Source organism: Pseudomonas sp. NBRC 111119 (genome assembly GCF_001320125.1).
GTDB classification, from domain to species: Bacteria; Pseudomonadota; Gammaproteobacteria; order Pseudomonadales; family Pseudomonadaceae; genus Aquipseudomonas; species Aquipseudomonas parafulva.
In genome coordinates, this window is sequence record NZ_BCAV01000064.1 from 1 (window position 1) to 42,406 (window position 42,406).

The following is a 42,406-nucleotide window of genomic DNA, read 5'->3' on the forward strand; positions in this document are numbered from 1 at the left end:
CGCACTTCAACTTGAGGTACATGCCCAGCAGCGCCGGCACGGCGATGCCGATGTAGCGTTGGAAGAAGTCCAGCATGCCGGTACTGTCGTCACACCCTGTGGTCAGCAGCACCCACTGACGCAGCAGTGGCCTGCCTGCTTCGTCGGTGGCGAAGAGGCTGCCCACCGGGATGGCGATTTCCCCTTCAGCCAGACGGCTGGCAGGGTTGTCCCGGTACAGGACACCCAGGTGGCGCGCGCGATCATCGTTGCGAGGTACGGGCGTGTAATGCACGCCAATACGCTCGGGCACGATGTCCAGCAGGGTGGCAATGGCGGGTTCACGCTCAAGCATCTGCAGCAGCAGCTGGCTTACCCTCGGCCCCATGCGCGCCGACCGGGGCGAAACAGTGCGCTGTACGCTGGTCAAGCGCAGCGACACCGGCAGCTTCACCATCGGCGCCGTGAGGCTTGCTTCGGGCAGCACGGTGCGGAATGACATGGTGGGCGCGGCGTTGAAGGCAGTGATGTCGGTCGGCACGAGCAGCCGGTCCGATATCTCCCCGGCAAATGCCTGGTACAGCGATCGTTCAGCCTGCCAGGGGTGCACTGGCAGCGGAACGTAGTCGGCGGCGTTAAGGCCGTTGTCCAGCAAGTGGTCCTGCAACTGGCTGGCTGCCTGTGGGAAGCGCTGCTGCCACCACTGCCAGTAGTCATCGGTGTCGGGCAACCGCTCGATGTGGGCATACTGGCGATGCAGCGCATACAGACGTACGCCAACGTTTGCGCAGAACTCCGGTGAATACTGCACGACCTGCTGCGTGGTCAGGCCAAGTTTGGTCTTGTAGTTGGGGTGCCATGGGTGGCCCAGTGTGCCCCATTGCTCGAGCAGAATGCACGGGTTGGCAGGCGCCTCCATGCGCCTCAGGCCCTGAAGCAAACCGCAACTCGCCATGCTACGGGAGAGGTCATGCGACCATCGGTTGTGGTAAGCCAGGCACAACGTGTCATTGATCAGGCTGTCGTCAAGTTCGGCGGCCAGCCTGGCAATGATGGCGTCTTCGGGGGCCTGTTCAAAAGTGCCGCTCAATGCGGTGAGCAGTTCGGAAGGCCAGGCGATGCGGTAACTGGCCTGGCCGTCTACTTGATAATTAATGTGGCCGCGAACATCCCAACTGTTCATGCGCCCCGGCCGTAAGTAATCGAAGCGGAGTGTTGCGTTGGCGCGTGGCACTTCAATAAAGGGCTGGGCTGCGAATACGGTATCTGTGGCGGCGACCAGACCCTCTCTCAACAAGGCCTGGACCAGGCGCTGGAAACTCCGCGTCTGGGCCGGCTCGAGTGCTGAGTACAAGTCTGAGAGGGTGACGGACCTGGCGGAAAAGTGCGGTGTCGTGAGGGCTTCTGCCCAACGCGCCAATAGAAGTTGCTCGGCGGATTGCGTGAAGGGAAACATGCGAGATCCTTATCGCGGGGTGTCCTGAAGGTGGCAGAGCGTACAAACACGTAAGTGTAAATGCAAGCCAATATCAATAGCATTTGTGTCTGGCGCTCTGTCGCAACTTTCCTGGGTCGCTTCCAGCTCTTTCAACTCGCGCTGTCCGACACTGAAACCTGACGTGATGATCAACTTCAAAGTTGCGTGCCATGCGCAATTGCAAGTTCAGCAAAACTTGCAATGCGGGCAGTGTGCCGGCACTGAGGTATAGTCAGGCCTTCACGCGCGGAACCCGAGTTACCAGTGATTGACCTCAACGACCTGTTCATCTTCGTCAAGGTAGTGGAGCACGGCGGCTTTGCGGCGGCCTCCAGGAAAATCGACGTGCCCAAGTCCAGGCTCAGCCGCAGGGTGTTGGCGCTGGAAGAACGCCTCGGCGTGCAACTGATCCACCGCTCCACACGGCGTTTTGCCGTGACCGAGATCGGTATGGACTACTACCGCCATTGCCAGGCCATGGTCGAAGAGGCCGAGGCGGCGGAGGCCAGGGTGCTGTCGGCCAAGCGCGAGCCCCAGGGCATCATCAGGATTACCTGCCCACCGGGGCTGGGGGCCCTCGGCGCCAACGCCATGATTGCCGACTTCATTGCCTTGTACCCCAAGGTGCTCGTGCACCTTGAAAGCACCAACCGTGTGGTGGACCCGTTGAGCGACGGGGTCGACATTGCGTTGCGGGTTCGTTTTCCGCCGTTGGCCGATGATGGCCTGGTAGTGAAGCGCCTGGGGGACAGTTGCCAGCGCCTGGTCGCGAGCCCTGGCCTGGCTGCGAGGTACGATCACGGCGACCCGCTGCAGGCGTTGGCGAAACTGCCGACCATGGCGCTCTGGCCTGCCAGGCCGACCCATGAGTGGGTATTGTTCGACGAACTGCGCAATGCCTTGAGGGTGCAGCACGTACCCAGGCTGGTGACTTCGGACCTGAGCGCGCTGCATCATGCTGCGCTGATCGGCGTGGGTGCAGTGCAACTGCCGGAGATCATGGTGCGGGGCGACCTGGCAGCGGGCCGGCTGGTGGAGCTATCGCCGCACTATCGCCCGCAGAGCGGTTTGATTCATGCGGTGTTCACCTCGCGCAAGGCATTGCTGCCAGCGGTGCGTGCCCTGCTGGATATGCTCGGGGAGCGATTTGCGCTGCTTGAAACCTAGGCGCGCAAGCAGGGTTTTTCACGGTCAATCCGCTGGCATTGTCCCACCCATGGAACGAACTGGCACAATTTCACCGCCTTAACAGCGTTTGTTGTTCCACGTAGGATTCTCCCATCCTGGCCGCGCTACATCGCGGTTCTCATTCCAAGGAGCGTCCCATGAAACTGTTGCACATCGATTCCAGCATCCTCGGCGACAACTCTGCCTCCCGTCAGCTCAGCCGCGAAGTGGTCCAGGCCTGGCAAGCCGCTGACCCGAGCGTCGAGGTGGTGTACCGCGACCTGGCAGCAGACGCCATCGCCCATTTTTCTGCAGCTACGCTGATGGCGGCCGGCACCGCCGAAGATATGCGGGACGCCGCTCAGGCGTTCGAAGCCAAGCTCAGCGCCGAAACCCTGGAAGAATTCCTGGCTGCCGATGCGGTGGTGATTGGTGCGCCTATGTACAACTTCAGCGTACCTACCCAATTGAAAGCCTGGATCGACCGCATCGCGGTTGCCGGCAAGACATTCCGCTACACCGAGGCCGGCCCGCAGGGCCTGTGTGGCGACAAGAAGGTAGTGTTGGTATCCACGGCAGGCGGCTTGCACGCCGAGCAGCCGACTGCCGTTGGCCATGAAGAGTTCTTGAAGGTGCTGCTGGGCTTCATTGGTATCACTGACTTGCAAATCGTGCGCGCCCATGGGCTGGCGTATGGGCCTGAGCAGCGTACCCAGGCAATTGACGCCGCCCAGGCGCAGATTGCCAATGGGTTGTTTGCTGTGGCTTGAGGGGCAGCGCTTGGCGGGTGAACCCGCTGCCACTGTGGGCATGGCGTACTGGCTGTGGCAGTTCTCTGCGCGACAGGTTGCAGCCTCATGGTGGTCGGTGGAATAGGAATACCGTTATGCTGTAACGAAATATGTCTAATTCGTTCGCATAAGGAAAACCCACAATGCCGCTCAAGGACCTGCTCATCGCGCTGGTGGTAATCGTCGCGTGGGGCGTCAACTTCGTGGTGATCAAGGTGGGCCTGGACGGCCTGCCACCCATGCTGTTGGGGGCGTTGCGTTTTCTGTTGGTAGCCTTCCCGGCCGTGTTGGTGATCAAACGGCCGAAATTGCCCTGGCGCTGGCTCATCGCCTACGGCGCGACGATTTCCCTGGGGCAGTTTGCCTTCCTGTTTCAGGCCATGTACAGCGGCATGCCGCCTGGCCTGGCATCGCTGATTCTGCAGTCGCAAGCGTTTTTCACCCTGGGTTTTGCTGCGCTGTTTCTGGGTGAGCGCTTGCGCGTGGCCAGTGTGCTCGGCCTGCTGGTGGCCGCCAGCGGCCTGGCGCTGATCGGTAGCGAAGATGGCAGCCATGTGCCCGTGCTGGCGCTGGTGCTGACCCTGTGCGGCGGGGCGATGTGGGGGTTGGGCAACATCATCACCCGGCGGTTCGGCTCGGTGAACCTGGTGGCCCTGGTGATCTGGGGCGGGCTGATCCCACCGTTGCCGTTTCTGTTGCTGTCGTGGTGGCTGGAAGGGCCGCAGCGCATCGGCCATGCCTTGGCCAACATCGGCTGGAGTTCGGTATTTGCCCTGGCTTATCTGGCTTTCGTCGCCACTATCATCGGGTACAGCCTATGGAGCACGCTGCTGTCGCGGCACCCGGCGGGCAAGGTAGCACCGTTTTCGCTGCTGGTGCCGGTAATTGGCCTGAGCTCCTCCGCGTTGCTGCTGGGCGAACGCCTGACCACGGTGCAGGGGTGGGGCGCGTTACTGGTGATGGCTGGGCTGCTGGTCAACGTGTTCGGCGCACGCATCGGGCAACGGCTATTGGCCGCCCGCGGCTGAGCTGGCCCGGCGGTGCTGAGCCTTGAAGCGCTGAGCGGCCGACGGCGCCCCCGCCCAACGGCGGGGTTTTCTGGCGATTCATTGACACGCCTCAGGGCATTGCCCGGTAGTGCTCGCGTCTTCGGGTGGGCTATGTTCTTCTGACGCAGTCATTGCGTAACGGAGGATTGGACGCTCATGCGAGTCAGGGAACAGACGTATTGGCAATGGGCAGATGCCCATCTTCATAGCCGCTGTCACGATGAGGCGCTTAGTGACGGCACGACGCTGGACGTTCAGGTTCGCCTGTCGCGTCTTGGGGCAACACAGCTGTTTATAGGGTTGTACGCCCGCGATGGGCGCGCGTTGGTGGAGGAGTATTACCCGGCGCGCCCTGGTGAAACCATGACCCGCGCCTTGGTGTGGGGGGTTGACCGCGCTCGGGCAATGGCCACTGGCGCGTTGCCTGTGCCTACCCCGCGCAAGCGCCGGGCATGAAAAAGCCCGGCACCTGTGGCCGGGCTCTCTGTAGCAAGCCCTCAGTTCAGCGGTTCGATGACCTTGACTGCTTGCTGCTGGCGAGCAGCGGGCCATTCTTGCTGCAAGGTCTGCAGTACCCGGCCGACAAACTCCGTGTCGGCGGCAGCCTTCTTGCCGACATAACCCTGACCGCGGCGGTACACCTTGAAGCGGGCACGCATGCTGGGCAAGTGTTCTTCGAATTCGTCTTCGATGGTATTAGGTGGCAGGCGGTCAAGCCGCACTTCGCCGCTCTGGCTGACCCACAGCAAATGGTCATCGAGGCTGTCCTTGCGCAGGGCGAACAGCTCAGCCAATTGATCGATGGTTGGGTTGTCATTCAAGTTCATCATAAAGCCCCCATTACCTATTCTCAGGTGATTTTCACAGTTGGCGCCAACTCGATGTAGCGCATTGACAAGGCTGCTACCGCAGCATCGCAACAGGGGCTTTCTCACGCTGCCTTTTGGACAGATCCCTCTCCACGAACGGCCTGCGTTACCGCGCAGGCCGTCTGGAATACCCTTGCCACCGCTCCCGATCAGGGAGACGGCTCAATCATGCACAAGGCGGATGAACGGCGTCAACCGTTTTGTAGTGATTATTTTAAGGCACTACATTTTTGTCGATTTGTCTGACAAAGGGGATCTGCCGGCCCTCACCAGGCGTGCTACAGGCACTTCAGGTGACCAGGTTTACTCATGGCCAGTACAGCTTTGAATGCGTTCGAATCCAAACGCCGATCCGGGTTGTCCGTTGCGCGACACTGCCAGGGGTTCCGGCGTTAGCAGGGCAGGTCGCAAACCCCTATCCTTCGGCGTTGCACAATGACAAGACGGGAATGTGATGAAGTACCTGCGTATGCTCTTCGACAATTTCACCCTGGCTTTGCTTGGGGTGGTGTTCATTGCCACCGTGCTGCCGTGTTCCGGTGAGGGCGCCGTGTATTTCGGCTGGCTGACCAACCTGGCCATCGGGCTGCTGTTTTTCCTGCACGGCGCCAAGCTGTCACGTGAGGCGATCATTGCTGGCGCCGGGCACTGGCGCCTGCACTTGCTGGTGTTTTCCTGCACGTTCGTGCTGTTCCCGCTGTTGGGGCTGGCGTTCAAGCCGTTGTTCCTGCCGCTGGTTGGCAATGAACTGTACCTGGGCGTGCTCTACCTGTGCGCACTGCCGGCGACGGTACAGTCGGCCATTGCCTTCACCTCCCTGGCCCGCGGCAATGTGCCGGCAGCGATCTGCAGCGCGGCCGCTTCAAGCCTGCTGGGTATCTTCCTGACCCCGTTGCTGGTGATGCTGCTCCTGGGGGCCAGTGGTGACACCGGTTCGGGCCTTGATGCGGTGTTGAAGATCACCCTGCAGCTATTGGTGCCGTTCGTGGCAGGGCAGATTGCGCGGCGCTGGATTGGCGCGTGGGTCAAGCGCAACGCTCGCTGGTTGAAGGTGGTGGACCAAGGTTCGATCCTGCTGGTGGTGTATACCGCCTTCAGCGAGGCGGTGGTCACGGGCCTGTGGCACACCGTGTCGCCGCAGCACCTGGCCGGCCTGTTTGCGGTCTGCGGCATCTTGCTGGCGGTGGTGTTGCTGGGTACCCACGTGTTGGGCAAGCTGCTGGGCTTCAACTTGGAGGACCGGATCACCATCCTGTTCGCAGGCTCGAAAAAAAGCCTGGCCACCGGTGTGCCCATGGCCCAGGTGTTGTTCGTGGGCAGCGGGATTGGTGCGATGATCCTGCCGTTGATGCTGTTCCATCAGATTCAGCTGATGGTGTGCGCGGTGCTGGCGCAACGTTACGCCAGCAGGGCCCATGAGCCACAGGATGTGCAGGCTGCGTCCTGACGAGGCGTGCGGCCCTCGCTCGAGGGCCGCTGGGCGTGCTTAGAAGTTGGCGGGTGTATTGGCGCTGATGATCTCGGCCTCGTCCGGGCCGATATTCTTGAAACTGTGGGGCAGGGTGGTGGGAATGTAATAACCATCGCCCGAGCTGAGTACACTCACCTGGCCATCGACCCACAGTTCCACGGTACCCCGGGTAACCAGGCCACACTCTTCGCCTTCGGCATGCACGATCGGTTCGCCCGAATCGGCACCGGGGGCATACAGCTCGCGCAGCATGCGCATCTGCCGGCCCTCGACACTGGCCCCTACCAGCAACATACGCAGCCCGTTGCGCCCCAGGTCTGGCTGCTCACCCGCCCGGAACACATAGCGCTCCTCGCGCACGGGTTCATCGAAGCTGAAGAACTCTGCCAGGCTCATGGGGATGCCTTCCAGCAGCTTCTTCAACGAGCTGACCGAGGGGCTCACACGATTTTGCTCGATTTGCGAAATGGTCGAGTTGGTCAGCCCGCTGCGGCGCGCCAGCTCACGCTGGGAGAGGTTGTTGCGTTCACGCACCAGTTTGAGTCGTGTCCCCGTGTCCATAGCCGCCTTGTAATCAGAGGTGTCAAGAATAATGAGCGACGCGCATTAAAACACACTCTGAGGGCGCACGCGCTGTGCATCTAGGCATGCCTGGCCCTAGGCATCGGCCACAGCCCCACCAGCAGCAGCAACAGCGCCACCATCACAAAAGGCAGCCGTGGGTCCAGTGCGTACACCAGCGTACCTGCCAGTGGGCCAAGCACTGCCCCCATGCCCTGTGCAGCGCCCACCGAGCCTGCCGTAGCGCCTTGCTCCGAGGCCTGCATGGCATTGGCCGCCAACGCTGAAAATGCCGGGAATACAAAGCCCATGCCAGCAGCGGCCACGAAGTAGCAAGCCCACAGCCAAGGCGCTGTGGTCGCCAGCGCGCCGGCCGCAAAACCAAGGGCCGAAACGGTTGCACCCACCTGGATCATTTTCAGTGGCGGCCATTGCAGCTGTCGCAACAGGACCTGGGCCAGTATCAGTGCCACACCCACCGTGGTCAGTGCGATACCTGCCGCCTGGGCGGCTTCAGCTGCTGCCAGGTGCAAGCGATCCAGCGCAAAAAAGCCAACCACGATCTGTGACACGGTAACGCTGAACATCGCGCTGAACGCTACCAGCAGCGGGCGCCGCAGGCGCCGGTCGCTCAACTTGACCAGGCTGGGCGCGTGGCCCTGGGCCGGTGCATGGGGCTTGAGGTTGAACAACAGCACCAGAAACGCCAATGCCGGCAGCACCGACATGACGTGCAGTGGCAGGCTCAGGCTGTGACGGGCCAGCAGCGCCGCGAGTGCCGGGCCTACCACCAGGCCAACGGCATTGGCCGCCCCCAGCGATGCCATAGCCCGTGCCCGGCGTTGGGGTTCGATATGGTCAGCGATCAGTGCGTTGCAACCCACCGGGATCGCGGCGTAGAACGCCCCGATGCAGCCGCGGGCAAGCATGAGGCCGATGAACGCCAGTGTCGGGCCTGGCAACCAGCGCAAGGCCCCCTCGACGAACAGGCACAACACCCAGTACGCCAGGGTAAAGCCTGCGCTGCCCAGCAACAGCACACGCCAACGGCCCAGGCGGTCTGCTGCGCGCCCCCACGGCCGCGCCAGCAGCACCCAGACAACGCCCGCCACCGTCACCGCGGCGCCCGCCTGCCAGGTGGCGAGCCCCAACTGGCGTGCCAGAGGGCCTACCAGCACGACGAAGGCCATCATCGACATGGTGCAGGCCAGGTTGGCCAGTAGCAGTGGGCGGAGGTCCAGGGTGCTTGCGGCAGCTGGGGAGGCAGTATCCTTTGCAGCGATCATGGCGAAGTCCAGACAGTGCAGATAAGAGGCCGACGATATTAGTAAGAACCATTATCGGCTGTCGAACCCTTTGCAGCGCCCCCTGGGCCCCGGCGGCGCAGAGGCCCGGGCCACATGCTGCGCATCACGCCATCGCGGCGTACCCATGCGTGCATCAGCGCGGCACCCACATGCACCAGCACCGTGGCGAACAGCAGGTAACCTGCCCAGCCGTGGGCCTGGCGCAACACCGCATACAGTTGCAGGTCATGCGGGGCGATTGCGGGCAGGCCCAGCGGGCGCGGGTAGCCCCCGGCGGACAACATGGCCCAGCCCAGCAGCGGCATGGCCAGCATCAACCCGTACAGCACCCAATGCGATGCCGCGGCTGCCCAGCGCTGCAGCAGCGGCAGGTCACGAGGCAGTGGCGGGTGCGGCAGGCTCAGCCGCACGATGATACGCACGATCACCAGCACCAGCAGCGCAAGGCCTGTCGCCTTGTGCAGGCTGACCAGCACAGGGTGGCGTACGGACAGGTCCCCGACCATGCTGACACCGATGAACAACATCACCAGGATCATCACGGCCATCATCCAGTGCAGCAGGCGAGCAAGCGGGTGGAAGGCGGTGGGTTTCATGGCTGGGCTCCGGTGTTGAGGGACTCGCGGCTGCGGCGGTTGAACGACTCCGAATAGGCCGCCGAGCGTGCCGCAAGAATCGGGTCCGCGCTCGGTTTTATGCCTTGCGGCAGAATCAACGGGTCAAAGTTGAGGTCACGGCAGGCCCCCTGCTCGGGGGCGTCCACGCCCTGCAGCACCAGGGTGCCAGCATTCACGCTGGGCCTGTCGGCAGGCCAGGGTTTGGCAGGGTCGTCCACAGCATCACCGGGCTCTGCCAATACCAGGCGCAGCGTCCAGCGCAACGGGCCTTTGGCCAGGCGTGCCTGCAAGTCGTGCTGCAGGAACAGCTTGTCATCCACCTGGGGCGGCAGTGCCGCGAAACGGCTCTGGGGTTCGAGCTGCCAGCGCACCGGGTGCTCACCCCCTTTGGCGTCAATCAGGCGAAAGGCATTGATGCTGTGGTACGCGGTGCTGGCAAAACTGTCGCTAGGTTTGTACCCCGCAGCCCACTGGCGAAACGGCGCACTTTCGGGGTGTGCGGCGAAGAACGCCTGGACCTTGGCCGGGTCTGGCTTGCCGGTTGCAGGGTCCGGTGTGTTGGCCAGCACCTGCTCGTAGAACGCTTCGGCTGTGCTCACTGCGAGCACTGGCGGGTTGTTCATGCCGGTGCGCCAGACCTGGCCATCGTCGGTGGATAGCTGGATCGCCAGGCTGCGCACGGGGATGGCGGTGTCGGGTGCAAACGGGTTTGCACCGCCAATGGCGAAGCGGCCGATCACCGGTACCTGGGGCTGCGTGAACGCGCGGGCGGTGGACAGGCTTGCAGCCTGCCCGCTGGGTTCGAAGTAGCCGCTCACGCAAAGGCCCTTGGCGTGGTTCTTGCGGTAGCCAGCATAGTGCCCAGCTTGTGCTTCGAAGGTGTCGATGATGCGCTGGGGCGTCAGCGCTGGTGTGCCGAGCCAGCCGGCCGCGTAGGCGAAGCCTGCGCCTGCGGCCAGCATCACGGCGCCAATGGCGGCGAAGCGCAAGGCTTTTGCCGGTCCGTGCAAAGGTGGGTTCATGGGGGCATCCGGTTCAGTGAAGATGCCGGTACGACGGTGATGGCAAAAATTTATTCCCTGATCAGGAATAGTTTTTTCCGCCAGGCGTCTGTTCTCTACACTCACAGCCTTTAGGGCCGGACCATAGCCATGCAGGACCTGGACGACCATCAGTGGCGCGAACTGCTTGCCCGCCTGCGGCGCTTTGCCGTATGGCTGACGCGCGACCCCGGCAGCGCCGACGACCTGGTCCAGGCCACCGTCGAGCGCGCCCTCAGCCGTCGCCAGCAACAACGCGACGGCGCAGCCCTGCGCGCCTGGCTGTTCACCATCCTTTATCGGCTGTTCCTCGACGGCAAGCGCCGGGATCGCCTGCATGCGCGCTGGCTGGCCTGGTTCGGGCGCGCTGAGCCGGACGCCGAGCCTGTGGGTGACAATCTGGAGGACATCGTCCTGGCCCAGGCCGACCTGCAGGCCTTCGCCCAGCTCAAAGACGAGCAGCGCGCGCTGTTGCTGCTGGTCAGCATTGAAGGGTTGAGCTACAAGGAAGCCGCCCAGGCCCTGGGCATCCCCATTGGAACCGTGATGTCGCGCCTGTCGCGCGCGCGCACCGCCTTGCGTGAACTTACCGAAGGCGCCCCCCAGCCACCGGCATTGCGGAGACTGAAATGACCCGCCTGATTCCCAGCGAAGACGAACTGCACGCTTATGTCGACGACCGGCTTGACGCTGTGCGCAGGGCCGAAGTGCAAGCCTGGCTGGCCAGCAACCCGCAGGCTGCCGAACGCGTGGAAGGTTGGCGCGCCGATGCCCGTCGCCTGCGGGCAGCACTGGCCGGCTACGCCGAGCCTAACGCGGGCACCCGCGTAAACCGGCAGCACCTGCTGCGCCAGGCGCGGCAACGCCGGCAGCGGCGCTGGGCCGCTGCTGCAATGGTGGTGGTGGCGCTTGGCGTTGGCGGCCTGGGCGGCTGGCACGTGCGTGACGTGTCGCTCGCCCGCGCAGATTTGCCCATGGCCGACGCCGTTCAGGCCCACCGGTTGTTTGCAGGCAGCCAGGTGCTGGACGTTCAGGCCCGCGACGCTGAACAGCTGAGTGGCTGGTTGCAGCGGCACTTCAGCCAGGTAGGCCAGTTGCCAGACCTGAGCGGCTATGGTTTCACCCCGGTCGGCGCCCGTTTGCTCAGCAATGAGCAGGGGCCAGCTGCACTGCTGGTGTTCGAGGACGGCAGCGGCCGACGCATCAGCCTGTTTCTGCGTTCACCCGGCGAGCATTATCGCCGCATGCCGACCGGGCAACGGGTCGACGGCCCACTGGAGGCCCGCTACTGGTCGCACGGGGCGTACAACTTTGCGTTGGTCAGCCAGGCAGACGACAGGCGCGGGGCCGGGGTAGGAGAGGCCCTGCGCCTGGGCTTGTAGCAGCGCCCGGCCAGGGCACGGGCTGATCAGCTGAGCTCAAGCCAGATCGGCGCATGGTCCGACGGCTTTTCCATCCCGCGCAGGTCATAGTCCACACCCGCCGCCTTCAGCCGTGGCACCAGCTGCTGCGAGGCCATGATCAGGTCGATGCGCAAGCCGCGCTTGGGCTCGTCCTCAAACCCACGGCTGCGGTAGTCGAACCAGCTGAAACGGTCGTTCACCTCAGGGTGCAGGTGGCGGAAGCTGTCCACCAGCCCCCAGCCTTTCAGGCGTTCCATCCACTCGCGCTCTTCTGGCAGGAAGCTGCACTTGCCGGTCTTTAGCCAGCGCTTGGCGTTGTCCGGGCCGATGCCAATGTCGCAGTCCTGGGGCGAGATGTTCATGTCGCCCATCACCAGCACCGGCTGGTCCTGCTGGAACTGGCTTTCAAGCAGCGCCTGCAGGTCTGCATAGAAGCGCTGCTTGGCTGGGAACTTGGTCGGGTGGTCGCGGCTTTCACCCTGCGGGAAGTAGCCGTTCATGATGGTGATCGGGTTGCCTTGGGCGTCGGCGAAGGTACCCCAGATAAAGCGGCGCTGGGCATCTTCTTCATCGGTGGCGAAACCCTTGTGCAGGCTCAGTGGCGCCTGGCGCGACAGCAGCGCCACGCCGTAATGACCCTTCTGCCCATGGTAGTGCACGTGATAGCCCAGGGCCTGCACGTCTGCGAGCGGGAACTGCTCGTCGCTGACTTTGGTTTCTTGCAGGCCGATTACATCCGGCTGATGCTTTTCGATGAGTGCGGCAAGCTGGTGTGGGCGTGCGCGCAGGCCGTTGATGTTGAAACAGACGATCTTCATGGCAAGACGATCCCGGTAAAACGCGCGATGCTAGCGGACATCGCTGTGCATCACCAGCGTGGCGGCTTCGGGGTGTGGCTGCTAACGTGCGTTGCCAGGTGAACGATGCCCGGCGTAGCGCCTCCAAGGCACAGTACGCCCATTCCAGGAGGTCTGCCCGCAATGCCCCACACTACTGCCGCCCCGGCCCGTGTCTGTGTTCTAGATGGTGGTTATCGCCGTGAGGCGCGCGCGCTGCTGTACAACGTGTACCGCAACGACCCTACTTTTGCCTATCTGTTCGATGCCCAGCGCCCAGGCTTTGAGCGGCGCCTGCGTACGCTGATTCGCGAGTGGGTGCGCCAGCATTTCTACCTGCAGTTGCCGGCCGTCGGTCTGCTGCTCGAAGACCGCCTGATCGGCGTGGCGCTGATCGTGCCGCCCCTGCGGCGCCTGGGCGTAGCCGACAGCTGGGCCTGGCGGCTGCGCATGATGCTGGGCGCTGGTGTGCGCTGCACCCGCCGGTTCATGGACTATCAGGCAGCCATCGCCACCTGCATGCCCAGTGACCAGTTGCACGTGTTGCCGCTTCTGGGCGTGCAGGCACAGCATCAGGGCACTCACTACCCCGCGCAATTGTTACAAGCTGTTCAAGAGTGGTGCGCGCAAGACACCGTCACCGAGGGTGTAGTGGTCGATACCGGAAACGAGCACCACCTTGCCTTCTACCAGAGCCAAGGCTATGCGCAGATCGGCGAAGTTGCCGTTGGGCCGATCCGCCAGCGCGTGTTCCTGCACGCCAACCCGACCGCTGCCCGCGCCGCTTCGCTGTAAGCAGTGCACGGGGCGGCTCCCTTGAACGTTTTGGTCTGGTAGCATGCGCCGCATGACTTATTCAGGAAGATTACGCTGGGGCCTGGTGTTCTGGGCTGCCAGTTTTGCTGCATGGGGCCAGAGTGAGCTGTTGGTCAAGGTAAAACCCGCCAACAAGGCGCTCAAGGCCAATGTCGAAGGCTATATCGGCACCTTGGGTAACCGCGACGAAGAGGCGCTTTTGCGTTTCAGTCGCGGGGCAGAGGAGCAGGCGCGCAAAGCCGCTCAGGCACTGGGTTACTACCAGGCCCAGATCAACACCGAGGTCAAGCCCACCAGTGGTGCAGATGGCTCCCCGCAACTGATCATCAGCATTGTCCCCGGCGAGCCGATCCGGCTGCGCAACGTCAACGTGCGCATCGAAGGCCCTGCCAGCGAAATGGCGGCCTTCCGGGTGCCAGACAGCAGGGCCCTGCGCCCGGGGGAGCAGCTCAACCATGGCCTGTACGAAGACGCCAAGCGGCTGATCCAGAACCAGGCATCGCGCTACGGTTTCTTTGCCGGGCGCTTCAGCGAGCAGCGCCTGGCGGTCGACCCCCGGGCCGGAGTGGCGGACATCAGCCTGGTGTACCAGAGCGGCCCGCGCTATCGCCTCGGGGCTGTGTCGTTCAGCGGTGATACCCCGCTGGACGACGACCTGCTGCAGCGCATGGTCGCGTTCAAGCCCGGTACCCCCTACGATTCCGAGCTGATTGCTGAGCTGAACAACGACCTGCAGTCGAGCGGTTATTTCGAGGGTGTGCGCGTCGATGCCGCACCTACCGCCGCAGTGGGTGAAAACATCCCGGTGGACGTGCGCCTCGAAACCCGCAAACCCCGCACCCTGGGGCTTGGCCTGGGCTACTCGACCGACGTTGGCCCACGCGGCAAGGCCAACTGGACCCGGCATTGGGTCAACGCCCAGGGCCACAGCTATGGTTGGGAAACCGAGCTCTCGGCGCCGCGCCAGAACGTAGGGCTGTGGTACGACATTCCGCTTGATCCCCCACTCACCGACAAGCTGCGTTTTGCTGGCGGCTACCAGAATGAGGAACTGGCAGGCACAGACACCCTCAGCAAGCTGCTCACCGTTGGCCCCGAATGGCACAGCAAGTTGCCCAGTGGCTGGCAACGGGTGATATCGCTCAAGTACCAGCGCGAGGAATACCGCCTGGGTGACGATTCCGGCTTGAGCAACCTGCTGATGCCCGGCATCAGCTATTCATTCCTGCGCAGCGACAACCGCATCGATCCCCACAATGGTTACCGATTGCAGTTCGACGCGCAGGTAGCCAAGGAGGGGCTGGGCTCGGACACCAACCTGGTGCACGGTAACGTTGTGCTCAAGGGCCTGACCACCCTAGGCCAGAACCACCGGCTGCTTGGGCGCGTTCAGTTCGGGGGCAGCGCCAGCAACGGCTTCAAGAACAGCATCCCGCCCTCGCTGCGCTTCTTTGCAGGGGGGGACCAGAGCGTACGTGGGTACGACTACCAGACCCTGTCGCCCAAGAACAGTGATGGCGACCGTATTGGCGGGCGCTATCTGGTAGCGGGCAGTGTCGAGTACCAGTATTCGCTGACCGAAAAATGGCGCCTGGCGACCTTCGTCGACCAGGGTAATGCCTTCAACAACCTGGAACTGCCCAGCCTGAAGACCGGTGTCGGGTTCGGCGTGCGTTGGGTGTCGCCAGTTGGGCCGCTGCGCCTTGATCTGGCCAAGGCACTGGACGAAGACGGTGGCATCCGCCTGCACTTTTCCATGGGGCCTGAGCTGTGAAGCGTGTAATGACGTATGGGGTGCTGGGCCTGCTTGGCCTGGTCGTGACAGTGACGCTGGTGGTGAGTGTGCTGGCAGGCACGCAAGCGGGCAGCCGCTGGGTGCTGGGTAAAGTGCCGGGCCTTGAAGTGGTGGGCTTTCAGGGGCGGCTGGGTGGCACCTGGCAAGCGAGCCAGTTGAGCTTCGTCGATGGGCAGACTCGGGTAGAGGTGCAGGCGCCGCTGCTGGCCTGGTCGCCTGCCTGTCTGCTGCGTGCCACGCTGTGCATCGGCCGCCTGCATGCGCAGCGCATCGACATGGCCTTTGCGCCTGCAACCGAACCCAGCGAAGCAGGCCCGTTGCAGTTGCCAGCCTTGCGCTTGCCACTGGCCATCGAACTGGGCGAGGTGAAGGTGGGGCAACTGCGCCTGGATGGCAGTGATCTGTTGGGTGACCTGCAATTGGCGGCCCACTGGGCCCGCGATGGGCTGCGCATCGACAGCCTGCACCTGCAGCGCGATGACCTGCAACTGAGCCTGCAAGGGGACCTCAAGCCGGAAGGTGACTGGCCGGTGCAGCTCGAAGGCCAAGTGCAGTTGCCTGCGATAGAGGGCAAGCCCTGGCAAGTGGCGTTGAATGCCACAGGTGAACTGCAGAAAACCCTGAACCTGACCGGCACCAGCAGCGGTTACCTGGACGCCACCCTCACCGGTCAGTTGCAGGCGCTAGCAGAGCATTTGCCCGCGACCCTGCAGATCCGCTCCGCGGCGTTCAAACCGGCTGACACGTTGCCAGACACCTTGCAGCTCGATCAACTGGTGCTGGATGCACAGGGCAACCTGAACGACGGTTACGCGCTTTCTGGCTCCGCCAGCCTGCCGGCCAGGCAGGGTCCCATCCCGTTGGCTTTATCGGGCATCGTCGACAGCAAAGGGGCGAAGCTCAATGGCCTGGACCTGACGGCCAGCGACACGCAGCGGGTCAAGCTGCAAGCTTCGGTCGACTGGCAAAATGGCCTGGCCGCCGACGCCCAGCTGGCCTGGCAGGATTTCCCGTGGTTGCGCCTGTACCCGCTGGACGCACCGCCACAGGTAAGCCTGAAGCGCCTGGATGCGGTGGTGAACTATCGCGATGGCCGTTACCAGGGCACCTTCAAGGGTGACCTGGATGGCCCGGCCGGTGCGTTCAGCCTGGCGAGCCCGTTCGAGGGCGACCTTGGCCAGGTGTCGTTGCCCAAGCTCGCCCTCAGCGCCGGGCAAGGCAAGGCGGCAGGCAGTGTCGCGGTACGCTTCGCTGAAGGCGTTGCCTGGGATGTCGACCTGCAGTTATCAGCCCTGAACCCTGCCTATTGGGTGGCCGAGTTGCCAGGCACCTTGGCAGGGCCGCTGCGCAGTAAAGGGGAGATGAAAGGCGAGGCGCTCAACCTCGATGCGCAGCTGGACCTGAAGGGCCGGCTACGGGGGCAGCCTGCCACGCTGAAAGTGCTGGCCGATGGCGCTGGGCAACACTGGACCTTGGGCACCTTGGCCGTGCAACTGGGTGACAACCGCATCAACGGCAGCGGTAGCCTGCAACAACGGCTGGCCGGCAGGGTGGACATCGACCTGCCACGCCTGGGGCAGTTGTGGCCAGAACTGCAGGGGCAGGTCAAAGGGCGCCTTGACGTCGCCGGTACCCTGCAAGCGCCGCAGGGTGTGCTGACGCTTCAGGGCCAGCGGCTGGCGCAGGCGGATAACAGGCTGCAGCAGCTCAACCTCGATGCCCGCCTGGACAACCAGCAGCGCGGTGTCATCGACCTCAAGGCGAGTGGCATACAGGCAGGCGATACCGCACTGGGCACCTTGCAGGCCAATGGCAAGGGCGATGCCCGTCGGCAGGCCCTTACACTGGCCCTGAACGGGCCGCAGCTCAAGCTCGACCTGGGCCTGGATGGCCAGCTGGACAAGGAGGACTGGCGTGGACGCCTGGCAAGCGGGCGCATCCAGGCCGGTGGCCAGGACTGGCAACTGCAAGCGCCAGCGCGGCTACAGCGCCTGGCCAGCGGGCAGGTGGATTTTGGCGCCCACTGCTGGCGTTCCGGCCAGGCCAGCCTGTGCGGTGATGACCAGCGGCTGGCGCCGGAGCCACGCCTGCGCTACCACCTCAAACGCTTCCCACTGGAAAGCCTGGCGCAATGGATGCCCAAGGATTTTGCCTGGCAGGGCTTGCTGAACGCCGACATCAACCTGGATCTGCCAGCCAGTGGCCCGAAAGGTACGGTTGCTGTGGATGCCAGCGGTGGCACGCTGCGCGTGCGTGACAACGAGCGCTGGGTGGACTTCCCCTACCAGGCCTTGCGCCTGGACAGCACACTGGCACCGCGGCGTATCGACACACGCCTGGCCTTTCGCGGTGAGCGCCTTGGCCAACTGACTGTAAATGCCCGTATAGACCCATTGGGCCAGAACAAACCGTTGTCGGGCGACTTCAACCTGGCCGGCCTCGACTTGTCCATCGCTCGCCCGTTCGTGCCCATGGTCGAACGCCTGGCCGGGCAGTTGAAGGGCAGTGGCCAGCTGTCTGGCACACTGCTCACACCCCAGGTCAACGGTAACCTGATGCTCAGCGGGGGTGAGGTGAGCGGTGCCGAACTGCCCACCAGCTTCGAGGACCTCAACCTGCAGGCGCAGATTGCCGGCGAGCAGGTGAAGCTTGATGGCAGCTGGCGCAGCGGTGCGGCAGGGCGCGGCCAGGTGGGTGGCAGCCTGACCTGGGGGCAGGCGCTGGGTATGCAGGTACGCATTCAGGGCCAGCAATTGCCGGTCACGGTGGAGCCCTATGCCACGCTCGAAGTCGCCCCCGACCTGACGCTGCAACTGATCGATGACAAGTTGGCGGTGACGGGCAAAGTGCAGGTGCCCAAGGGCAAGATCACCGTGCGTGAGCTGCCGCCTTCTACAGTCAAGGTGTCGGACGACACCGTGATCGTTGGCAACCAGACCGAAGAAGGCAAGCCGCCGATGGCCATGGCCATGGACATCGATGTGGAGGTGGGCCGGGATAAATTGTCGTTCAGCGGGTTCGGCCTCACGGCCAACCTGCTGGGCCATGTGCATATCGGCGACAACCTCGATACCCGTGGTGAACTCAGCCTGGCCGATGGCCGCTACCGCGCCTATGGCCAGCGGTTGACCATTCGCCGGGCACGGCTGTTGTTTGCAGGCCCTATCGATCAGCCCTATCTGGATATCGAGGCGATCCGCCAGGTGGATGACGTGGTGGCGGGCATTCGCTTGAGCGGCAATGCCGAGCAGCCCACCTCCACGGTGTTCTCGGAACCTGCCATGAGCCAGGAGCAGGCACTGTCCTACCTGGTGCTGGGCCGGCCGCTGGGGGCGTCTGGCGAAGACAACAACATGCTGGCCGAGGCAGCACTGGGCCTGGGCCTGGCGGGGAGTGCCGGGTTTACCGGCGGCGTTGCGTCCCGGCTCGGTATCGATGACTTCCAGCTCGACACCGAGGGGTCGGGCAACACCACCAGCGTGGTGGCCAGCGGTAACCTCACGGAGAAACTCAGCCTGCGTTACGGGGTGGGCGTGTTCGAGCCGGCCAACACCATTGCGCTGCGCTACAAACTCAGCAAGAAAGTATATGTGGAGGCGGCCAGCGGGCTGGCCAGCTCCCTCGACATCTTCTACAAGCGGGACTTCTAGCGGCACCTGGGCGCTGTTCAGCGCACAGTGGCTGCCTCGATGAACTCGTTGCTGTCAGGGGCGGGAGGGGCAGCCGGGGCCCGAACCGGGATGATCAGGCTGGTGTATTCCTCGATCAACCGGTTGAGCGCCTCGGGTGGCTCGCTGGCCTGGAACTGCATGCGAATCTGTACCTCGTCAGGGTCGCGGTTGTCCCCTTGGCGGCCCTGGCCGCCGATGGTGACCTTGAAGCTTGCTGTCTTGTCATCTCCGGCGCTGCGCAGGGCCTGGCGGGCTTCGGTACCCTTCACCCGCACCGACAAGTCCACTTGCATGCGCTCCAGCGCCAGGCCTTTGGGCGATACCAGAGCGAACAAGGGCACCCGCATGATGTGATGGCCGTCCATGGCCACCTCCACCATCTTGGCTTTCATGGGGGCGCCCAGTGCATCGGTGTCGCATTCGAAGAACTGATCGAACAGGTTGATGTACTGCTGTGCGATCAGGCTATTGGCCGCGCTGGCCGCTTCCTGCAGGCCGCGGGTGATCTCGCGCAGGTCGATGGAGGTCATGGGGGCAGGGGGCTTGTTCAAGGGGTCGACTCTTCAGGCCTTGGGGCCCCCGATGCACGGGGGCTGTGGGCGCGATCAAGGGTGGGGTTCAGGTGATTGCTCCGCCCGGAGCGGGCGTGGTGCTGGGAGGTGTCGGGTTGGTTTCAGGGGCCTTGAGCCTGTCTGCCTGCGAAATATGTTCCTGGCTTTCCAGGGCGGCATTCTTGACCACGGTGGGTTTGGTGGCAGCGTCGGTCAGAAAATCGATCACCCTCATCATCGCCTCGGGCGGCTCCTGGCGTTTGAGCGTGGTGTTGAACGCATAGCGGGCGCGGGTATCGGTCTTGCGGGTTTGCGTGGACTTATGGCTCACGCTGCCTTTGACGTTCAGCTTGAATGGCCCCCAGCCCAGGGACGCAGCGCCCTCGGCGTTGAGGTCCTTGCCCGAGGTTTCTTCGGACACCTGGTTGATGACCAGTTCGAACTCGACAGTGCCTTGTTCGATGGCGATGTTTGGATGAGTGATGGCCGCCACCAGGGGCACCTTCATGGTCTTGCTGACCACACCCTTGTATTCGCCCTGTTCGTCAACGATGGTTTCGTCGTAGTCGAACTGGATGGCTACCGCCTTGCCATCCTGCACACACACCTGCATCAGGAAGTCTGCATAGGATTTGCTGGCGGTAACCTGGGCCTGGACCATGGCTTGCAGTGGGCCTGCGATCATTCGGTCCATGGGCAAGGCGTTGATGACCGATCCAATTAAGCTGTTGTCTATCGACATGCTGGATTCTCTTTTTAGTGGGGGTAGGGGTGAAATGGCGCTTGACGGTCACGCTGTCATGCTCAGCGTGCAGGCAAGTCCTGGCGGCGGATGTTGCCAATCTGGCGCAGACTAAGGCCGTACTTGTTGGCCAGCAGGCTGCGCGACAGGCCTTTGGCGCTCTCTTCCTGGATTTGCTGATTGCGCAGCTGGCGCAGGAAGTGGTCGGCCTTGGGAATTTCCAGCGCGACGCCAGCGAAACGCTTGATCAGAGCGTCCAATGCTGCTGGCGGCAGTACGTCGGCAAGCTTGGTGCGTTCGCGGTGCTTGGGGATGTACTTGGGCCTGCCGCCGTAGGCACAGGTGAGCTGGTAGGCGTTGTCGATGCCGATGCAGTCGATCAGGGCCTGCAGTGAGTGGGGCAGTTGGCTGATATCGATATGGCTGAGGTCTGGCATTTCCATATGACGCTCCTTCGGGATGGATGGAATGTGCTACCCGATCACCCGCGGCGTTATGTCGAAGGTGTGACCGGATTCTCAGCGACAGCCCAAGCTGCTCGCTAGGCGGTATATAGGCTGGGGGTTGTAGCCTCGATGATTAGCTTTTGCAGGCAGTGATATCTGCCGATGTAGGAAATAAACGCCCGATACCGCCGCAGCGGGCTATTTACGTTGGCCGCGCGCTGGCTGCTGCGCGGTGGGTACCACTACCCTCAATCGCAGGGGTAGCTACTGACCAGCCCTGCACTTTTGAGGTAGGCGTCAGGGGCATCCCGCATGCGCTCCGGCAAGGTGCGCCAGTCCACCAGCAGGCACAGTGCATGCAGTGGCTGGCCATCGCGCTGGCCAATCACCTGGTCTGCGAAGCTGCGGCGGTACACCACCTGAGTGGCATGTAGCGGGCTTGCCTGGTCGGCATCGGCCAAGGTCTGGCGGGCCAACGCCGGCAGCTGTGCAGCGGGTAGGGTAAAGCGCAGCGAAGACCCGCCAGGGTGCAGGTAGCCAGCTTGACGCACACGTCGCCACAACTGCTGCCACTGGCTGCTACCCGCCTGAGCGCTCAGCCTGCTCCCCAACTCAAGCAATTGTTCGGCCGGGAGCTTTTCGGTATCGAGGGCATGGAGGGAGGGTGAGGTCAGGTACAACGATACTAACAACAGGGGCTTGTACATAGAGGCTCCGCATGGGCTGTGAAACCCCATGCTTTCAGCCCGTTGCAGGCCAAACCAGCAGGAAATACAGCGCCAGGGCCGGTGCGCGTTGTATCATTGCCGCGGCTCGCAGCGAGCCATTTGCCCATGATGTTGCAAGGAACCTCTGATGACACACGTGCAGCGCCTCAAATACTCCCTTCTGATCATTCTGGTGGTGCTTGGCCTGATGCTCGGCCTTTCCCATCTGCAGAAGGCGGGCACCATCAGCGAACAGACCTTCCAGCTGCTGGCCATCGCCATTGCTGTCGTGGTCGTGGTAATCAACGGGATTCTGCGGCGCAAGGTCAGGCGCTGACCCGTGCCGGCCGGCCTGCCGGGCCGGCCACGCCCTCAGCGTGATGCCGTTTGTTCCAGCATCGCCCGCGCCTGGGGGTTGAGGCTATAGCATTTGTCGCTGCCCAGTTCGATAACGCCTTCTGAGCACAGCCGTTTCAGCACTTCGCGCACGCTGAGAAACGACAGCGGTATGTCCAGTTGCTCCAGCTGCGCATGGACCCCGCGCACGCCTATGCTGCGGCCGTTGCGGTCGGCGGCATGCAGCGCATCGATCACCTTCAGCCGGATCAGGCTGGTGCGCAGGCCAAAGCTGCGCAACAGTTCGCGAATCTGCTCGTTGCCTACACGTTCGTCGGCAAACGCGTCCTGTCCCTTGGACGCTTTGCCTGGGGGGCTCCCCGCGTGAACCGGGGTTTGCGGGTTGTACATGTGAATGCTCCTTTTCGTGGACGAACCCGAAAGTTGGGTGCCTCACTTATTAGGACGAATGAGCCACAAAAATCTGCAACCAAACCGGTTAAAAAAATGCTGAATTTTGTTTCACAATTGCCTGCGGGGCGATTTGGCTAAAAATCCGGCACATCCGCTCGTCTGAACGGGATGACCCCGAACCCGAGGAGTGCCCGTGCTTTCACTTACCCGCCCCATCCATTTCGCAGGCTTGGCCTGCGCGCTGCTCGCGGTGAGCGTTGGCGCGCAGGCGCAGGCCGTGGTGGCCGATGCCAGTGCGCAGATCCGTCGCACCAGTTACGGCGTGCCCCATATCGTTGCCCAGGATGAGCGCGGGTTGGGGTACGGCGTGGGGTATGCCTACGCCCAGGACAACCTGTGCCTGCTGGGCAACGAGGTGCTGACGGTGAGCGGCGAGCGGTCCCGCCATTTCGGTGCTGACGGCAAGACCCTGGAGCAACGGGAGAACCTTGCCAGCGATGTGTTCTTCAGTTGGTTGAATCGCCCGGAGGCGGTTGATGCGTTTCTTCAGGCCCAGCCTGCGGCGGTTCAGGCGCTGCTTGCCGGGTATGCCAGCGGCTACAACCGGGCGCTGGCGGAGCGCCGCAGCCAGGGCCTGCCGGCCGAGTGTGGCGACGGCACGTGGCTGCGCCCCATCACCAGCCAAGACTTGGTCAAACTCACTCGGCGCCTGCTGGCCGAAGGCGGTGCAGGGCAATTCGTCGAGGCCCTGGCGGGGGCGCAGCCACCAGGCCAGGCCCGACAGCAGGCGCAGGCGACTACCGATTACGCTCAGGCGCTGGCCCAGCAGGCACGCTTTGCCAGCGAGCGCGGGAGCAACGCCGTGGCGGTGGGGGCGCAGCGCTCGGCCAATGGGCGCGGGCTGCTGCTGGCCAACCCGCATTTCCCCTGGATGGGGGGCATGCGTTTTTACCAGATGCAGCTGACCATCCCCGGCAAACTCGACGTGATGGGTGCTGCGCTACCAGGGCTGCCAGTGATCAACATCGGCTTCAATCATCGCCTGGCCTGGACCCACACGGTCGACACGTCCAGGCACTTCACCCTCTATCGCCTGCAGCTGGACCCCAAGGACCCGACCCACTACCTGCTCGATGGCAAGTCGATACCGCTTGCCAAGCACACCGTCTCTGTCACCGTCAAAGCCAAGGATGGCAGCCTGGGCGAAGTGCAACACGTGGTCTACAGCTCACAGTTCGGGCCCGTCGTGCAATGGCCGGGGCGCCTCGATTGGGACTCGCATATAGCGTACAGCCTGCGTGACGCCAACGCCGACAACACCCGGGTGCTGCAGCAGTGGTACCAGATCAACCGCGCCGACAGCCTGAAAGGGCTGAAGCGCTCGGTGGAGCAGCTGCAGGGTATCCCATGGGTCAACACCTTGGCGGTGGACGCTGCCGGTAGCACACTGTACCTGAACCAGTCGGTTGTACCCTATGTCGACCAAGCCATGCTGGCGACCTGCGGCGATACCCGGGCTCAGGGGCTCCTGGTCATCCTGGACGGCTCGCGCAGCGCTTGCCAGTGGACGGTCGACCCGCAGGCGGCTCAGGCCGGCATCTTCCCGGCGCGTCTACTGCCGAGCCTGGAGCGTGATGACTACGTACAAAACTCCAACGATCCGGCCTGGATGACGAACCCGGCGCAGCCACTGACAGGCTACTCGCCGTTGGTCAGCCGCAATGACCAGCCGCTGAGCATGCGTGGGCGCTATGCGTTGCAGCGCTTGCAGGGCAAGGGGCGGCTGGGTGTGGACGACCTGCAGCACATGGTGCTGGATGACGAGGTGTACCTCGCGCGCCTGGTGTTGCCTGACCTGCTGCAGTGGTGCAAGGCAGCGGGCGCGGACGTGCAATCGGTTTGTGAAAGCCTCGTGGCTTGGAATGGCAAGGCCGACCTTGACAGTGGCATGGGCCTGGTGCACTTCGAAAACCTGCTCGACAGCCTGGCAGAGCACCCGGAGGTCTGGCGAGTGGCGTTCGACGCCAAGGACCCACAACACACGCCGCGCGGATTGGCAGTGGAGCAGGCAGCGGTGAGCAAGCGGGTGCACGAAGCTGCACTGGCGTCACTGGCGCAATTGAGCGAAAGCGGTACCCCGGGGCAGGCGAAGTGGGGGCAGGTGCAGCAGGCCCTCGATGGCACGCCGGTGCCGGGCGGCCCACAGGCCTTGGGCATCTACAACGCGATGTACAGCGTACCCCACGGGGCGGGCAAGCGCCTGGTGGTCAGTGGCACCAGCTACCTGCAACTGGTCAGCTTCACCGACAAGGGGCCTGAGGCGCGGGGGCTGTTGGCGTTCTCGCAATCCAGCGAAGCGGCATCCCCCCACGCCAGCGATCAGACCAAGGCCTTCGCTGCCAAGCAACTGGCGGCGATTCCGTTTACCGAGGCGCAGATCAAGGCCGACCCCGCGTACACAGAGGTGGTGATCAGCGAGCGCGCTGCTGTCAGGTAAATTCGAACGGCGCGAGCTGGAAGCCTTGTTCGTCCACCTGCAAGGCCCAGCCCCGGCGGTCCCAGTCACCCAGCACGATACGCCGCGCCGGCTGGCCGTCGACCACCAGCTTGTGGATCGCCGGGCGGTGGGTGTGACCATGCACCAGGGTGAGCACACCCTGGGCAGCCATCACCCTGGGCACTTCCTCGGGCGTGACATCGACGATGTCGGTCGCCTTCATCTGCGTCTGTGCGCGGCTTTCACTGCGCAATTTGCGCGCCAGGCGTCGGCGCATCGACAGTGGCAGGTGCGTCAGAACCCACAGGCTGAGGCGGTTGCGCAGCAAGCGGCGCATCTTCATGTAGCCCAGGTCGCGGGTGCACAGGGTGTCGCCATGCATCAGCAATACCCGCTCACCCCCCAGCTCGATCACGCTCGGGTCGCTGAGCAGCGTACACCCGGCAGCGTCGCAGAAAGCCTGGCCTATGAGGAAGTCCCGGTTGCCATGCATCAGGTAGACGGCGGTGCCGCTGTCGCTTAGCCGCCGCAGGGCCTGGCAGATCTGCTGTTGGAACGGGGTCATGGCGTCATCGCCGATCCAGGCTTCGAAGAAGTCGCCCAGGATGTACAACGCCCTGGCGTGGCGCGCCCGGCCATCGAGCAGATCAAGAAACGCCCGGGTGATGTCCGGGCGTTCTTCTTGCAGGTGCAGATCGGAGATCAGCAGAATCACTCAATGATCTCGGCTTTCTCGATGATCACGTCGTCTTTGGGCACGTCCTGATGGCCGGCGTTGGAGCCGGTGGCGACTTTCTCGATGGCATCGACGACTTCGCGGCCTTCGGTGACTTCGCCGAACACGGCGTAGCCCCAGCCCTGCACGTTCTTGCCACTGTGGTTGAGGAAGTCGTTATCGGAGGCGTTGATGAAGAACTGGGCGGAGGCGGAGTGCGGCTCCATGGTACGGGCCATGGCAATGCTGTACTTCTTGTTCTTCAGGCCGTTGTCGGCTTCGTTCTGGATGGTGGCACGGGTTTTCTTCTGGTTCATGCCCGCTTCGAAGCCGCCGCCCTGGATCATGAAGCCCTTGATCACGCGGTGGAACACGGTGCCATCATAGTGGCCGTCCTTGACGTACTGAACGAAGTTTTCAGTGGTCGCTGGCGCTTTTTCAGCGTCCAGTTGCAGGACGATTACGCCGTGGTTGGTGGTCAGTTTGACTTTGGACATGCTGAAACTCGCTTTTTCAAGGCAATCGAAAATTGGGGTGCGCAGGGCGCACGTTACTACCTGACGCTGGTTCGGGCGGTTACGACACATGGCGCGCACCGGCCATTTTGCCCGGCCGCGGCAAAAAAGCGGTGATAAATCACGCGAGTTTGCCCGGGCCCGACTGTCAGCAGCTTGACTGCTTCGGCTATGATAGGCCCTTTGATTCAATCGGCCTACCCAGGCCGGCTACGTGCATTCAAGGATCCTATGAGCAAGCCCACTGCCGACAACGCGCCCAACGCCGCTGCCAAAGGCGCCCCCGCTGTCCCTGCGAACTTCCTGCGGCCGATCATCCAGGCCGACCTGGACTCGGGCAAGCACACCCAGATCGTCACCCGCTTCCCGCCGGAGCCCAACGGCTACCTGCACATCGGCCACGCCAAGTCGATCTGTGTGAACTTCGGCCTGGCCAAGGAGTTCGGCGGCGTCTGCCACCTGCGCTTCGACGACACCAACCCGGCCAAGGAAGACCAGGAGTACATCGACGCCATCCAGCGCGATGTGAAGTGGCTGGGCTTCGACTGGGCGGGGGAGGTGCGCTACGCCTCCAGCTACTTCGACCAGTTGCACGACTGGGCCGTTGCGCTGATCAAGTCGGGCAACGCCTATGTCTGCGACCTCACCCCGGAGCAGGCCAAGGAATACCGCGGCAACCTCAAGGAACCGGGCAAGAACAGCCCGTTCCGCGAGCGCAGCGTGGACGAGAACCTGGACCTGTTCGCACGCATGAAGGCCGGCGAGTTCAAGGACGGTGAGCGCGTGCTGCGGGCCAAGATCGACATGGCGTCGCCCAACATGAACCTGCGCGACCCTATCCTGTACCGCATCCGCCACGCCCATCATCACCAGACGGGCGACACCTGGTGCATCTACCCCAACTACGACTTCACCCACGGCCAGTCGGACGCCATCGAGGGTATCACGCACTCCATCTGCACCCTGGAGTTCGAAGGCCATCGGCCGCTGTACGAATGGTTCCTCGAGCACCTGCCGGTGCCAGCGCACCCGCGCCAGTACGAGTTCAGCCGCCTGAACCTGAACTACACCATCACCTCCAAGCGCAAGCTCAAGCAACTGGTTGACGAGCAGCACGTCCAGGGCTGGGACGACCCGCGCATGTCCACGCTGTCGGGCTTCCGCCGCCGTGGCTATACCCCGGCGTCCATCCGCAATTTCTGCGAGATGATCGGCACCAACCGCTCCGACGGCGTGGTGGACATGTCCATGCTCGAGTTCAGCATCCGTGACGACCTGGACCGTACCGCCCCACGCGCCATGTGCGTGCTGCGCCCGCTGAAAGTGGTCATCACCAACTACCCCGAGGGGCAGGTCGAACAGCTGGAGCTGCCGCGTCATCCGAAAGAAGACATGGGCGTGCGGGTATTGCCGTTTGCCCGTGAACTGTACATCGACCGCGACGACTTCATGGAAGAACCGCCAAAGGGCTACAAGCGCCTTGAGCCCAATGGCGAGGTACGACTGCGCGGCAGCTACGTGATCCGTGCCGACGAAGCCGTGAAGGACGCAGAGGGCAACATCGTCGAGCTGCGCTGCTCGTACGACCCGGACACCCTGGGCAAGAACCCCGAGGGCCGCAAGGTCAAAGGCGTGATCCACTGGGTACCGGCCGAAGGCAGCGTGGAGTGCGAAGTGCGCCTGTACGACCGCCTGTTTCGCTCGTCCAACCCGGAAAAAACCGAAGAGGGCGGTACCTTCCTCGACAATATCAACCCTGAGTCGCTGCACGTGCTGAGCGGTTGCCGTGCCGAGCCCTCCCTGGCCCAGGCCCAGCCGGAGGACCGTTTCCAGTTCGAGCGCGAGGGGTATTTCTGCGCAGACCTGAAGGACAGCCAGCCGGGCCGCCCGGTGTTCAACCGCACTGTCACCCTGCGTGACTCCTGGGGCAGCTGAGGAACCGCCGTGCTTACCATCTACAACACCCTGAGCAAAGCGAAGGAAACCTTCAAGCCGCTGGATGGCAACAAGGTGCGCATGTACGTGTGCGGCATGACCGTCTACGACTATTGCCACCTGGGCCATGGTCGCAGCATGGTGGCTTTCGACCTGGTTACCCGTTGGCTGCGCAAAAGCGGCTACGACCTGACCTACGTGCGCAACATCACCGACATCGATGACAAAATCATCAACCGTGCCAACGAGAACGGCGAAACCTTCGATGCCCTCACGGCGCGCATGATCGACGCCATGCACGAAGACGAGCGCCGTCTGAACATCCTGCCGCCCGACCAGGAGCCCCGTGCGACCGACCACATTGCCGGTATGCACGACATGATCCAGACCCTGATCGACAAAGGCTACGCCTACGCGCCTGGCAACGGCGACGTCTATTACCGCGTGGGCAAGTTCGTCGGTTACGGCAAGCTGTCGCGCAAGAAAATCGAAGACCTGCGCATCGGTGCGCGCATCGAGGTGGATGAAGCCAAGCAGGACCCGTTGGACTTCGTGCTGTGGAAAGGCGTGAAACCCGGCGAGCCGAGCTGGGCATCGCCTTGGGGCCCGGGACGCCCCGGTTGGCACATCGAGTGCTCGGTGATGTCCACCTGCTGCCTGGGCGACAGCTTCGACATTCACGGCGGCGGCAGCGACCTGGAGTTCCCGCACCACGAGAACGAGATCGCCCAGAGCGAGGCGGCCACCGGCAAGCAGTACGCCAACGCCTGGATGCACTGCGGCATGATCCGCATCAACGGCGAAAAGATGTCCAAGTCGTTGAACAACTTCTTCACCATCCGCGATGTGCTGGAGAAGTACCACCCGGAGGTCGTGCGGTATCTGCTGGTGGCCAGCCACTATCGCAGTGCGATCAATTACTCCGAAGACAGCCTGCGTGATGCCAAGGGTGCGCTCGAGCGGTTCTACCACGCCCTGCGCGGTTTGCCGCGTGTGGCAGCCAGTGGCGGTGAGGCGTACGTCGAGCGTTTCAGCGTGGCCATGAACGACGACTTCGGTACGCCAGAAGCCTGCGCTGTGCTGTTCGACCTGGTGCGCGAGATAAACCGCCTGCGCGAAAGCGACCCGCAAGCCGCCGCTGGCCTGGCCGGGCGCCTGCGTGAACTGGGTGATGTGCTGGGGGTGTTGCAACTGGAGGCGGATGACTTCCTGCGCGCCGGCGCCGAAGGCAAGGTGGATGCAACTGAGGTCGAAGCTCTTATCCAGGCCCGCCTGCAGGCGCGTACGGACAAGAACTGGGCAGAGTCGGACCGCATTCGCGACCAGCTGACTGCCATGGGTGTGGTGCTGGAAGACAGCAAGGGCACCACCACCTGGCGCCTGGCTGACTGACAGGGGCGTGGGGGCCGCCGTGTGGCGGCCCTCCGTTTACTGGGTTACCCCGGGTAGCGGGCAGTGCAGCACCAGCTTGGCACCGCCCAACTCGCTTTCGCCGATTTCCAGCCCAAAGCCATGCAAGTCGACGATTGCCGCAACGATCGACAACCCCAGCCCGAAGCCTGCGTGGCGATGGCCTTCATCGCTGCGGTAGAAGCGCTTCAGCACGGCCGCACGCTCTTCCTCCGGGATGCCCGGCCCGCTGTCCTCAACCCCCAGGTGAACACCCTCGTCGTCGTGCCTGGCGTAGAGGCGTACGTGGCCGCCTTCGGGGGTGAACTTGATGGCATTGCCCACCAGGTTGGCCAGCGCCTCGAACAACAGCTCGCGGTCCCCGTGCAGCGCCGGCAATCGCGCCGGCTGCTGCAGCTCCAGGCGAATGCCGCCGTCTTCGGCAAGCGGCAGGTAGAAGTCGTGCAACTCCACCAGCAGGTCGTGGGGCGCGAGTTCGACGAAGCCGGCACGGCGTTGGCGGTCCTCCAGCTCACTGATGCGCAGCAGCCCCCGAAAGCGCGCCATCAGGGTATCGGTTTCGCCAATGGCCTGGTCCAGGGCCTCGGCTTGCGCCGGGTCGTGGCTGCTCTGCTGGCGGATGCGGTACAGCTGGGCGCGCAGGCGGGTGAGGGGGGTGCGCAGGTCATGGGCGATGTTGTCGCACACGCCCTTCACCTCATGCATCAGCCGTTCGATGCGGTCGAGCATGGCATTGACGATGGCGGCCAGCATATCCAGCTCGTCGCGCCTGGCTGACAGGGGCAGGCGATGGGTAAGGTCGCCGGCCACGATCAGTTCGGCCTGTGCCTGAATGGCGCGGATGCGCTTGAGTGGCCGGCGCCTGAGCAGGTACCAGCCAGCAAAACCTGGTATCAGCGTTAACGAGATGCCCCACAGCAACGCGTGAAGGATGATGCGGGTGACGACGAACAGCGAGCCGTTGTCGCGAACCAGTACCAGCCAGCGGCCATCCTGCACCTTGATGGCCACGGCATCGCAGCTGTCGCGGGGCATGCGTGGGTCATCGGCATCCAGGCAGCGCTTGAGTTCGTGGATTCTGCCGTCAAGCCCAAGCTCCGGCGGCAGGTTGCGAAGGGTGCCGCCCAGTGGGTTGAGCTGGGTGTCGAACAGGCCGTAGGCATCGAAACTGCGCTCTTCGAAGGCCTGGCTGGCGACCAAGGCGTCGTCGAGCTGCTTGCCGCTCATGTGGGCGAACAGGTGCTGGCGCTGCAGCATCGAGTGGCGGGTGAGCTTGTTCAGGTAGCTGGATACCTCGAAATACAGCACCCCCATGAGGATGCTGCTCCAGGCTACGAACAGGAAGCTGTACAGCGCCAGCAGGCGGCTGGTGGACGAGCTCCAGCCTTTAGACGGGTTCAGCAATGGCATAGCCGGAGCCCCGTACGGTCCGGATCAGTGGCGATTGGCCTGGCATGTCGATTTTCTTGCGCAAGCGGCCGATGTGCACGTCGATCAGGTTGGTGCCGGGGTCGAAGTGATAGCCCCATACCTCTTCGAAGATCATCATGCGGGTAATCACCTGGCCGCTATGGCGCATGAGGTATTCCAGCAGCTTGTACTCGGTCGGCAGCAGGTTGAGCGCCTGCTCGCCACGGCGGGCTTCATGGCTGATCAGGTCAAGCTGCAGGTCGGCAACCTGCAGGCGGGTCTCGGTCAGGGGCACGCTGTTGCGGCGCAGCAGCACCTCGACCCGTGCTGCCATTTCGTCGGAGGCGAACGGCTTGGTCAGGTAGTCGTCCCCACCTGCGCGCAGCCCGCGCACCCGTTCGTCCACATCGGACAGGGCGCTGATCATCAGAATGGGCGTGGTGATCTTGAGGTTGCGCAAGGTGGTGACGATGGTCAGGCCGTCCACTTCTGGCAACATGCGATCCAGGGTGATCAGGTCATAGCCGCCGGCAATGGCCTTGGCCAGCCCTTCACGGCCATTGTCGGCCCAATCCACCTCCAGGCCGTGGCTGTTGAGTTCTGCGACGATTTCCTGGCCGGTGACGGCGTCGTCTTCGATGGTGAGTACGCGAGGCATGCGGGTTCCCGGGCATCCAGATAGAGACATGATTGTGCCAAATAATAGCTGGCCGGCGATTTAAGAATAATTCATCTAGCGCCATTGGCACGCTCAGGTGCACGCTGCCTCTCGTGAACACAGGCAAGCATCTGGAATCTGGCTGTGAGAGGATGTACGGCAATACAGCCAGGACCCGAACACAGCCTGATGAAGACCCCTAAAAGAATCGAACCCCTGATCGAAGATGGCCTGGTCGACGAGGTACTCAGGCCGTTGATGAGTGGCAAGGAAGCGGCCGTGTACGTGGTGCGCTGTGGCAACCAGGTGCGCTGTGCCAAGGTTTATAAAGAAGCCAACAAGCGCAGCTTCCGCCAGGCCGCCGAGTACCAGGAAGGCCGCAAGGTGCGTAACAGCCGCCAGGCCCGGGCGATGGCCAAGGGCAGCAAGTACGGGCGCAAGGAGGCGGAAGATGCCTGGCAGAACGCTGAAGTGGCCGCGTTGTTCCGCCTGGCGGGCGCCGGGGTAAGGGTGCCCAAGCCTTACGACTTCCAGGACGGCGTCCTGTTGATGGAGCTGGTGACCGATGCCGATGGCGATGCGGCTCCGCGCCTGAACGATGTGCACCTCGAGGCAGACCAGGCGCGCGACTACCATGGGTTCGTTATCCGTCAGATCGTGCTGATGCTGTGTGCAGGCTTGGTGCACGGTGACCTGTCGGAATTCAATGTGCTGCTGGGCCCCGACGGCCCGGTGATCATTGACCTGCCCCAGGCGGTAGATGCGGCGGCCAACAACCACGCGTTCAGCATGCTGGAGCGGGACGTGACCAACATGGCCCATTACTTCGGCCGTTTCGCCCCGGAACTCAAGGCCACCCGCTATGCGCAGGAAATGTGGGCCTTGTTCGAAGCCGGCGAACTGCGCCCGGACAGCCTGCTGACCGGGGTATTTGAAGATGAGGAACACGCGGCAGACGTTGCAGGTGTGATGCGCGAGATCGACGCCGCGCGGCTGGACGACGCACGCCGCCGCGAGGCGCGTGCCGAGGCCGAGCAGGGCGCGCCCAAGGCCGAAGAGCTAACCCCACCCTGGATGCGTTGAAACTGCGCCCTGCGATCATTGCCTTTGACGTAGGGCAATAACTCGTCATTTGGCCTTTTCACTGCGCCGCCGCAGGCATAAGGTATACGCCGTTCAAATTCCCTGGAGCTGTCATGTCCAACCGTTTTCCGTCCGTTCGCCCCCGTCGTCTGCGTCAGAGCGAGTCGCTGCGCACTGTATTCCAGGAAACCGAGTTTCGTCTCGAAGACCTGATTCTGCCGATCTTCGTTGAAGAAGGTATCGATGACTTCGTGCCGATCAGCACGATGCCAGGGGTTAACCGTATCCCTGAAAAACGGCTGGCCCAGGAAATCGAGCGTTATGCCCGCGCCGGCATCCGCTCGGTGATGACCTTTGGCGTGTCCCACCACCTGGACGAGGTTGGCAGCGACACCTGGAACGAGAACGGCCTGGTGGCCCGTATGTCGCGCATCTGCAAGGACACCGTGCCGGAAATGGTGGTGATGTCCGACACCTGCTTCTGCGAATACACCAGCCATGGCCACTGTGGTGTGCTGCACGACCATGGCGTGGACAACGATGCCACCATTGCAAACCTGGGCAGGCAGGCCGTCATCGCTGCCGCGGCGGGCGCCGACTTCATTGCACCTTCCGCTGCAATGGACGGGCAGGTCCAGGCGATCCGCAGCGCCCTGGACGGGGCCGGGTTCCATGACACCGGGATCATGGCCTACTCCACCAAGTTCGCCTCTTCGCTGTACGGGCCGTTTCGCGAGGCAGGCGGCACGGCGCTGAAGGGCGACCGCAAGAGCTACCAGATGAACCCGATGAACCGCCGTGAGGCGGTGCGCGAATCGCTGCTGGACGAGCAGGAAGGGGCGGATGTGCTGATGGTCAAGCCAGCCGGTGCCTACCTTGACGTTATCGCCGACATCCGTGCGGCGTCACGCTTGCCGTTGGCCGCCTACCAGGTGAGCGGGGAGTACGCCATGATCAAGTTCGGTGGCCTGGCTGGGGCGATCGATGAAGGCCGGGTGGTGCGCGAGAGCATCGGCGCCATCAAACGCGCGGGTGCGGATGTGATCCTTACGTATTTTGCGATGGATTTGGCGTTGCAAGGTATTTGATCCAAGCGTCGTCCATGCGGTTTGGCTGGGAGGTGTTCTTCTTGACGGGGGCGGCGCGTGGGAGACCGAGCGCCGCCCCCTGCACAAAAAATCACTAAGCGCTGAATTATTTAGTGTCCCTTTGTATCTGATGGCATAGAGCAGTCACCGTCAGGGATACACAAATGAAGTCTCGCAAGAAAAAAGTCCAGCCAATCGGCCTCAAGGACATCACCATCGTCGACGACGCCAAGATGCGCAAGGCCATCACGGCCGCAGCACTCGGCAACGCGATGGAGTGGTTCGATTTCGGGGTCTATGGCTTTGTCGCCTATGCACTGGGCAAGGTGTTTTTCCCCAACGCCGACCCCAGCGTGCAAATGATCGCAGCACTGGCCACCTTCTCGGTCCCGTTCCTGATCCGCCCGCTGGGCGGGCTGTTCTTCGGCGCCCTGGGGGACCGGCTTGGCAGGCAGAAAGTGCTGGCAGCCACCATCGTCATCATGTCGCTCAGCACCTTTGCCATCGGCCTCATACCGTCATACGCCAGTATTGGCATATGGGCGCCGATACTGTTGCTGCTGGCCAAGATGGCCCAAGGCTTCTCGGTAGGCGGTGAGTACACCGGCGCGTCGATCTTCGTTGCCGAGTACGCACCCGACCGCAAGCGCGGCTTCCTCGGCAGCTGGCTGGACTTCGGTTCCATCGCCGGCTTTGTACTGGGTGCCGGTGTGGTCGTGATGATCTCCGCAGTACTGGGAGAAGAGAAGTTCCTTGAGTGGGGCTGGCGCCTGCCGTTCTTCCTGGCACTGCCGCTGGGCATTATCGGCCTCTATCTGCGCCATGCGCTGGAAGAGACCCCGGCGTTCCAGCAACACGTGGAAAAACTGGAGCAAGGTGACCGTGAAGGCCTGGCCTCGGGGCCGAAGGTGTCGTTCAAGGAGGTGGCCACCAAGCACTGGCGTAGCCTGATCACCTGCATCGGGGTAGTGATCGCGACCAACGTGACCTACTACATGCTGCTTACCTACATGCCCAGCTACCTGTCCCACAACCTGCATTACAGCGAAGACCACGGTGTGCTGATCATTATCGCGATCATGGTGGGTATGCTGTTCGTGCAGCCGATCATCGGGCTGCTCAGCGACAAAGTCGGCCGCCGTCCCTTCATCATCGTGGGTAGCATCGGCCTGTTCGTGTTGGCCATCCCGGCCTTCATGCTGATTACCAGTGGCGTGCTTGGCCTGATCTTCGCAGGCCTGCTGCTGATCGCGGTATTGCTGAACTTCTTCATCGGCGTAATGGCGTCGACATTGCCGGCGATGTTCCCCACGCACATCCGTTACAGCGCCCTGGCCAGCGCCTTCAACATTTCGGTGCTGATTGCGGGCGTGACGCCCACCCTCGCGGCCTGGCTGGTGGAAACCACCGGTAACCTGTACATGCCGGCTTATTACCTGATGGTCATCGCGGTGATCGGCCTGGTAACCGGCATCACCATGAAGGAAACCGCCAACAAGCCTCTGCGTGGCGCCGCACCCGCGGCATCGGATATTGGTGAAGCCCGTGAGCTGCTGCAGGAGCACCACGACAATATCGAGCAGAAGATCGAGGACATCGACACCCAGATCGCCGAGCTGGAAGCCAAGCGCAAGCTGCTGGTGCAGCAACACCCGCGCATCGATTGATCAGTGGGGCATATAGCCCCGCTGCCATGAACGCGGTATGAACAGCGACACCAGGGCCAGCAGGCAGGTCAAGGCACAACTGCCTGCCAGGGCCTGCAGGCCCAGGTGTTTCTGCAGCCATGCCCCCAATGCCGCGCCCAGCAACATCCCCGCCCACGGCACCAGTTGCACCCGCCAGCCGTTCCGACGCTCCCCAAGCAGCCAGCGCCCCAATCCACGGCCAAAGCGTGACAGCGCCCCGGTCACATACGTCAGGCCGATGGGCAGCCCGTTCACCTGTTCCACGACCGCGTTGATCATGCCCATGGCCACGGTGGCCGCGAGCAGAGCAGGGAATGTAGCCGGCCACGGCCAGGCTGCGGCGAACGCTAGTAACCCGGCGACCACCACCAATACCGGCCAGGCACGGCGCCGGCATCCGCGCGCCAGCATCACGCCAACGGCGTTCCCGGCCACGAACCCCAGCACCGCGCCACTTAGGCGCAGCACCATGCCCGCGTCTGCCTCGCTGATGGCGACGGCAAGGCGGGTCGTGTTACCGCTCATGAACGACACGAAGTCGCCCAACGCCAGCAGGCCGATCGCATCGGTCATGCCCGCCAGCACCGAAAGGCCAGCCACCAGGCCAAGGCCTACGCGGCCACGCAAGACTTGCAAGCGCAGGCGCCTGGCGGTGCGTGCGGTTGGAGCGTAAGGCAGCATGGGCAGGCCTCAGGGCAGCAGGTTTTCGCGGGCGAGGGTGCTTTTGATGGTGCGTTCAACCACATCCACCAGCACCATGGTGTGGTGATCCACCTCGATGTTCAGCAGGTCGCCGGGCATGTAGCGGGCGAATGTGGTTTGCCGCAGCGTCTCCGGGATCAGATTGATCGTGACTACGTTGTCGTCGATATCGGCCACCGTCAGGCTGCAACCATTCACGCCGATGAAGCCCCGGGCGAACACGTATTTCCCCCACTCGGCCGGCATGCGGAAGCGCACGAAGGCACCGCTCTCGGCAATACAGAGCTCGACCACTTCGGCAGTGGTGGCGATATGGCCCGCCATCAAGTGGCCGCCGACCTCCGCGTTCATTTTCGCCGAACGCTCGATATTGACCTGTTGCCCTGAAACGAAGGTGCGCAGGTTGGTGCGTTCGAGGGTGGCGGTCATGGCATCGAAACGGACCAGGGTGCCGTCGATTTCGGTGACGGAAAGGCAGGTGCCCTCGACGCTCACGCTGGCGCCGACCTTGAGGTCGTCCAGCAGCGCAGGGGTGAGGTCGATGGTGAACTGGTTGTGGCCTGGGTGACGGGTCACATCAAGCAAAGGGCGCACGGCCTGGACGATGCCGGTGTACATGGGGGCTCCTGGGCACGGATGGGAACCCCCGCACGCTATGCCTGTAGCGTCGCAAAAGCAAGTTGCCCGGGGTTCAGACGTGCCCGGTGCTGTTGACGATACGCAGGCAGAGCGCCTCGTACGGGTCCAGGTTCACCATCAGGCGGCCGTCTTCGGTGAGGTCGCCCTCGACGGTCTCATTGATCATGTCCACCACGGGCCCCGGTGTGAAACCGGCCAGCTGAAGTTCTTCGGCGATTACCTGCTGGCTGAAGTTCAAGGCGCTTATCTGGATACCCCGGCCGGCGGGCAGCTCGTGCACCATGACCAACAGCCCGGGCGTGGTGACGTCGGGTACCAGCACTTGGCGGCTGGTGGCGATGCCATAGGCCTGGCGCACCGCCAACAGTTTCTTGACCTTGCTGGCAAAGGAGTCGTCGCGTGCAAGTTGCTCATCCAGGCTGCCATACAGGGCACGGGCACGCGGCATGCCCCGCACCGATGCCTGGGCCTCTGGGTCAAGCCCCGCCAGGTCGTAGGCGCCCCTGTGAATCCAGCGCGTGTCCCCATCGGTCATGCGTTCAGCAACAGCTTCTGCCGGCAGTGGCAGGGCACCCACCAGGTCCCAGCCGGAAATCGCTACCACGCCTGGCTGCATGGCGTTGTACATCACCAGCAGCAAGTGCACCTTTTGCACCCACTCCAGCTGATCGGCACTCAGGTCGTCGAGGTCGCGAATGCCCAGAGCTGCCGTGATCAGGCTGGCGGTGGTGCAGGAAATTCCGTTGGTGACAAAGCGCAGGTTGTAGGGCGCATGTTCGCCAGACAGCCGCTCGTAGATCTCTTCGCGTATATGTTCGCGCAGGATGCTGCCAGGCAACGTCTGGCCTTTGTACAGGTACATGTCGTGAGCATGCAGTGTCCAGAAATGCACCAGCTCCACCGTCAATTCGTCGTGGTTCTGCAGGGCGTGTATCAGCGAGGCCGGGTCGATGCCGAAGCTGTGCATTTCCTTGAGCATCAGGCGCAGGAACTCGGTGTCGCCGGTCAGCAGGGCGTGCTGGTAGGCGGGCCGGGTGATGAAGTCGTAGGACAGGTCGGCCCCGCCGCTGGACATCTGCGCGATGTCGTCGAGGGTCAGGTTGAGTTCCTGGAAGCTGAAGCCGCCCGCCTTGCGGATCATGCCGCCGATCAGCTGGTTGCCGACGATCGACAGGGGGTGGCTTTCTGACCAGGCGGTGCCGGTGGCGCGGGTTTCAACGCCGAGAAAACCATTGGCATCCAGGCGCAAACCCCGTGCGCCCAGGCAGTCCAGTGCGTGCAAGGCATCGCCGATGATCATCTGCTGGGCGGTGAAGGTTGGGTCCAGCCAGTTCAACGAGGGCTGGCCGTCCTTGAAGTAATGCAGGTAGACCCAGCGGCGGGTCTTGCCGTCGACACCGGTAATGGGTGGGGTAGCACTCCAGTCGGTCTCCTTGACGCCGGGTTCGAAGAAGATCACCCGCTGCAGTTGCCCGACGATGTAGTGACGAGCCTTGAGCTCGTCGCATTGCGCTGGCAGCAGGTTGACCGAGTCGCGCCCCGCGGGTACTTCCGGCAGCAGGTCCCAATCTTCCTCGCGCACCTCGACCATATGGTAGAGGCCGGGGTAGGGCGCCAGGCCCAGCTCGGCCAGGCGGAAGTCCGCGCCCTTGCCGGTGTGCGAGGGGATCAGATCGTCGATGGTCACCGCATTGTGGGCGGCGGCCATGCGGCTCATCTGCACCACTTCCTGCTCGCTGCCATAGAGCGGGTCGATATCAAAGCTGATGCGGTCGAAGTTGCCGTCGATGCTCGGCGTGACTTCGTGGCCGGTAATGCCCCCCGAGCGCTTGATGGGGCCGGTATGCACACCCTGGATGCCGATTTCAGACAGGCGCTTCCACAGCGCCTCGTGGGCCAGTGCGCCCAGTACCGAACAACCTTCAGGCGCGATGATCGCGTCCGGGTACACGGTCAGCCACACCGAGGCGATCTCGGTAGCGCGGCGGGGCTGCGCTTCGGCATAGGGTTGCTGCCAAAGCCGCGACTGCCCGGAATACAGGCTGGCACGTTCCTGGGAAGCCTTGAGCATGGAACGCTCTTCAAGCCATTTGACGTATGACGGGTCGGGTTGGGTCATGTCGCGTCCTCTTTGCGTGTCGGCACCGGCTCAGGTTATGACGACGACGCACGCGGAACGTTCGGCCTGTATGCGCGTTTGCCCTCAGCGCCGCGTTGCCAACTGCTGTGGCGCCAGGAAGGCGTCGCGGAAGTAATTACGCACAGCCTGCATGGCCGGGCTGAAGGCGCGCTCGCGGTGCCAGGCCAGGCCCACGCTCATGGGTGGCACCGGGTTGCTGATGGTCAACGTCTCGATGCGCTTGCCTTCCAGTGACCAGGGGCGGTGCACCAGGTCCGACAAAATCGCCACGCCGCTGCCATTGGCAACCATGCTGCGCACGGCCTCTACCGAGCTGGTTCGCACCCGTACGTTGGGCCGCTGGCCGGCTTGCTTCCAGTAACGCATGGCGCTGTGCTCGGCTTCATCGACCGTCAGCAGAATGAAGGGCTCGCCTGCCACGTCTTCCAGGCTGACCGCCGAGCGCTCGCACAAGGGGTGTTGCCCGGGCAACCACAGCCTGCGCTCGGAGTTGAACAGGGTTTCAGAAACGATGTCCGGGTGGGTGAGGTTGGCCGTGAGTACGACGGCCATGTCGAAGCGGCCATCGAGCAGGCCGTGCTCGATGGCGCTGCGCTCCTGTTCGTAGAGTTCAAGGGTGACGTCGGGGTGCCAGTGCTCAAGGCGCTGCAAGTGATGGGGCAAAAAGTAGCCGATGACGGTGTAGCTGGCCGCCAGGCGTAGCAAGCCGCAGGCGCGCCCGTCCGGCAGCGGGCTGTTCAATGCATCGTCGACGCTGCGCAGAATCACGTAGGCACGGTTGAGAAAGTGCCGCCCGGCCTCGGTCAGGCTCATGCCCTGGGCAGAGCGCTGAAAGAGCAGGGCACCCAGTAGCGCCTCCAGTTCCTTGATGGCAGTGGTGATGGCGGACTGCGAGATATTCAGGTGGATGGCAGCCTGAGAGATCTGGCCGATTTCGGCGGTGGCCACAAAATAGCGAACCTGACGCAAGGTAAGGGACAAGCCTACAGCTCCACGGGTATCTGATTTTCCGAAGATACCCCCTCTGTTTATAGATCTTCCCAAGGGGGTGGTAGGAATCTACCGTGGCAGGCATGCAGTCACAAGTGCCGGGAGGCAGGCTTATGCAGGTGGTGGACTTCAATTCCGACATGGGTGAAGGGTTCGGGCCCTGGACTATCGGCGACGGCGTGGACAACGAACTGATGACGCATATCAGCTCGGCCAATATCGCGACCGGCTTCCATGCCGGAGATCCAGGCACCATGCGCCGCACTGTTGCCCGGGCCAAGGCGCTTGGGGTGGCGGTTGGGGCGCACCCGGGGTTTCGCGACCTGGTTGGCTTTGGGCGCCGCCATATCAACGCCACGGCTCAGGAACTGGTGGACGACATCCTTTACCAATTAGGGGCACTGCGTGAGATCGCCCGCGCCCAGGGCGTAAGCCTGCAGCACGTCAAGCCCCATGGGGCGCTGTACATGCACCTGGCACGGGACGAAGAAGCCGCGCGGTTACTGGTGCAGAACCTGCAGGCGGTCGAGCCAGCCCTGCTGCTGTACTGCATGCCGGGCTCGGCAATCTGCCGTATCGCTCAACAGCTCGGCCAGCCTGTGATTCGCGAGTTTTATGCCGACCGCGAGTACGATGCGAGCGGCTCGATCGTGTTCACACGCCATGTTCGCGCATTGCAACCTGCAGCCGTGGCCGAGCGCGTGGTGCGGGCCTGCCAGCAGGGTATTGTGCGAACTGTTGAAGGACAGGACCTGGCAATCGCATTCGATTCCATCTGCCTGCACAGCGACACGCCTGGGGCGTTGGACCTGGTTGAAGCTACCCGTGAAGCGTTGAGGGTCGCAGGCATCGAAGTGCGTGCGCCACGCTAGAAAACACGGCCAGCCGGCGCGCACAAGCCGGAGCCTGCCACAGTTGCTTTTGCCTGCCTTTCTACAAAGACTCCAAAAAAGGAACAGCCATGGCCGAATCGCTCGCTTCAACCCCCGTCCGTTACAGCTTCGGCGCTGACGAGCACCTGTTCGCCGAAGTGAGCGACAGCATGTCGCTTGAGGCCTTTTTCAAGGGCATGGCCATCACCCGTGCGGTGGAGCGCCTTGCCCTTGACGGTGTGCTGGACATCTGCCTGGCCAACGCCTCGTTCCAGATTCGCTTCGACCCGGACCGCATTGCACCGCAGGCCTTGCTGCACGCCGTACAGGGTGCCGAGGCCGAGGCGGTTGCCGAACGCTCCCTGCACACCCGCATCATCGAAATTCCCGTGCTGTACAACGACCCCTGGACCCACGAAACCCTGATGCGCTTTCGCGACCGCCATCAAGACCCAGACAGCACTGACCTCGAATACGCTGCCCGGATCAATGGCCTGCAGGGGGTGGATGCGTTTATAGAGGCCCACAGCGGTGCGCCCTGGTTCGTGTCCATGGTCGGTTTTGTGGCGGGCCTGCCGTTCATGTTCCAGATGGTGGAGCGCGAGCGGCAATTACAGGTGCCGAAGTACCTGCGCCCGCGCACCGACACCCCCAGGCTTACCCTGGGCCACGGTGGCTGCTTCGGTTGCATCTATTCGGTGCGTGGGGCAGGGGGTTATCAGATGTTCGGCGTCACGCCCGCGCCCATCTATGACCCTCAGCAAGCGCTTGGCTATTTGAAGGAACACATGGTGTTTTTCCGCCCCGGTGACATCGTGCAGTTCAAACCCATGGACCGTGCCGCGTACGACCAGGCGGTGGCGGAGGTGGAGCAAGGGACTTTCGATCTGCGCATCCGCCCGGTGGCGTTTTCCCTGGATGCCTTCCTGGCAGACCCTGCGGGGTACCCCAAGTCGCTGCAGGAGGCACTGGCATGATCAAGGTTCTCAAACCCGGCCTGGCCAGCTCTGTGCAAGATCTGGGGCGCGAGGGGTTCTATCACCTGGGCATTCCGCCGTCGGGTGCGCTGGACCAGTACGCCTTGCGGGCTGCCAATCACCTGGTGGGCAACCCGGCTGGCGCCGCCTGCATCGAATGCGCGTTGGTGGGGCCTGAACTTGAGTTTGTACAGGATGCTTTGGTGGCAGTGTGTGGTGCGCAGATGGCCGTGCTGGTCGACGGCCGTGAGCAGCGCCCCGATACCTCGTTCGCCGTGCGTGCCGGGCAGGTGCTGCGGTTTGGCTTCCCTACGGCGGGCGCCCGGGCGTACCTGGCAGTGGCTGGGGGCATCGATGTACCCGAAGTGCTGGGCAGCCGCTCCACTTACGCGTTGGGTGGCCTGGGCGGTTTTCAGGGACGCAAGCTGATGGCCGGGGACGGCCTTGCGGTGGGCGTACCCAGCGGCAAGGGCCGCGTCAATGCCAGCCTGCCCATGGCCCTGCGCCAGGCGTTGGGGGGCGAGGTGGTGCTGCGGGTGGTGCCGGGGCTGTACTATCACCGCTTGACCGAGGCAGCGGCCCGTCGTTTTTTCACGGACGCCTGGACGGTAGGCTCTGAGGCTGACCGTATTGGCTACCGCTACAAAGGGGGCGGCGCTTTGAGCTTCGAGCCGCGGGAGCAGCCCTTCGGGGCAGGGTCTGACCCGTCCAATATCGTCGACAGCTGTTACCCCATCGGTTCGATCCAGGTGCCGGCAGGGCTGGAGCCGATCATTCTGCACCGCGACGCGGTGTCTGGCGGGGGCTATGCCATGATCGGCACGGTGATCAGTGCTGACCTGGACCTGGTGGGGCAGATGCAACCCAACCAACAGGCACGGTTTCTGGCTGTGACCATGGACCAGGCACTGGAGGCGCGCCGCGTGTACAAGAAACGTATTGGCTGCCTGGAGCGGTTGTTTGGTTGAGGCTGGCGGGCCGCGCTGCACTGCATTACCTGCAAGCCGGCTTTATTTGTTGAGTCAGCAGCGGGGCAACCTGT

At 63.3% G+C, this 42,406-nt stretch carries 40 protein-coding genes; 20 read left to right on the top strand and 20 right to left on the bottom strand.

Features of this window, described 5'->3' with window-relative positions:
* A partial coding sequence (locus APH25_RS21555) for an IucA/IucC family siderophore biosynthesis protein (protein ID WP_256217602.1) occupies positions 1-1,162 on the bottom strand: 1,162 nt, incomplete at its 3' end.
* Between the two features lie 558 nt (positions 1,163-1,720).
* Here APH25_RS21555 and APH25_RS21560 point away from each other — a divergent pair.
* From APH25_RS21560 to APH25_RS21575, 4 genes are all read left to right on the top strand, one after another.
* The gene (locus APH25_RS21560) at positions 1,721-2,623 is read left to right on the top strand and encodes a LysR substrate-binding domain-containing protein (RefSeq protein ID WP_060483313.1); all 903 of its coding nucleotides are present in this window, start codon (positions 1,721-1,723) and stop codon (positions 2,621-2,623) included.
* Positions 2,624-2,781: 158 nt separating this feature from the next.
* Positions 2,782-3,393, top strand: coding sequence for an FMN-dependent NADH-azoreductase (locus APH25_RS21565; protein ID WP_060483314.1), 612 nt, complete (start codon positions 2,782-2,784; stop codon positions 3,391-3,393).
* A gap of 164 nt (positions 3,394-3,557) precedes the next feature.
* Complete coding sequence (locus APH25_RS21570) at positions 3,558-4,442, top strand: EamA family transporter (RefSeq protein ID WP_060483315.1); 885 nt, start codon at positions 3,558-3,560, stop codon at positions 4,440-4,442.
* Between the two features lie 177 nt (positions 4,443-4,619).
* Complete coding sequence (locus tag APH25_RS21575) at positions 4,620-4,919, top strand: hypothetical protein (RefSeq protein WP_060483316.1); 300 nt, start codon at positions 4,620-4,622, stop codon at positions 4,917-4,919.
* A gap of 41 nt (positions 4,920-4,960) precedes the next feature.
* Here the strand turns inward: APH25_RS21575 and APH25_RS21580 are convergent, their stop codons facing one another.
* Complete coding sequence (locus APH25_RS21580; protein ID WP_028634211.1) at positions 4,961-5,293, bottom strand: hypothetical protein; 333 nt, start codon at positions 5,291-5,293, stop codon at positions 4,961-4,963.
* Positions 5,294-5,786: 493 nt separating this feature from the next.
* Between APH25_RS21580 and APH25_RS21585 the strand changes: the two genes are divergently transcribed.
* A complete protein-coding gene (locus APH25_RS21585; RefSeq protein ID WP_028634210.1) occupies positions 5,787-6,779 on the top strand; it encodes a bile acid:sodium symporter family protein in 993 nt (330 codons plus the stop codon).
* A 39-nt stretch (positions 6,780-6,818) separates the two neighbouring features.
* On the opposite strand, the gene APH25_RS21590 is transcribed toward APH25_RS21585, so the two are convergent.
* From APH25_RS21590 to APH25_RS21605, 4 genes are all read right to left on the bottom strand, one after another.
* Complete coding sequence (locus tag APH25_RS21590) at positions 6,819-7,364, bottom strand: cupin domain-containing protein (protein WP_028634209.1); 546 nt, start codon at positions 7,362-7,364, stop codon at positions 6,819-6,821.
* Between the two features lie 80 nt (positions 7,365-7,444).
* Positions 7,445-8,650, bottom strand: a complete 1,206-nt coding sequence (locus APH25_RS21595) for an MFS transporter (protein ID WP_060483317.1) — start codon at positions 8,648-8,650, stop codon at positions 7,445-7,447.
* 38 nt (positions 8,651-8,688) lie between these two features.
* Positions 8,689-9,267 (bottom strand): cytochrome b, encoded by a 579-nt coding sequence (locus APH25_RS21600; RefSeq protein ID WP_060483318.1) that lies wholly within the window; start codon positions 9,265-9,267, stop codon positions 8,689-8,691.
* Positions 9,264-10,310, bottom strand: coding sequence for a catalase family peroxidase (locus APH25_RS21605; protein WP_060483319.1), 1,047 nt, complete (start codon positions 10,308-10,310; stop codon positions 9,264-9,266). The genes APH25_RS21600 and APH25_RS21605 overlap by 4 nt, the downstream gene beginning before the upstream one ends.
* 129 nt (positions 10,311-10,439) lie before the next feature.
* On the opposite strand from APH25_RS21605, the gene APH25_RS21610 reads away from it, so the two are divergent.
* Together APH25_RS21610 and APH25_RS21615 are read left to right on the top strand one after the other, a co-directional pair.
* Positions 10,440-10,961 carry a sigma-70 family RNA polymerase sigma factor gene (locus tag APH25_RS21610; protein WP_060483320.1) on the top strand — a complete coding sequence of 174 codons (522 nt, stop codon included), beginning with the start codon at positions 10,440-10,442 and terminating at the stop codon, positions 10,959-10,961.
* Positions 10,958-11,710: an anti-sigma factor gene (locus APH25_RS21615; RefSeq protein ID WP_060483321.1), complete on the top strand. Its 753-nt coding sequence runs from the start codon at positions 10,958-10,960 to the stop codon at positions 11,708-11,710. Before APH25_RS21610 ends, APH25_RS21615 begins: the two co-directional genes overlap by 4 nt.
* A 26-nt stretch (positions 11,711-11,736) precedes the next feature.
* Here the strand turns inward: APH25_RS21615 and xthA are convergent, their stop codons facing one another.
* The gene (xthA, locus tag APH25_RS21620; RefSeq protein WP_028634204.1) at positions 11,737-12,549 is read right to left on the bottom strand and encodes an exodeoxyribonuclease III; all 813 of its coding nucleotides are present in this window, start codon (positions 12,547-12,549) and stop codon (positions 11,737-11,739) included.
* Positions 12,550-12,711: 162 nt separating this feature from the next.
* Between xthA and APH25_RS21625 the strand changes: the two genes are divergently transcribed.
* Genes APH25_RS21625 through APH25_RS21635 form a run of 3 tightly spaced genes read left to right on the top strand, consistent with a single transcriptional unit; the run spans position 12,712 to position 18,828 of the window.
* A complete protein-coding gene (locus APH25_RS21625; protein ID WP_028634203.1) occupies positions 12,712-13,362 on the top strand; it encodes a hypothetical protein in 651 nt (216 codons plus the stop codon).
* Positions 13,363-13,414: 52 nt separating this feature from the next.
* Positions 13,415-15,157 carry an autotransporter assembly complex family protein gene (locus APH25_RS21630; protein ID WP_060483339.1) on the top strand — a complete coding sequence of 581 codons (1,743 nt, stop codon included), beginning with the start codon at positions 13,415-13,417 and terminating at the stop codon, positions 15,155-15,157.
* Between the two features lie 8 nt (positions 15,158-15,165).
* Positions 15,166-18,828 carry a translocation/assembly module TamB domain-containing protein gene (locus tag APH25_RS21635; protein WP_371262524.1) on the top strand — a complete coding sequence of 1,221 codons (3,663 nt, stop codon included), beginning with the start codon at positions 15,166-15,168 and terminating at the stop codon, positions 18,826-18,828.
* A gap of 17 nt (positions 18,829-18,845) precedes the next feature.
* On the opposite strand, the gene APH25_RS21640 is transcribed toward APH25_RS21635, so the two are convergent.
* The 4 genes from APH25_RS21640 to APH25_RS21655 all read right to left on the bottom strand — a co-directional run bounded on the left by APH25_RS21640 (position 18,846) and on the right by APH25_RS21655 (position 21,295).
* Positions 18,846-19,400 carry a DUF2589 domain-containing protein gene (locus APH25_RS21640; protein WP_028634200.1) on the bottom strand — a complete coding sequence of 185 codons (555 nt, stop codon included), beginning with the start codon at positions 19,398-19,400 and terminating at the stop codon, positions 18,846-18,848.
* Between the two features lie 67 nt (positions 19,401-19,467).
* Positions 19,468-20,142: a DUF2589 domain-containing protein gene (locus tag APH25_RS21645; RefSeq protein WP_060483323.1), complete on the bottom strand. Its 675-nt coding sequence runs from the start codon at positions 20,140-20,142 to the stop codon at positions 19,468-19,470.
* 62 nt (positions 20,143-20,204) lie between these two features.
* Complete coding sequence (locus APH25_RS21650; protein ID WP_028634199.1) at positions 20,205-20,585, bottom strand: Mor transcription activator family protein; 381 nt, start codon at positions 20,583-20,585, stop codon at positions 20,205-20,207.
* Positions 20,586-20,836: 251 nt separating this feature from the next.
* A complete protein-coding gene (locus tag APH25_RS21655) occupies positions 20,837-21,295 on the bottom strand; it encodes a hypothetical protein (protein ID WP_060483324.1) in 459 nt (152 codons plus the stop codon).
* 148 nt (positions 21,296-21,443) lie between these two features.
* Here APH25_RS21655 and APH25_RS21660 point away from each other — a divergent pair, with 148 nt between their 5' ends.
* Positions 21,444-21,632 (top strand): hypothetical protein, encoded by a 189-nt coding sequence (locus APH25_RS21660; protein ID WP_028634197.1) that lies wholly within the window; start codon positions 21,444-21,446, stop codon positions 21,630-21,632.
* A 35-nt stretch (positions 21,633-21,667) separates the two neighbouring features.
* Here the strand turns inward: APH25_RS21660 and APH25_RS21665 are convergent, their stop codons facing one another.
* Positions 21,668-22,042: a fe2+ zn2+ uptake regulation protein gene (locus APH25_RS21665; RefSeq protein ID WP_028634196.1), complete on the bottom strand. Its 375-nt coding sequence runs from the start codon at positions 22,040-22,042 to the stop codon at positions 21,668-21,670.
* Between the two features lie 196 nt (positions 22,043-22,238).
* On the opposite strand from APH25_RS21665, the gene APH25_RS21670 reads away from it, so the two are divergent.
* The gene (locus tag APH25_RS21670) at positions 22,239-24,542 is read left to right on the top strand and encodes an acylase (RefSeq protein WP_256217603.1); all 2,304 of its coding nucleotides are present in this window, start codon (positions 22,239-22,241) and stop codon (positions 24,540-24,542) included.
* Here the strand turns inward: APH25_RS21670 and APH25_RS21675 are convergent.
* Both APH25_RS21675 and APH25_RS21680 read right to left on the bottom strand, forming a co-directional pair.
* Positions 24,535-25,257, bottom strand: a complete 723-nt coding sequence (locus APH25_RS21675) for a UDP-2,3-diacylglucosamine diphosphatase (protein WP_060483326.1) — start codon at positions 25,255-25,257, stop codon at positions 24,535-24,537. The genes APH25_RS21670 and APH25_RS21675 overlap by 8 nt on opposite strands.
* Positions 25,254-25,754, bottom strand: a complete 501-nt coding sequence (locus APH25_RS21680; RefSeq protein ID WP_028634193.1) for a peptidylprolyl isomerase — start codon at positions 25,752-25,754, stop codon at positions 25,254-25,256. The genes APH25_RS21675 and APH25_RS21680 overlap by 4 nt, the downstream gene beginning before the upstream one ends.
* Before the next feature lie 249 nt (positions 25,755-26,003).
* Here APH25_RS21680 and APH25_RS21685 point away from each other — a divergent pair, with 249 nt between their 5' ends.
* Positions 26,004-27,707: a glutamine--tRNA ligase/YqeY domain fusion protein gene (locus APH25_RS21685; protein WP_060483327.1), complete on the top strand. Its 1,704-nt coding sequence runs from the start codon at positions 26,004-26,006 to the stop codon at positions 27,705-27,707.
* 9 nt (positions 27,708-27,716) lie between these two features.
* The gene (gene cysS, locus APH25_RS21690; RefSeq protein WP_060483328.1) at positions 27,717-29,099 is read left to right on the top strand and encodes a cysteine--tRNA ligase; all 1,383 of its coding nucleotides are present in this window, start codon (positions 27,717-27,719) and stop codon (positions 29,097-29,099) included.
* 36 nt (positions 29,100-29,135) lie between these two features.
* On the opposite strand, the gene APH25_RS21695 is transcribed toward cysS, so the two are convergent.
* Together APH25_RS21695 and APH25_RS21700 are read right to left on the bottom strand one after the other, a co-directional pair.
* Complete coding sequence (locus tag APH25_RS21695; protein ID WP_060483329.1) at positions 29,136-30,527, bottom strand: HAMP domain-containing sensor histidine kinase; 1,392 nt, start codon at positions 30,525-30,527, stop codon at positions 29,136-29,138.
* Positions 30,505-31,185, bottom strand: a complete 681-nt coding sequence (locus APH25_RS21700; RefSeq protein WP_028634557.1) for a response regulator transcription factor — start codon at positions 31,183-31,185, stop codon at positions 30,505-30,507. The genes APH25_RS21695 and APH25_RS21700 overlap by 23 nt, the downstream gene beginning before the upstream one ends.
* A 189-nt stretch (positions 31,186-31,374) precedes the next feature.
* On the opposite strand from APH25_RS21700, the gene APH25_RS21705 reads away from it, so the two are divergent.
* The 3 genes from APH25_RS21705 to proP all read left to right on the top strand — a co-directional run bounded on the left by APH25_RS21705 (position 31,375) and on the right by proP (position 35,023).
* Complete coding sequence (locus APH25_RS21705; RefSeq protein WP_060483330.1) at positions 31,375-32,268, top strand: PA4780 family RIO1-like protein kinase; 894 nt, start codon at positions 31,375-31,377, stop codon at positions 32,266-32,268.
* A 113-nt stretch (positions 32,269-32,381) separates the two neighbouring features.
* Positions 32,382-33,356, top strand: coding sequence for a porphobilinogen synthase (hemB, locus tag APH25_RS21710; protein WP_060483331.1), 975 nt, complete (start codon positions 32,382-32,384; stop codon positions 33,354-33,356).
* A 164-nt stretch (positions 33,357-33,520) separates the two neighbouring features.
* Positions 33,521-35,023: a glycine betaine/L-proline transporter ProP gene (proP, locus tag APH25_RS21715; protein ID WP_060483332.1), complete on the top strand. Its 1,503-nt coding sequence runs from the start codon at positions 33,521-33,523 to the stop codon at positions 35,021-35,023.
* Here the strand turns inward: proP and APH25_RS21720 are convergent, their stop codons facing one another.
* From APH25_RS21720 to APH25_RS21735, 4 genes are all read right to left on the bottom strand, one after another.
* Positions 35,024-35,725: a YoaK family protein gene (locus APH25_RS21720; RefSeq protein WP_028634186.1), complete on the bottom strand. Its 702-nt coding sequence runs from the start codon at positions 35,723-35,725 to the stop codon at positions 35,024-35,026.
* A 9-nt stretch (positions 35,726-35,734) separates the two neighbouring features.
* The gene (locus APH25_RS21725; protein WP_060483333.1) at positions 35,735-36,364 is read right to left on the bottom strand and encodes a riboflavin synthase; all 630 of its coding nucleotides are present in this window, start codon (positions 36,362-36,364) and stop codon (positions 35,735-35,737) included.
* Between the two features lie 73 nt (positions 36,365-36,437).
* Positions 36,438-38,504, bottom strand: coding sequence for a maltose alpha-D-glucosyltransferase (treS, locus tag APH25_RS21730; RefSeq protein ID WP_060483334.1), 2,067 nt, complete (start codon positions 38,502-38,504; stop codon positions 36,438-36,440).
* A gap of 84 nt (positions 38,505-38,588) precedes the next feature.
* Complete coding sequence (locus APH25_RS21735; RefSeq protein WP_060483335.1) at positions 38,589-39,506, bottom strand: LysR family transcriptional regulator; 918 nt, start codon at positions 39,504-39,506, stop codon at positions 38,589-38,591.
* A 122-nt stretch (positions 39,507-39,628) separates the two neighbouring features.
* On the opposite strand from APH25_RS21735, the gene APH25_RS21740 reads away from it, so the two are divergent.
* The 3 genes from APH25_RS21740 (at position 39,629) to APH25_RS21750 (ending at position 42,332) form a co-directional block, all read left to right on the top strand.
* Complete coding sequence (locus tag APH25_RS21740; RefSeq protein WP_060483336.1) at positions 39,629-40,387, top strand: 5-oxoprolinase subunit PxpA; 759 nt, start codon at positions 39,629-39,631, stop codon at positions 40,385-40,387.
* 89 nt (positions 40,388-40,476) lie between these two features.
* On the top strand, positions 40,477-41,364 hold the full coding sequence (locus tag APH25_RS21745) for an allophanate hydrolase subunit 1 (RefSeq protein WP_060483337.1): 888 nt from the start codon (positions 40,477-40,479) through the stop codon (positions 41,362-41,364).
* Positions 41,361-42,332: a biotin-dependent carboxyltransferase family protein gene (locus APH25_RS21750; protein ID WP_060483338.1), complete on the top strand. Its 972-nt coding sequence runs from the start codon at positions 41,361-41,363 to the stop codon at positions 42,330-42,332. Before APH25_RS21745 ends, APH25_RS21750 begins: the two co-directional genes overlap by 4 nt.
* Positions 42,333-42,406 lie beyond the last annotated feature (74 nt).

What these genes read in the sequence shown, in the direction of transcription:
- APH25_RS21645 (WP_060483323.1), bottom strand. Translation starts at nt 20,142, where the DNA reads ATGTCGATAGACAACAGCTTAATTGGATCGGTCATCAACGCCTTGCCC.
- APH25_RS21660 (WP_028634197.1), top strand. Translation starts at nt 21,444, where the DNA reads ATGACACACGTGCAGCGCCTCAAATACTCCCTTCTGATCATTCTGGTG.
- APH25_RS21565 (WP_060483314.1), top strand. Translation starts at nt 2,782, where the DNA reads ATGAAACTGTTGCACATCGATTCCAGCATCCTCGGCGACAACTCTGCC.
- APH25_RS21600 (WP_060483318.1), bottom strand. Translation starts at nt 9,267, where the DNA reads ATGAAACCCACCGCCTTCCACCCGCTTGCTCGCCTGCTGCACTGGATG.
- APH25_RS21605 (WP_060483319.1), bottom strand. Translation starts at nt 10,310, where the DNA reads ATGAACCCACCTTTGCACGGACCGGCAAAAGCCTTGCGCTTCGCCGCC.
- APH25_RS21570 (WP_060483315.1), top strand. Translation starts at nt 3,558, where the DNA reads ATGCCGCTCAAGGACCTGCTCATCGCGCTGGTGGTAATCGTCGCGTGG.
- APH25_RS21705 (WP_060483330.1), top strand. Translation starts at nt 31,375, where the DNA reads ATGAAGACCCCTAAAAGAATCGAACCCCTGATCGAAGATGGCCTGGTC.
- APH25_RS21610 (WP_060483320.1), top strand. Translation starts at nt 10,440, where the DNA reads ATGCAGGACCTGGACGACCATCAGTGGCGCGAACTGCTTGCCCGCCTG.
- APH25_RS21745 (WP_060483337.1), top strand. Translation starts at nt 40,477, where the DNA reads ATGGCCGAATCGCTCGCTTCAACCCCCGTCCGTTACAGCTTCGGCGCT.
- APH25_RS21695 (WP_060483329.1), bottom strand. Translation starts at nt 30,527, where the DNA reads ATGCCATTGCTGAACCCGTCTAAAGGCTGGAGCTCGTCCACCAGCCGC.
- APH25_RS21595 (WP_060483317.1), bottom strand. Translation starts at nt 8,650, where the DNA reads ATGATCGCTGCAAAGGATACTGCCTCCCCAGCTGCCGCAAGCACCCTG.
- APH25_RS21635 (WP_371262524.1), top strand. Translation starts at nt 15,166, where the DNA reads ATGACGTATGGGGTGCTGGGCCTGCTTGGCCTGGTCGTGACAGTGACG.
- APH25_RS21615 (WP_060483321.1), top strand. Translation starts at nt 10,958, where the DNA reads ATGACCCGCCTGATTCCCAGCGAAGACGAACTGCACGCTTATGTCGAC.
- APH25_RS21580 (WP_028634211.1), bottom strand. Translation starts at nt 5,293, where the DNA reads ATGATGAACTTGAATGACAACCCAACCATCGATCAATTGGCTGAGCTG.
- APH25_RS21750 (WP_060483338.1), top strand. Translation starts at nt 41,361, where the DNA reads ATGATCAAGGTTCTCAAACCCGGCCTGGCCAGCTCTGTGCAAGATCTG.
- APH25_RS21725 (WP_060483333.1), bottom strand. Translation starts at nt 36,364, where the DNA reads ATGTACACCGGCATCGTCCAGGCCGTGCGCCCTTTGCTTGATGTGACC.
- APH25_RS21655 (WP_060483324.1), bottom strand. Translation starts at nt 21,295, where the DNA reads ATGTACAAGCCCCTGTTGTTAGTATCGTTGTACCTGACCTCACCCTCC.
- APH25_RS21625 (WP_028634203.1), top strand. Translation starts at nt 12,712, where the DNA reads ATGCCCCACACTACTGCCGCCCCGGCCCGTGTCTGTGTTCTAGATGGT.
- APH25_RS21700 (WP_028634557.1), bottom strand. Translation starts at nt 31,185, where the DNA reads ATGCCTCGCGTACTCACCATCGAAGACGACGCCGTCACCGGCCAGGAA.
- APH25_RS21585 (WP_028634210.1), top strand. Translation starts at nt 5,787, where the DNA reads ATGAAGTACCTGCGTATGCTCTTCGACAATTTCACCCTGGCTTTGCTT.
- APH25_RS21665 (WP_028634196.1), bottom strand. Translation starts at nt 22,042, where the DNA reads ATGTACAACCCGCAAACCCCGGTTCACGCGGGGAGCCCCCCAGGCAAA.
- treS (WP_060483334.1), bottom strand. Translation starts at nt 38,504, where the DNA reads ATGACCCAACCCGACCCGTCATACGTCAAATGGCTTGAAGAGCGTTCC.
- APH25_RS21650 (WP_028634199.1), bottom strand. Translation starts at nt 20,585, where the DNA reads ATGGAAATGCCAGACCTCAGCCATATCGATATCAGCCAACTGCCCCAC.
- APH25_RS21685 (WP_060483327.1), top strand. Translation starts at nt 26,004, where the DNA reads ATGAGCAAGCCCACTGCCGACAACGCGCCCAACGCCGCTGCCAAAGGC.
- proP (WP_060483332.1), top strand. Translation starts at nt 33,521, where the DNA reads ATGAAGTCTCGCAAGAAAAAAGTCCAGCCAATCGGCCTCAAGGACATC.
- APH25_RS21590 (WP_028634209.1), bottom strand. Translation starts at nt 7,364, where the DNA reads ATGGACACGGGGACACGACTCAAACTGGTGCGTGAACGCAACAACCTC.
- xthA (WP_028634204.1), bottom strand. Translation starts at nt 12,549, where the DNA reads ATGAAGATCGTCTGTTTCAACATCAACGGCCTGCGCGCACGCCCACAC.
- APH25_RS21740 (WP_060483336.1), top strand. Translation starts at nt 39,629, where the DNA reads ATGCAGGTGGTGGACTTCAATTCCGACATGGGTGAAGGGTTCGGGCCC.
- APH25_RS21720 (WP_028634186.1), bottom strand. Translation starts at nt 35,725, where the DNA reads ATGCTGCCTTACGCTCCAACCGCACGCACCGCCAGGCGCCTGCGCTTG.
- APH25_RS21575 (WP_060483316.1), top strand. Translation starts at nt 4,620, where the DNA reads ATGCGAGTCAGGGAACAGACGTATTGGCAATGGGCAGATGCCCATCTT.
- APH25_RS21680 (WP_028634193.1), bottom strand. Translation starts at nt 25,754, where the DNA reads ATGTCCAAAGTCAAACTGACCACCAACCACGGCGTAATCGTCCTGCAA.
- APH25_RS21630 (WP_060483339.1), top strand. Translation starts at nt 13,415, where the DNA reads ATGACTTATTCAGGAAGATTACGCTGGGGCCTGGTGTTCTGGGCTGCC.
- hemB (WP_060483331.1), top strand. Translation starts at nt 32,382, where the DNA reads ATGTCCAACCGTTTTCCGTCCGTTCGCCCCCGTCGTCTGCGTCAGAGC.